At 62.6% G+C, this 57,350-nt stretch carries 50 protein-coding genes and 1 riboswitch (2 of these 51 only partly in view); of the genes, 23 read left to right on the top strand and 27 right to left on the bottom strand.

Annotation, left to right across the window (positions count from 1 at the left end; all coding sequences use genetic code 11):
- The 4 genes from glyS to AC07R0_RS03160 form a co-directional block, all read left to right on the top strand.
- Window positions 1–301, top strand: the 3' portion of a protein-coding gene (gene glyS / locus AC07R0_RS03145) for a glycine--tRNA ligase subunit beta (RefSeq protein ID WP_495103768.1). Its footprint begins 1,937 nt before the window's first position; 301 of the gene's 2,238 nt are visible here — the last part of the coding sequence; its start codon lies beyond the left edge, outside the window; the stop codon is at window positions 299–301.
- A 29-nt stretch (window positions 302–330) separates the two neighbouring features.
- Window positions 331–897, top strand: coding sequence for a D-glycero-beta-D-manno-heptose 1,7-bisphosphate 7-phosphatase (gene gmhB / locus AC07R0_RS03150; protein ID WP_495096939.1), 567 nt, complete (start codon window positions 331–333; stop codon window positions 895–897).
- 70 nt (window positions 898–967) lie between these two features.
- Complete coding sequence (locus tag AC07R0_RS03155) at window positions 968–1,702, top strand: lysophospholipid acyltransferase family protein (RefSeq protein ID WP_495103769.1); 735 nt, start codon at window positions 968–970, stop codon at window positions 1,700–1,702.
- Window positions 1,703–1,907: 205 nt separating this feature from the next.
- Entirely contained in the window at window positions 1,908–2,699 is a 792-nt protein-coding gene (locus AC07R0_RS03160; RefSeq protein WP_495073956.1) for a M48 family metalloprotease, read from the top strand.
- 67 nt (window positions 2,700–2,766) lie between these two features.
- On the opposite strand, the gene AC07R0_RS03165 is transcribed toward AC07R0_RS03160, so the two are convergent.
- Entirely contained in the window at window positions 2,767–4,488 is a 1,722-nt protein-coding gene (locus tag AC07R0_RS03165; protein ID WP_495073955.1) for a methyl-accepting chemotaxis protein, read from the bottom strand.
- 331 nt (window positions 4,489–4,819) lie between these two features.
- Between AC07R0_RS03165 and AC07R0_RS03170 the strand changes: the two genes are divergently transcribed.
- Window positions 4,820–5,563 carry a M48 family metallopeptidase gene (locus tag AC07R0_RS03170; protein ID WP_495073954.1) on the top strand — a complete coding sequence of 248 codons (744 nt, stop codon included), beginning with the start codon at window positions 4,820–4,822 and terminating at the stop codon, window positions 5,561–5,563.
- Between the two features lie 152 nt (window positions 5,564–5,715).
- On the opposite strand, the gene AC07R0_RS03175 is transcribed toward AC07R0_RS03170, so the two are convergent.
- Window positions 5,716–6,834 carry an MBL fold metallo-hydrolase gene (locus AC07R0_RS03175; protein WP_495073953.1) on the bottom strand — a complete coding sequence of 373 codons (1,119 nt, stop codon included), beginning with the start codon at window positions 6,832–6,834 and terminating at the stop codon, window positions 5,716–5,718.
- Between the two features lie 72 nt (window positions 6,835–6,906).
- Here AC07R0_RS03175 and AC07R0_RS03180 point away from each other — a divergent pair, with 72 nt between their 5' ends.
- The gene (locus tag AC07R0_RS03180; RefSeq protein WP_495073952.1) at window positions 6,907–7,314 is read left to right on the top strand and encodes a MerR family transcriptional regulator; all 408 of its coding nucleotides are present in this window, start codon (window positions 6,907–6,909) and stop codon (window positions 7,312–7,314) included.
- Window positions 7,315–7,420: 106 nt separating this feature from the next.
- On the top strand, window positions 7,421–8,593 hold the full coding sequence (locus tag AC07R0_RS03185; protein WP_495073951.1) for an isovaleryl-CoA dehydrogenase: 1,173 nt from the start codon (window positions 7,421–7,423) through the stop codon (window positions 8,591–8,593).
- Here the strand turns inward: AC07R0_RS03185 and AC07R0_RS03190 are convergent.
- The 4 genes from AC07R0_RS03190 to AC07R0_RS03205 are packed head-to-tail and all read right to left on the bottom strand — an operon-like array spanning window position 8,590 to window position 14,546.
- A complete protein-coding gene (locus AC07R0_RS03190; RefSeq protein WP_495103770.1) occupies window positions 8,590–8,730 on the bottom strand; it encodes a hypothetical protein in 141 nt (46 codons plus the stop codon). The genes AC07R0_RS03185 and AC07R0_RS03190 overlap by 4 nt on opposite strands.
- A complete protein-coding gene (gene adeC, locus AC07R0_RS03195; protein ID WP_495073949.1) occupies window positions 8,727–10,181 on the bottom strand; it encodes an AdeC/AdeK/OprM family multidrug efflux complex outer membrane factor in 1,455 nt (484 codons plus the stop codon). Before adeC ends, AC07R0_RS03190 begins: the two co-directional genes overlap by 4 nt.
- 1 nt (window position 10,182) lies before the next feature.
- Window positions 10,183–13,332 (bottom strand): efflux RND transporter permease subunit, encoded by a 3,150-nt coding sequence (locus tag AC07R0_RS03200; protein ID WP_495103771.1) that lies wholly within the window; start codon window positions 13,330–13,332, stop codon window positions 10,183–10,185.
- Window positions 13,333–13,349: 17 nt separating this feature from the next.
- Window positions 13,350–14,546: an efflux RND transporter periplasmic adaptor subunit gene (locus AC07R0_RS03205; protein WP_495103772.1), complete on the bottom strand. Its 1,197-nt coding sequence runs from the start codon at window positions 14,544–14,546 to the stop codon at window positions 13,350–13,352.
- 143 nt (window positions 14,547–14,689) lie between these two features.
- On the opposite strand from AC07R0_RS03205, the gene AC07R0_RS03210 reads away from it, so the two are divergent.
- The gene (locus tag AC07R0_RS03210; RefSeq protein ID WP_495103773.1) at window positions 14,690–15,304 is read left to right on the top strand and encodes a TetR/AcrR family transcriptional regulator; all 615 of its coding nucleotides are present in this window, start codon (window positions 14,690–14,692) and stop codon (window positions 15,302–15,304) included.
- An 89-nt stretch (window positions 15,305–15,393) separates the two neighbouring features.
- Here the strand turns inward: AC07R0_RS03210 and AC07R0_RS03215 are convergent, their stop codons facing one another.
- From AC07R0_RS03215 to AC07R0_RS03225, 3 genes are all read right to left on the bottom strand, one after another.
- Entirely contained in the window at window positions 15,394–17,526 is a 2,133-nt protein-coding gene (locus tag AC07R0_RS03215) for an ATP-binding response regulator (protein WP_495103774.1), read from the bottom strand.
- 74 nt (window positions 17,527–17,600) lie between these two features.
- Entirely contained in the window at window positions 17,601–18,260 is a 660-nt protein-coding gene (locus tag AC07R0_RS03220; RefSeq protein WP_495103775.1) for a response regulator, read from the bottom strand.
- Window positions 18,261–18,594: 334 nt separating this feature from the next.
- Complete coding sequence (locus tag AC07R0_RS03225) at window positions 18,595–19,068, bottom strand: PsiF family protein (RefSeq protein WP_495103776.1); 474 nt, start codon at window positions 19,066–19,068, stop codon at window positions 18,595–18,597.
- 253 nt (window positions 19,069–19,321) lie between these two features.
- On the opposite strand from AC07R0_RS03225, the gene AC07R0_RS03230 reads away from it, so the two are divergent.
- The 12 genes from AC07R0_RS03230 to AC07R0_RS03285 all read left to right on the top strand — a co-directional run bounded on the left by AC07R0_RS03230 (window position 19,322) and on the right by AC07R0_RS03285 (window position 32,106).
- A complete protein-coding gene (locus AC07R0_RS03230) occupies window positions 19,322–19,819 on the top strand; it encodes a hypothetical protein (protein WP_495096954.1) in 498 nt (165 codons plus the stop codon).
- Between the two features lie 36 nt (window positions 19,820–19,855).
- Window positions 19,856–21,016, top strand: a complete 1,161-nt coding sequence (locus AC07R0_RS03235; protein WP_495103777.1) for a hypothetical protein — start codon at window positions 19,856–19,858, stop codon at window positions 21,014–21,016.
- The gene (locus AC07R0_RS03240) at window positions 20,998–22,098 is read left to right on the top strand and encodes a zinc metalloprotease (protein ID WP_495096956.1); all 1,101 of its coding nucleotides are present in this window, start codon (window positions 20,998–21,000) and stop codon (window positions 22,096–22,098) included. The genes AC07R0_RS03235 and AC07R0_RS03240 overlap by 19 nt, the downstream gene beginning before the upstream one ends.
- A 224-nt stretch (window positions 22,099–22,322) precedes the next feature.
- A complete protein-coding gene (locus tag AC07R0_RS03245; RefSeq protein ID WP_495103778.1) occupies window positions 22,323–23,957 on the top strand; it encodes a sensor histidine kinase in 1,635 nt (544 codons plus the stop codon).
- Window positions 23,938–24,645 carry a response regulator transcription factor gene (locus tag AC07R0_RS03250; protein WP_495103779.1) on the top strand — a complete coding sequence of 236 codons (708 nt, stop codon included), beginning with the start codon at window positions 23,938–23,940 and terminating at the stop codon, window positions 24,643–24,645. The genes AC07R0_RS03245 and AC07R0_RS03250 overlap by 20 nt, the downstream gene beginning before the upstream one ends.
- 166 nt (window positions 24,646–24,811) lie before the next feature.
- Entirely contained in the window at window positions 24,812–25,276 is a 465-nt protein-coding gene (locus AC07R0_RS03255; protein ID WP_495073943.1) for an SgcJ/EcaC family oxidoreductase, read from the top strand.
- Between the two features lie 94 nt (window positions 25,277–25,370).
- A complete protein-coding gene (can, locus tag AC07R0_RS03260; protein ID WP_495073942.1) occupies window positions 25,371–26,039 on the top strand; it encodes a carbonate dehydratase in 669 nt (222 codons plus the stop codon).
- A 36-nt stretch (window positions 26,040–26,075) separates the two neighbouring features.
- Window positions 26,076–27,872: a bifunctional isocitrate dehydrogenase kinase/phosphatase gene (aceK, locus tag AC07R0_RS03265; protein WP_495103780.1), complete on the top strand. Its 1,797-nt coding sequence runs from the start codon at window positions 26,076–26,078 to the stop codon at window positions 27,870–27,872.
- Window positions 27,873–28,108: 236 nt separating this feature from the next.
- A complete protein-coding gene (thiC, locus tag AC07R0_RS03270; protein WP_495103781.1) occupies window positions 28,109–30,001 on the top strand; it encodes a phosphomethylpyrimidine synthase ThiC in 1,893 nt (630 codons plus the stop codon).
- 46 nt (window positions 30,002–30,047) lie between these two features.
- Entirely contained in the window at window positions 30,048–31,229 is a 1,182-nt protein-coding gene (locus AC07R0_RS03275; protein ID WP_495103782.1) for an acetyl-CoA C-acyltransferase, read from the top strand.
- A gap of 167 nt (window positions 31,230–31,396) precedes the next feature.
- The gene (locus AC07R0_RS03280) at window positions 31,397–31,717 is read left to right on the top strand and encodes a DUF6172 family protein (RefSeq protein ID WP_495103783.1); all 321 of its coding nucleotides are present in this window, start codon (window positions 31,397–31,399) and stop codon (window positions 31,715–31,717) included.
- Between the two features lie 23 nt (window positions 31,718–31,740).
- The gene (locus AC07R0_RS03285; protein WP_495103784.1) at window positions 31,741–32,106 is read left to right on the top strand and encodes a hypothetical protein; all 366 of its coding nucleotides are present in this window, start codon (window positions 31,741–31,743) and stop codon (window positions 32,104–32,106) included.
- Here AC07R0_RS03285 and metF read toward each other — a convergent pair whose 3' ends face one another.
- The 9 genes from metF to AC07R0_RS03330 form a co-directional block, all read right to left on the bottom strand.
- The gene (gene metF / locus AC07R0_RS03290; protein ID WP_495073935.1) at window positions 32,107–32,955 is read right to left on the bottom strand and encodes a methylenetetrahydrofolate reductase [NAD(P)H]; all 849 of its coding nucleotides are present in this window, start codon (window positions 32,953–32,955) and stop codon (window positions 32,107–32,109) included.
- Window positions 32,952–33,956 (bottom strand): TlyA family RNA methyltransferase, encoded by a 1,005-nt coding sequence (locus tag AC07R0_RS03295; protein WP_495103785.1) that lies wholly within the window; start codon window positions 33,954–33,956, stop codon window positions 32,952–32,954. The genes metF and AC07R0_RS03295 overlap by 4 nt, the downstream gene beginning before the upstream one ends.
- Before the next feature lie 52 nt (window positions 33,957–34,008).
- On the bottom strand, window positions 34,009–35,442 hold the full coding sequence (gene ahcY / locus AC07R0_RS03300) for an adenosylhomocysteinase (protein WP_495103786.1): 1,434 nt from the start codon (window positions 35,440–35,442) through the stop codon (window positions 34,009–34,011).
- A gap of 88 nt (window positions 35,443–35,530) precedes the next feature.
- Window positions 35,531–35,626, bottom strand: a riboswitch (S-adenosyl-L-homocysteine riboswitch).
- 65 nt (window positions 35,627–35,691) lie between these two features.
- Window positions 35,692–36,303 (bottom strand): DUF2894 domain-containing protein, encoded by a 612-nt coding sequence (locus AC07R0_RS03305; protein ID WP_495103787.1) that lies wholly within the window; start codon window positions 36,301–36,303, stop codon window positions 35,692–35,694.
- Window positions 36,300–36,959: an OmpA family protein gene (locus AC07R0_RS03310; protein WP_495103788.1), complete on the bottom strand. Its 660-nt coding sequence runs from the start codon at window positions 36,957–36,959 to the stop codon at window positions 36,300–36,302. Before AC07R0_RS03310 ends, AC07R0_RS03305 begins: the two co-directional genes overlap by 4 nt.
- On the bottom strand, window positions 36,956–39,517 hold the full coding sequence (locus AC07R0_RS03315; RefSeq protein ID WP_495103789.1) for a DUF802 domain-containing protein: 2,562 nt from the start codon (window positions 39,515–39,517) through the stop codon (window positions 36,956–36,958). The genes AC07R0_RS03310 and AC07R0_RS03315 overlap by 4 nt, the downstream gene beginning before the upstream one ends.
- Window positions 39,514–40,344, bottom strand: coding sequence for a DUF3348 family protein (locus AC07R0_RS03320; RefSeq protein WP_495103790.1), 831 nt, complete (start codon window positions 40,342–40,344; stop codon window positions 39,514–39,516). Before AC07R0_RS03320 ends, AC07R0_RS03315 begins: the two co-directional genes overlap by 4 nt.
- 378 nt (window positions 40,345–40,722) lie before the next feature.
- A complete protein-coding gene (gene mdeB, locus AC07R0_RS03325; RefSeq protein WP_495103791.1) occupies window positions 40,723–43,392 on the bottom strand; it encodes an alpha-ketoglutarate dehydrogenase in 2,670 nt (889 codons plus the stop codon).
- A gap of 18 nt (window positions 43,393–43,410) precedes the next feature.
- Entirely contained in the window at window positions 43,411–44,427 is a 1,017-nt protein-coding gene (locus AC07R0_RS03330; RefSeq protein WP_495103792.1) for a 1-aminocyclopropane-1-carboxylate deaminase, read from the bottom strand.
- A gap of 171 nt (window positions 44,428–44,598) precedes the next feature.
- Here AC07R0_RS03330 and AC07R0_RS03335 point away from each other — a divergent pair, with 171 nt between their 5' ends.
- Window positions 44,599–45,108 carry an Lrp/AsnC family transcriptional regulator gene (locus AC07R0_RS03335; RefSeq protein WP_495103793.1) on the top strand — a complete coding sequence of 170 codons (510 nt, stop codon included), beginning with the start codon at window positions 44,599–44,601 and terminating at the stop codon, window positions 45,106–45,108.
- Window positions 45,109–45,116: 8 nt separating this feature from the next.
- Here AC07R0_RS03335 and AC07R0_RS03340 read toward each other — a convergent pair whose 3' ends face one another.
- The 4 genes from AC07R0_RS03340 to AC07R0_RS03355 all read right to left on the bottom strand — a co-directional run bounded on the left by AC07R0_RS03340 (window position 45,117) and on the right by AC07R0_RS03355 (window position 48,936).
- A complete protein-coding gene (locus AC07R0_RS03340; protein WP_495103794.1) occupies window positions 45,117–45,785 on the bottom strand; it encodes an SDR family oxidoreductase in 669 nt (222 codons plus the stop codon).
- A 128-nt stretch (window positions 45,786–45,913) separates the two neighbouring features.
- The gene (locus AC07R0_RS03345; RefSeq protein WP_495096975.1) at window positions 45,914–47,242 is read right to left on the bottom strand and encodes a TRAP transporter large permease; all 1,329 of its coding nucleotides are present in this window, start codon (window positions 47,240–47,242) and stop codon (window positions 45,914–45,916) included.
- 17 nt (window positions 47,243–47,259) lie between these two features.
- Window positions 47,260–47,853 carry a TRAP transporter small permease gene (locus AC07R0_RS03350; RefSeq protein ID WP_495103795.1) on the bottom strand — a complete coding sequence of 198 codons (594 nt, stop codon included), beginning with the start codon at window positions 47,851–47,853 and terminating at the stop codon, window positions 47,260–47,262.
- A gap of 63 nt (window positions 47,854–47,916) precedes the next feature.
- Entirely contained in the window at window positions 47,917–48,936 is a 1,020-nt protein-coding gene (locus AC07R0_RS03355) for a TRAP transporter substrate-binding protein (RefSeq protein ID WP_495096976.1), read from the bottom strand.
- A gap of 171 nt (window positions 48,937–49,107) precedes the next feature.
- Between AC07R0_RS03355 and AC07R0_RS03360 the strand changes: the two genes are divergently transcribed.
- Window positions 49,108–51,066 (top strand): sensor histidine kinase, encoded by a 1,959-nt coding sequence (locus AC07R0_RS03360; RefSeq protein WP_495103796.1) that lies wholly within the window; start codon window positions 49,108–49,110, stop codon window positions 51,064–51,066.
- Window positions 51,063–51,680: a response regulator transcription factor gene (locus tag AC07R0_RS03365; protein WP_495103797.1), complete on the top strand. Its 618-nt coding sequence runs from the start codon at window positions 51,063–51,065 to the stop codon at window positions 51,678–51,680. Before AC07R0_RS03360 ends, AC07R0_RS03365 begins: the two co-directional genes overlap by 4 nt.
- A gap of 18 nt (window positions 51,681–51,698) precedes the next feature.
- Here the strand turns inward: AC07R0_RS03365 and AC07R0_RS03370 are convergent, their stop codons facing one another.
- From AC07R0_RS03370 to AC07R0_RS03390, 5 genes are all read right to left on the bottom strand, one after another.
- Window positions 51,699–52,622 carry an alpha/beta hydrolase gene (locus AC07R0_RS03370; protein ID WP_495103798.1) on the bottom strand — a complete coding sequence of 308 codons (924 nt, stop codon included), beginning with the start codon at window positions 52,620–52,622 and terminating at the stop codon, window positions 51,699–51,701.
- 115 nt (window positions 52,623–52,737) lie between these two features.
- Window positions 52,738–54,378: a bifunctional UDP-sugar hydrolase/5'-nucleotidase UshA gene (gene ushA, locus AC07R0_RS03375; RefSeq protein WP_495103799.1), complete on the bottom strand. Its 1,641-nt coding sequence runs from the start codon at window positions 54,376–54,378 to the stop codon at window positions 52,738–52,740.
- 162 nt (window positions 54,379–54,540) lie between these two features.
- Window positions 54,541–55,383: a 2OG-Fe(II) oxygenase family protein gene (locus AC07R0_RS03380; RefSeq protein WP_495103800.1), complete on the bottom strand. Its 843-nt coding sequence runs from the start codon at window positions 55,381–55,383 to the stop codon at window positions 54,541–54,543.
- 27 nt (window positions 55,384–55,410) lie between these two features.
- Window positions 55,411–56,394, bottom strand: a complete 984-nt coding sequence (locus AC07R0_RS03385; protein ID WP_495103801.1) for a nucleoside hydrolase — start codon at window positions 56,392–56,394, stop codon at window positions 55,411–55,413.
- Between the two features lie 38 nt (window positions 56,395–56,432).
- A protein-coding gene (locus tag AC07R0_RS03390; protein WP_495103802.1) for a ribokinase crosses the window boundary here: on the bottom strand, window positions 56,433–57,350 show its 3' portion. The gene runs 9 nt beyond the window's last position; the window shows 918 of its 927 coding nt (coding positions 10–927); its start codon lies off the right edge, out of view; the stop codon is at window positions 56,433–56,435.

Raw genomic sequence — 57,350 nt, forward strand, 5'->3', positions numbered from 1 at the left:
AAAGGCTGCTGCGGTGGTGGACCCCCATGTCAGTCCCGTGCTGCTCAAGGAAGCCGCCGAAGTCGCGCTCTTCGAAGCCATGCAGCAGGTGGCTCCTGCGGCCCTGGCGCAGTTCGAGGCTGGCGATTACACCGCGTCTTTGCAGTCCCTGGCGGCACTGCGTGCGCCGGTGGATGCGTTCTTCGACGGCGTCATGGTGAATGCCGAAGAGATCGACGTGCGCCTGAACCGCCTGGGCCTGCTGCAAAGCCTGCACGACGCCATGAACCGCGTGGCGGACCTGTCCAAATTGGCCGCGTAAACCTGAAGCCCATGCCCGGAGCCCACGCCATGAAACTCGCCATCCTGGACCGCGACGGCACCATCAATGCCGACAGCAGCGATTTCGTCAAGTCGCCGGAAGAGTGGCTGCCGCTGCCGGGTGCGCTGGAGGCGATTGCCAAGCTCAACCATGCGGGCTGGCATGTGGTGGTGGCGACCAACCAGTCCGGCCTGGGCCGGGGGCTGTTCGACATGGCTGCGCTGAACGCCATGCATGCCAAGATGAACAAGCTGCTGGCGGCCGTGGGCGGCAAGGTGGACGCGGTGTTCTTCTGTCCGCATGCGCCGGATGAGGGCTGTAGCTGCCGCAAGCCCGCGCCCGGCCTGTTCGAGCAGATTGGTGACCGCTATGGTATTGAGCTGCAAGGCCTGCCGACCGTGGGTGACAGTCTGCGCGACCTGCAAGCCGGCATCGCGGCCGGCTGTGAGCCGCACCTGGTATTGACCGGTAAGGCCGCCTGCTACCGTGGCCAGGCCAGCCTGCCGCCCGAATATCCGGTGGGCACTTGGGTGCACCAGGACTTGCTGGCCTTCGCCAACTTCGTCATCGGCCGCGAGCAACCCGCCAAGGCCTGATTTCCGTTTGCTATAGTTTATATAGCTGTATGCGCAGATGAAACCTGCGCCAACTGCCTAAAAGATACCCATGCCTTTCATCCGATCAGTGCTGCACATGCTGTTTTTGGCGGTGACCGTCGTCCCTTGGGCCCTGGCGGTGCTGTTGATTGCGCCGTTTGCCGGTGCGACCCGCATCTACTGGGCCTGCGCACGCTGGCTGAAGCTCTCGGTGGACAGCGGCACGGCGATCCTGGGCATCCAGAATCGCATCACCGGCATGGAGAACCTGCCCACCGATCCCAAGGCGTCGGTGGTGCTGCTGGTCAAGCACCAGTCCACCTGGGAGACCCTGGTGATGCCGGCCATCATGCCGCGCCCGCTGGCCTTTGTGTTCAAGAAAGAGCTGCTGTGGATACCGTTTTTTGGCTGGGCCATGGCCTGCATGGACATGATCCACATTGACCGCAGCCAGGGCAGCCAGGCTTTCAAGAAGATGGTGGCGTCCGGCAAGCGCCTGGCGGGACAGGGCACCTGGATCATCCTGTTCCCCGAAGGCACGCGTATTCCGCGCGGCCAGGTCGGCGAATACAAGACCGGTGGCACCCGCCTGGCCATCCAGTGTGGTGTGCCGGTGGTACCGATTGCCGTAACCGCCGCTAAATGCTGGCCGCGCAAGGCCTTTATCAAGACCCCGGGCATTGTGGACATTTCCATAGGCAAGCCCATTCCGAGCGTGGGCCGGCGCCCGGACGAGCTGATGGCCGAGGTGCAGGCCTGGATCGAAGCCGAGATGCGCCGCCTGGACCCGGACGCCTACCGCTAAGAACCTGTTGACGACCCCAAAGAGTTCGTTAACACGTTCTTAGCCCGACGGGGCGGTTTTCTATCCTCCATTTGGAGGGCATATTGGCAAGGCGTGCGGGTGGTCGCGTCTAGAATTTGCGCTCGCTGGTGGCTTCCTTCCACCGTCTGCTGTGCAGGCAAGGGCCTGCGCCTCGCCCCCTCTCTATTCCCAACCACACCGACTTATGAAAAAGCTTTCTGTGATCGCCATGGCGCTGCTGTTGGCGGCGTGCAATACCGTTCCCAAATCTGGCGACGCCAGTAGCAAGGCCGCGGAAACGGCGGCAGCAGCCAATGCGGCCGCGGCTGCAGAAGCGGCAGTGGAAGCCGCCGCGCCCAAGGTGGTCTCGGTGTCTGATGTCGAGCTCAAGAGCCTGGCGGTGCAGATGCAAACCCGTCTGGACAACATCAACCCGCTGGGTCCGCGCGACCGCTATGTGTTGCGCCTGGCCCGCTTGACAGCCAAGCTACAGAACGAAGACGGTCTGAGCCTGAACTTCAAGCCCTACCGCAACCCCGTACCGGACGCCACGCCCTCACCCGACGGCTCGATCCGTGTCTACAACGGGCTGATGGATACTTTGAACGATCCCGAGCTGCTGGCCATGTTGGGCCGCGAAATCAGCTTTGTGAAGAGCGGCGCGGCCATGTTGCGCCTGCGCACGGCCTACCAGGCGTTTGACGGTGCGAAGAGCGTCACCACCTTCAGCAACGCTTTGGACAATCTGTCCGACGCCGACTTGCAGGCGATTGGCGAGCAAGTGGAGAAGAACCCGTTCACTTCCAGTGCCGACCTGGATGCCGACGACTACAGCCTGGCTTTTCTGAAGAAGAACCATATCGACCCTAAGGCCCTGGAGCACGCGCTCCGCAAGCTCGCGGTCAAGGGCCAGCGCGACAAGGCGACCGCTTTGCTGTACCCCGACGCCAAGGGCCGCGCGGACCGCGTACGCGATCTGCTGGCGGTCAAGAAATAAGATTCAGCGCTTACTGCGCACATGAAAAAGGCAGCCTGGGCTGCCTTTTTTGTTGCTGCTGACAGCTCTAAAAACTGTCCCAGTCGCCTTCTGCTCCGGCGGACTGAGGGGCCTTGGGTCGGGCCAGCGCGGCGGTTTTCAGCGTGGGTGCGGGCCTTTGCGAAATGGCCGGGCGTGCCCCGCCTTGGGGTGGGCGTGGGGTCTGGACGATGCGAGGGGCGGCGGCGTTGCTTTGCGGGGGGAGCTTGAAGACCTCTACCGCACCGACCAGCTCGTCGGCCTGGGTACGTAGGCTGCTGGCGGCGGCGGCCATTTCCTCTACCAGCGCGGCGTTTTGCTGCGTGGCCTGGTCCATTTGCGTGACCGCTTCACCCACCTGCGAGACCCCCGAGCTCTGCTCTGAGCTGGCCGAGCTGATTTCACCCATGATGTCCGTCACGCGGCGGATGGAGCTGACTACCTCTGTCATGGTGACGCCGGCCTGGTCCACCAGGCTGGAGCCTTGCTCCACCCGCTGCACGCTGGCGCCTATCAGGTCCTTGATTTCCTTCGCGGCCTGGGCTGAACGTCCGGCCAGGCTGCGCACCTCGCTGGCCACCACGGCAAAGCCCCGGCCCTGTTCGCCGGCGCGCGCGGCTTCCACCGCGGCATTCAGCGCCAGGATATTGGTCTGGAAGGCAATGCCGTCGATCACACCGATGATGTCGCTGATCTTGCGGGACGAGTCGTTGATGCCCTTCATGGTCTCCACCACCTGGGCCACCACCTCGCCTCCTTTGACGGCCACGGTGCTGGCGCTTTGGGCCAACTGGTTGGCTTGGCGGGCGTTGTCGGCGTTTTGTTGCACGGTGGAGCTGAGCTCTTCCATCGAGGCTGCGGTCTGTTCCAGCGCGCTGGCCTGCTGCTCGGTACGGGCGCTCAGGTCGCTATTGCCCTGGGCGATCTGGGCGCTGGCGGCTGCCACACCCTCCGCATTGCTGCGCACGCGGCCTACTGTGCCGGTCAAGGCGTCCTGCATGCGTTTGACCAGGGCCATGGTGCTGGAGCTGTCGTTGTGACGCAGCACAATCGTGTGGCTCAGGTCGCCATCTGCGACGCGTTGCACCGCATCGTTGACTTGCGCCGGTTCGGCCCCGAGTGTGCGGGTCAGGTTGTGGGTAATGGCCCAGGTCAGCAGGCTACCTATGCCTGTGGCTGCAATCGCCAGGCCGACCATCACCATGGCATAGAAGGAGGCGCTGCCGCCTGCTGCATGGGCCAGGTCGCTGCCCACCTTGCTCTGGTACTCGGTTACGTCGTCCACGGCTTTGAAGAGCTGGTTTTGTTTGTCGCGGATGTCGCCGGTGAGCAGCGCAATGGCTTCATCGGCCTTGTTTTGCTTGGCCAGCTCGATGACACGGTCCACGCCTTGGTTGTAGGGGGCTTGTGTTTCGTTCAGCGTCTTCAGGTAGCTGCGTGCCTCGGCGCTTTTGACGGTGCGGTCCAGTACCGTCAGCAGCTGGTTGTTTTGGGCGCGTGCATCGGTAATACGTTTCAACTCCGCATTGCTGGCGGTCGCATCGGGTTTGATCACGATGTTGCGTACCGAGCGAGCCACGGTGTTCAAGTTGTCCTTGATATCGGAGAACTGGTTGATTTTCACCATGCGGTTGTTCGCAATTTCGTCCAGGCTGTTGGCCATTTGGCGCATTTGGATGGCGCCCACCAGTGCAATGGCGATGCCGATCAGGGTGGCCGAGCCAAAGCCCAGCATGAGGCGGGTGCCAATTTTGAGATCGTTGAGCTTCACGGTGCGCCTTTCAGTGTGGTCGGGCGGGGCCAGGTTTGCGCGGGGGGCTGCAAGGTGTATACCTTTGCGGCAAGGGCTGGCAATGGTTTTTAGTCCTTCGCGCCTGGGTGGTCAAGAGCCGGCATGGTTGGTACCAGCGTCCACGGTAAACTTTATCGCTATGCGCAGCCTTCTGCAGTTCACCCTGGATCTCTTTGCCCCTGCGCCGGCGCCTGAGCCTGCCCCGCGCTTGCGGTCCAAGAAAAAAGTGCCTCTGGCGCATGTACCTCCTGCGCAAGTAGCTCCTGAATTAATAGCAAATGTATTGCCAGGCGCCATGGAGGATGGGGACTTGGCGACGCCATCGTTTCGCCATCCGCGTGCCACGCGAGAGGCGCTGCTGGGTAACACCCTGGTGGCCTACGAGTTCCAGCGCGCCAAGCGGCGCAGCATCGTTTTTGTGGTTGGGCCACTGGGCCTGGCGGTGCGTGCGCCGCGCTGGGTGCCGCTGGCCGAGGTGGATGCCGCTGTGCGCGACAAGGCCGGCTGGATTGTGCAAAAGCTGGAGCAGGCGCGCGAGCGGCAGGCCGAGCAACAGGCCTCGCGCATCGTCTGGCGCCATGGTACGGAATTGCCTTATCTGGGGCAGACCCTGGTGCTGGTGCTGGACCCGCAGCGGCGTGGTAGCGCCTTGCTGGGTAACCAGCTTTGTCTGGGTCTGCCCTTGCAGGCTAGCGCGCTGCAAATTCGTGCGGCAGCCCACAAGTGGATGCTGGCCCAGGCGCGTAGTTTTTTTGTCCAACGCCTGCAGCATTACGCGCCGCAGTTGGGTGTGCAATGGAGTCGCCTTGCACTGTCTAACGCGGCGACGCGCTGGGGAAGTGCCAGCAGCAGCGGCTCCATCCGCCTGAACTGGCGCCTGATGCACCACACGCCCGCGGTGGTGGACTATGTGGTGGTGCACGAATTAAGCCACCTGCGGTACATGGACCACAGCCCGCGCTTCTGGGGCACCGTGGGCTCGGTCATGCCGGACTATCCGGCGTTGCGCGCCCAACTCAAGCAGGTGCAGATTCCCAAGTGGGAAGATGGTTGAACACCCCCAGGCTTGCCCACTGCCCCGGGATCGACCCAAGGGGTCGATAACGCAAGTGGCCGCCAACCCCCTTGCAGGGGGCAACACCTGCGGCCTGGCGGAGCCAGTTCCGCGGTGTTTCTGGACTAAGCCCGACGCGTTTGTGCGTGCGGTCAGGCGCTGATCGGTAGCTCTTCGCTTTCGCCGGGCACCAGGCCGTGCGGATAGGCCAGAGGTGTGGGGCTGAAGCGGTAGATGCCGTCTGCGCCGCGCCGGCGTTGCAGATAGCCGTCTACCCACAGCTTGTGTAAATGCGCAATCGCCTCGCCCATGGCGAAGGTGGTCTGGTGCAGGTCCAGCTGGCGTTTGAACAGCACCGGCAGGATGTCGGCGGCGCAGCAGCTGTGTTGTTCCCGCGCGAAAGCCATGACGCGGGCGAGGTGCTCGCGGTGGTGGTCATGCAGCTGCTGGATGCGGGTGTGCAGGCCCTGGAACGGGCGGCCATGCGAGGGCAGGGTCAGGGTGTCGGGTGGCAGCGTGGCGAATTTGTCTATCGAGTCCAGGAACTGCTGCAGCGGGTTCGACTCGGGCTCTATGTCGAACACGCTGACATTGGTGGAGATGCGAGGCAGCATCATGTCGCCGCCTATCAAAACTTTGGTCTCAGCGCAGTACAGCGCGATGTGCTCGGGCGCGTGGCCGTAGCCACTGATGCAGCGCCAGTCGCGCCCGCCTATGTGCAGCGTCTGACCGTCCTGCATGCGCACGAAGCTGGGCGGCAGCTCGGGCACCATGGCGCTGTAGTAGCCGCTGCGGGCGCTGATCTTGGCCATGGATTCCGGGTCGGTCAGGCCGTGCTTCTGGAAGAAGCTGGCAGCCGCCGCGCCGCCATTGCCACTGGTGGTGTGCGTGTGGTGGCAGGCAACGAAATAGTCGGTGGCGCTGATCCACAGCGGTGCGTTCCAGCGCGCGCACAGCCAGTAGGCCAGGCCAATATGGTCCGGGTGCATATGCGTCACGATGACGCGCAAGATGGGCAGGCCTTCGAGCTGGCTGGCAAAGATGCTTTCCCACTGCGCGCGCGATTCATCGCGGCTGATGCAGCAGTCCACTACCGACCATCCAGCCTGCCCATCGATCTCGTCGCGCAGCAGCCAGAGGTTGATATGGTCCAGAGCGAAGGGCAGTGCCATGCGTATCCAGCGTACGCCCGGTGCGACTGGAATGCTGTCGCCGGTGGCCGGCATGGTGTCGCTCAAAGGGTAGTGGAGTTGCTGTTCGAGGAGGTTCATGGGGCGCGTTTTCAGACCATAATTGACGTTCACGTCAACGTCATTCTAGACGGCCCCCTCATTTGCGACACCATGGCGACCATTACCTACACCATCAGCGATCTGGCCCAGGAATTCGACCTGACGACCCGCGCCATGCGCTTCTATGAAGACATGGGCCTGTTGCAACCTGAGCGTACCGGCCCGGGCGGCCGCACCCGCGTCTACAGCACCCGTGACCGTGCTCGGCTCAAGCTGACCCTGCGTGCCAAGCGCCTGGGCCTGAGCCTGACGGAGGCCAAGGACATCATCGACATGTACGACAGCCCGCGCGACACAGCGCCGCAGCTGCGCAAGTTTCTGGCTGTGCTGGCTACGCACCGCCAGCAGCTGGAAGATCAGCTGGCCGAACTGCAGGCCAATCTGCAAGAGGTCAAGGCGCATGAGGTGGATGCGCAGGCCTTGCTGGCTAAAAGCGAGAAGCGCGGCAAGTCACGCTAGCTTTCCCGGGGTTGTGCGGCGCTGCGTAGCGGCTTATGCTTTACGTTGACGTCAACGTCAAATGGCCACGAGCCAGCATGGCGTACATAAACACAGGAGACCCCGCATGCAACTTCCCGGACTCGACTTTCAACTCGGCGCGGATATTGATGCGCTACGCGATGCCGTACGCAGCTTCGCCCAGGACCAGATCGCCCCGCGCGCCGCCGATATCGACGCCCACGACCAGTTCCCCATGGACCTGTGGCGCAAGATGGGCGACCTGGGCGTGCTGGGCATTACCGCACCGGAGGCCTATGGAGGTGCCGACATGGGTTATCTGGCGCACATGGTGGCGATGGAGGAGGTCAGCCGCGCCAGCGCCTCGGTTGGCCTGAGCTATGGCGCGCACAGCAACCTGTGTGTGAACCAGATCAAGCGCAACGGCACGGACGCGCAGCGCGAAAAATACCTGCCCAAGCTGATCAGCGGCGAGCATGTAGGCGCGCTGGCCATGAGCGAGACCGGGGCGGGTAGTGACGTGCTGTCCATGCAGCTCAAGGCCGAGGCCCAAGGCGACCACTATCTGCTGAACGGCCACAAGATGTGGATCACCAACGGACCGGACGCCGACGTGTTGGTGGTTTATGCGCGCACCGCACCGGGGCCGCGCGGTGTTACCGCCTTCCTGGTCGAGAAGAGCATGCCTGGTTTTTCAGTGGCGCAAAAGCTCAACAAGCTGGGCATGCGCGGCAGCCATACCGGCGAGCTGGTATTCAACAACGTGGTGGTGCCGGCCAGCCACATCCTGGGTGGCCTGAACCAGGGCAGCAAGGTGCTGATGAGTGGCCTGGACTACGAGCGCGCCGTGCTGGCCGCAGGGCCCATAGGCATCATGCAGGCGGTGCTGGACAACGTGCTGCCCTATGTGCACGAACGTAAGCAGTTCGGCCAGAGCATCGGCGAGTTTCAGCTCATCCAGGCCAAGATGGCCGATATGTACACCACCTTGCAGGCGGCCCGGGCCTTCGCCTATACCGTGGGCAAGAACCTGGACGCGCTGGGCCCGGAGCATGTGCGCCAGGTGCGCAAGGACTGTGCGTCCGTCATCCTGTGGTGTGCCGAGAAAGCCACCTGGATGGCCGGCGAGGGCGTGCAGATCTTTGGTGGCAACGGCTACACGCTGGATTACCCGCTGGGCCGTTTGTGGCGCGATGCCAAGCTTTACGAGATTGGCGCCGGCACCAGCGAGATCCGCCGCATGCTGATCGGCCGCGAGTTGTTTGCCGAAACCCGCTAGCGCGGTAGTGGCAACAGCACCACGGGTGGCGGTGGAGGTGGTGGCAGCACGCAGGCGGACAGGCTGGACAGCAGGCACAGGGCTGTGACGGCACGCAGGCCCATGCGGCCTACGGAATTGCGGACGTGGGGTGTCATGTTTTGGGTCCTGTTGCGCTGCTGTTGGCCGTGTTCTGCGTGGTTTCCACCCACCCGCCGCCCAGCACCTTGTAGAAGGTGATCAGATTGGTCAGCCGTGACAGCTGGGTGCTGATCAGGTTTTGCTGCGCGGTGTAGAGCGAACGCTGCGCGTCCAGCACGCCCAGGTAGCTGTCCACGCCGCGCTTGAAGCGGGCGTCCGACAGCTGCAGGCTGTCCGCCGTGGCGTCCACCAGCGACTGCTGCGCTTCCAGCTGACGGCCCAGCGTGCTGCGTTGGGCCAGCGCATCGGACACCTCCTGGAAGGCGGTTTGTATGGCCTTTTCATACTGGGCTACGTTGATGTCGCGGCTGACGGTGGCGACGTCCAGGTTGGCCTGGTTCGCGCCGGCATCAAAGATCGGCAGCGAGATCTGCGGCACGAAGCTCCAGCTGCCCGACCCACCCTTGAAAAGGCCCGATAGGCTGGAACTGGAGCTGCCCGCCGACGCCGTCAAACTGATGCTGGGGTAGAAGGCGGCGCGCGCCGCACCGATATTGGCGTTGGCAGCTTTCAGCGTGCGTTCGGCCTGCAGAATGTCCGGCCGGCGCTGCAGCAGGTCTGATGGTAGGCCGGGCGCGATGCTGGCCAGCGGGCTGGATGCAGCACTGTTGCCATCGGGCAGGGTTTGCGGTAGCAACTCGGCCGGCACATCGGCGCCTACCAGCAGCACCAGGGCATTGCGGTCCTGGGCCACCTGGGCGGTGTAGCGCTCCACGTCCACACGGGCAGAGTCCACGCTGGTTTGCGCCTGCCGCAGCGTCAGGGCCGATGCCACGCCCAGCTCGTAGCTGCGCTGGTTCAGGCGGTACGAGTCGTTCTGGCTGGCCAGGGTGTCGCGGGCCAGCTTCAGCCGGTCTTGGTCGGCTGCCAGCGTCAGGTAGCTGGTGGCCACTTCGGCAATCAGGCTGATCTGGCTGCTGCGCCGCGCATCGGCGGTGGCCAGGAACTGCTCCAGCGCCTGCGCATTCAAGCTACGCACGCGGCCGAACAGGTCCAGTTCGTAGGCGCTGAAGCCCAGCGTGGCGCTGTACTGGTGCGACACCGCGGCCTGACCGGTGGAGGACAGATCGGCTGGTGTGCGGCTGCCCGAGCCGCTGCCGCTAGCATTCACGGTGGGGAACAGGGCTGCGTTCTGCACACCGTACTGCGCGCGGGCCTTTTCAATGTTGAGCACGGCGACACGCAGATCGCGGTTATTGGCCAGGCTCAGCTCGATCACGCGGCGCAGCGCCGGGTCGGTGAACACATCGCGCCAGCCCAGGTCGGCCACGGCGCTGCTGGTGCTGCCGCCGGTGTCGCCCGCGAAGGCCGCCGGTACCGGGGCTGCGGGCTGCTGGTAGGTGGGCATCAGGCTGCAGCCCGAGAGCAGGGCGGCCAGTGCCAGTGGAGTCAATAAAAAACGGGACATATCAAACACCTTCGGTAACGGTAGTGGCATGCGGCACTGGTGTTGCCGGCTTGGCTTTGAACAGCCCAACCACCAAAACAAAGAACAGCGGCACAAAGAAGATGGCCAGGATGGTGCCGGACAGCATGCCGCCGATCACAGCCGTGCCCAGGGCATGTTGTGCGCCTGAACCGGCTCCGCTACCCAGCACCAGGGGCAACACGCCCAGAATGAAGGCCAGCGAGGTCATCAAGATGGGGCGCAAACGCATGTGTGCGGCTTGCAAGGCCGACTCCATCAGGCTCTTGCCTTGCTCGTGCAGTTCTTTGGCGAACTCCACGATCAGAATGGCGTTCTTCGATGCCAAGCCGATGGTGGTCAGCAGACCGACCTGGAAGTACACGTCGTTCATTTTCCAGGTCAGGATGGCGCCCAGCAGCGTGCCAAATACGCCCAGCGGCACCACCAGCAACACCGAGAACGGAATGGCCCAGCTCTCGTACAGTGCGGCCAGACACAGGAACACGATCAGGATGGACAGCGCGTACAGCATGCCGGTCTGGCCGCTGGATGCTTTTTCCTGCCGCGACAGCCCGGTCCATTCATAGCCTATGCCGGGTGGCAGCTGCGCCACCGCTTGCTCGACGATGGCCAGGGCCTCACCGCTGGAAGCGGCGCCTGGCATGGCCATGCCCATGATTTCCACCGAGGGAACGCCGTTGTAGCGCTCCAGGCGCGGCGACCCGGAGGTCCAGCTGGCCGTGGAAAACGCGGTGAACGGCACCATCGTGCCGGCGCTGTTGCGCACCTGCCATTTGTCGATGTCTTCGGGGCGCATGCGGTAGGGTGCGTCGGCTTGCAGCATCACCTTCTTCACGCGGCCCTTGTCGATGAAGTCATTCACATAGCTGCTGCCCCAGGCCGCAGAAAAGGTGTTGTTTACGTCGCTCATGCTCAGACCCAGCGCGCCGACCTTGTGTGGATCGATGTCGAGCCGGAATTCGGGGGTGTCTTCCATGCCATTCGGGCGCACCGCGACCAGTCGCTTGTCCTGGGACAGAATGCCCAGCAATTGGTTGCGGGCTTGCATCAGGGCTGCGTGGCCAAGGTTGGCCCGGTCTTGCAGCATCAGGTCAAAGCCAGTGGCGTTGCCGAGCTCCGATACCGCCGGCGGTGCGAAGGCGAAAACCTTGGCATCGCGGATGGTGGCAAAAAATGCACCCGCCTTGGCGGCGACGCCGTTGACGCTCAGTGCTTCACTGGCGCGCTCGTCCCAGGACTTGAGCCGCACGAAAACCAGGCCCGAGTTTTGCCCGCTGCCGGCGAAGCTGAAGCCCGCTACGGTGAACAGGCCCTGGACCGCCTCCTTTTGGTCTTCCAGGAAGTGGTGTTCCACCTGTTTCATCACTTCCAGCGTGCGCGATTGCGGGGCGCTGGGTGGCAGCTGGACCAGGCCGAACAAGGTGCCTTGGTCTTCGTCAGGCAAGAAACCTACCGGCAGTTTGAGGAAGCCAAATACCACCAGGCCCACGATTACCGCATAGGCGAGCATGTAGCGCCAGCCTTTGCTGATCATGTGCCGCACCACGCCTTGGTAGCGGCGGTTGCTGCGGTCGAAGTTGCGGTTGAACCAGCCAAAGAATCCCGTGGTGGTCAGCGCATGGCCTTTCTCTACCGGCTTGAGCAACGTTGCACACAGCGCGGGGGTGAGCACCATCGCGGTGAGCACCGAGAGTGTCATGGCCGACACGATGGTGATGGAGAACTGGCGGTAGATCACACCGGTGGAGCCGCTGAAAAACGCCATGGGCACAAACACGGCTGCCAGCACCAGGGCGATACCCACCAGCGCGCCAGTAATTTGCCCCATGGATTTGCGCGTGGCTTCTTTGGGTGACAGGCCTTCTTCGGTCATCACCCGCTCCACGTTTTCCACCACCACGATGGCGTCATCGACCAGCAGGCCGATGGCCAGCACCATGGCGAACATGGTTAGCGTGTTGATGCTGTAGCCGAAGGCGGCCAGCACGCCGAAGGTGCCTAGCAGCACCACCGGTACGGCAATGGTGGGGATCAGCGTGGCACGGAAGTTCTGCATGAACAGGTACATGACTAGAAACACCAGGGCCACGGCTTCCACCAGCGTGCGCACTACCTCTTCGATGGAGATCCGCACAAAGGGCGTGGTGTCGTATGGCTTCTGGACCTTCATGCCTTGGGGGAAGAACTTTTCCAGCTCCGTCAGCCGCGCGTCGATGCCACGCACCGTGTCCAGCGCATTCGCGCCCGTGGCCAGCTTCAGGGCCAAGCCCGCAGCGGGTTTGCCGTTGTAGCGGGCCGTGACGTTGTAGCTTTCACCACCCAACTCGATACGGGCGACATCGCGCAGCCGCACCTGGGAGCCATCCGACTGCGTGCGCAGCAGGATGTCACCAAATTCATCGACGGTCTTGAGCCGTGTTTGGGCCGTGATGGTGGCGTTCAGCTGTTGGTCGCTCGTGGCTGGCAGGCCACCCAATTGGCCTGCGGATACCTGGGCGTTCTGCGCCTGGATGGCGGTCTTGACGTCCAGCGGCGTCAGGCTGAAGCTGTTCAGCTTGTTGGGGTCCAGCCAGACACGCATGGCGTATTGCGCGCCAAACAGGGTGGTGTCACCCACGCCTTCGACGCGGCTCAGCGGCTCTTGCACATTGGCGCCCACGTAGTCCGACAGGTCGGCTCCATCCATGCTGCCGTCTTCCGACGTGAAGGCCAGGATGTTCAGAAAGTTGCTGGCCGACTTGGTGACCTGCACGCCCTGCTGCTGCACTTCTTGCGGCAGCAAAGGCGTGGCCAAGGCCAGCTTGTTCTGTACCTGCACCTGTGCTGTATCGGGGTTGGTACCGTTCTCAAATGTCAGCGTAATGGTGACCGAGCCGGAGGATTCGCTGGTCGAGGCCATATAGCTCAGCCGGTCCAGTCCCTTCATCTTCTGTTCGATGACCTGGGTGACGGTGTCTTCCAGTGTCTTGGCCGATGCACCGGGGTAGTTGGCGGTAATCGCGACAGCCGGCGGTGCGATGCTGGGGTACTGCGCGATGGGTAGGGTGTTGATCGACAAGATGCCTGCCAGCATCACGATGATGGCTAGCACCCAGGCGAAGATGGGGCGGTCAATAAAAAAACGTGCCATGGTGGTCTCTGCTGCTATCAGTTCGAAGCCAATTTGGCGGTGGTGGATGCCGTAGCTGGCGCGCTTGCCGCCTGCTTGGCGACCCAGGGCACGCTCTTCACGGATACGCCGGGTGTGATGTGCAACTGGCCGTCCACGACCAGTTGGTCGCCGGCCTTCAGGCCGCTGCGCACCAGCCATTGGTCACCAATGGTGCGGTCGGTTTCCAGCACACGGCGTTGCAGCTTTTGGTCCGAGCCCACCACGTAGGCAATGGGTTTTCCGGTGCTGTCACGCGACACAGCGGGCTGGGGCACCAGCACGCCTTGGTCCAAAGTGCCTTCTTCCAGTACGGCGCGCACATACATGCCGGGCAGCAATTCGGCGCGCGGGTTGGGGAACACGGCGCGCAGCGTGATGGAGCCGGTGTTCTGGTCCACCGTTACATCGGAGAACTGCAGCTTGCCTTCGATGGGGTAGCTGCTGCCGTCTTCCAGCACCAGCTTGACCTTGGCGGCGTTGGCGCCGCTTTTTTGCAGATCGCCCCGGGCCATGGCTTGCTTCAGGCGCAGCAGGGAGGCGCTGGGCTGGGTTACGTCCACATAGATCGGGTCCAGCTGCTGCACCGTGGCCAGTGCGGTGGCTTGGCTGGCGGTCACCAGGGCGCCGGCGGTCACGCTGGAGCGGCCGATACGGCCAGAGATGGGGGAGTCCACCCGCGCATAAGCCAGGTTGATGCGGCTGGTTTCCACATTCGCCTTGGCGGCGGCCACATCGGCCTCGCCCTGGGCCAGCGATGCGGCGGCGTCGTCGTAGTCCTGTTGGCTGACCGCCTTGATGGCCACCAGCTCCTTGTAGCGCTCGGCCTTGAGGCGGGTGGTCTGTAGATTGGCCTGGGCCTTGGCCAGGGCGGCCACATTGCTGTCGTAGCTGGCCTTGTAGGTGGCGGGGTCGATCTGGTAGAGCGCCTCGCCGGCTTTCACATCGCTACCTTCACGGAACTTGCGCTCCTTCACGATGCCGTTCACCTGGGGCCGCACTTCGGCGATCTGGTAGGGCACGGTGCGCCCTGGCAGCTCGGTGGTCAGGGCCAGTTTTTGGGTTTGTACGGTGATGGTGCCGACTTCGGGGGTGGCCAGCGAGGGCGGTGGTCCGCCCATGGGGGGCTTTCCGCAGGCGCTGAGCAGCACGGTGCCGGCCAGGGCCACGGCATGGGGGACATAGGTGAAGCGCATGGGAAAACTCCTTGGGATTGCAGGTTTTTAATAAAACGGTACTGTACCGTATCGTTTTAATCTTATGTGGGTACAATCAAAATGTCAAAACATGTAAGTAAAGCCCCCGTAAAAAAATAGGGGCATATGGAGACATCTTTCCCATGCGAGTTCTGAGCCCTGCTAAACGCGAAGAAATATTGGCCCTGGCGTCCCAGGTGTTTGCCGAGGTGGGCTACGAGCGGGCTTCCATGGCCGAGATATCGGCCCGGGTGGGCGGCTCCAAGGCCACGCTGTACCGTTATTTCCCGTCCAAGAAAGACCTGTTTCTGGAGGTGGCGAACAACGCTGCGCGCCAGCATTTTGGAGACTCCTTTGTAGCGCTGGCACCCGCACGTAGCGAAGAGGAGGTGGCGCAGCGCTTGCGCGAGTTTGGACAGGCGGTGCTGCCATTTTTGCTGTCGCCCGACACGATTGCCCGCGAACGCATGGTGATCGCCGAGTCGGGGCAGTCGGACATGGGGCTGCATTTTTATGACATTGGCCCCGCCAAAGGGCTGGATTTGATCTCCGATTTTTTGCAGAAGGCCGTAGATAGCGGTTGGCTGCGGCCCATGGATACACGGGTGGCGGCCTCCCATTTGCTGGCGTTATGGCCCTCAGAGATCGAGCCCCAGCGACTGTTCGGCGTGCCGGTAGACGACTCTCCTGCATTTCTTCAACAGGCGGTGGCCCGGGCCGTGGAGGTGTTCATGCGGGCCTATGCGGCCCAGGTGTGATATTGAGTGCGCTTTTAAATTGATAGCGTCTTGCGTAGGCAATTGCTGCGCTGAGAGTCGATTTGATCTAAATTTTTAGATGGGTTGACTTAGCCAGGAAAAAGCAAATCAGACAACGATTCTTTCAAAGCATGGTCTTGCAGTGGTTTGAACAGTACTCTGATGCCGGTTGCGGCCATGCCAGAAATTTTTTCCGGAGAGGTATCTCCGGTGACCAGCAAGGCGGGAATCTCCAGGTTGAACTCGGCACGGAGTGCTGTGATGACGTCACCCCCCGTTTCTGCCCCTCTTAGTCGGTGGTCACAAATGATGGCATCTGGTGGGCGATTGACGGACTCCAACTTCTTTATCATGGCGTCGCCGGACTCCGCCGCTATGACAATGCAGCCCCATTGCTCCAGCAGCATGCGAGTTGCGTCGAGTACCATTTCCTCATCGTCCAAGATCACCACGAAGGCGTTCGTAAGCGAGCGCCCATAGTGGCGCGCGAACCCATGCCGCAAATGTGTACGCCTATCCGTCGCGCTGATCAGCGGCAAATGGAGCGAGAAGCTTGAGCCGTGTCCCAACACGGATCTGAGTTGGATGGGGGAGCTCAGGAGCCGCGCCAAACGCTGCACGATGGCAAGTCCTAAACCCAAACCCTGTGAGCGGTCTCTTTCGGGGTTGTCCACTTGATAAAACTCTTCAAATACCAGAGTCTGTTGTGCTGCCGCAATTCCCGGCCCCGTATCGCAGACTGATAGTTGGAGTTCGGCAGAGCGCTGTCTGCAGGCGACCAGAATTCTTCCATTTTCGGTATAGCGCACTGCATTGCTGACGAGGTTTCTAAGGATGCGCAGCAATATTTCCGGGTCGCTGTAAACCAGTGCTGCGCAAGGTTTGACGGTCAGCACCAAGCCCTTTTGTTCAGCCTGAACCATGAACTCTGATTGAATCATCTCAAGAATCGTTGCAACTGGAAATACTTGAAGATCCGCTTGCATTAGATGTGTGTCGAGCTTGGATATATCTAATAGAGAGCTGAACATATCGTCCATCGACTGCGCGCATTGGCGAATTTGAGCGACCAAATCATTTGCAGCTTGGGACATCGGCAGTGAATTCAGCGTGCCGAGATACAGATTCATGGCATGCATGGGTTGACGCAAATCGTGGCTGGCCGCAGCCAAGAACCGAGTCTTTGCTTGCCCTGCGGCTTCCGCCAATTCCTTCTGGGCTTCCAGATCGGTGGTTTGGCTAGCCAGGCGCGCCAACAACCGATTGAAAGCAGCAGTCAAGTCCCCCACCTCGTCCTGGCTGAGTACAGGCAATGGTTCTAGCGGAATCTCGCCTCGGGCCATGCGGTCCGCATGGCGAGCAACGCGTGCCAAGGGGTACAAAAAATAGCACAAACCAAGGGAGGCAATAGCTAAGTATATGAATGCAATAAAGGGTGCTACTTTATAAACAAAAGTCCGAAGATGGTCGGACGCATTGACAGCGCGCTCCAGTGGACGATGCACCAACACATACCACCCTGTCGAAGGCATGCGGATAAATGCGGTAGTTTCCCTTTGACCTTTTCCATTTACTACAACTCCTGAGCCATCGGCGGCGACCAGCGATTGGCCAAGCACGGGGTTAGCCGCCGTAGAAGGTCGTTGGCCTGTCGTTTGCACGCCATTTGACGAGTCAGAAAACACCTGCTCGGCTGGAAATATCAGCGCGACATGGTAGCTGGGGCTATCGCCGTCTGCCTTGGCGGAGGGGGCCAACGTGGCAGGTCTGGGCAACGGGAAAACCCCGCGCAGCATCGTGTGGTCAGCACCGACAGAAAACAGCGGCACAGCGATGGAGAGCACGAGCTGATTGCCCATGTAGCCGACTTGGGCGGTGTTTGCCGCATTCGATTTCAAGGCTTGAAACTTCATCGACTCCGATGGATACATCGCCAGCGTGCCCCGGTCGCTTTGTTCGATGGCCATGCCGAGCGGGAAAAGCAAGGCGAGATCCGAGTGCTCATTCAGCCAGCGCTGCGCAATTTTGTTTTGTACGAAATGGCCCGTGGCCACTTGTTGCGCAATACGCTCCAATGCTTGCTGTCTCAATGCCAGGTCATTCTCTATTTGCTGGGCAATTGCCTTTGATGTGTCAATCTGATGGCCAATAGCCGAGAGTTCCAGTTCATCCTGGAAATACGAGGACAGTATGTTGAACTTGAGAAAAGATCCTACAGTCACAACCACAATGCTCGTGGCAATGACGCGCGTGATAACGCTGTGAAAAAAACGGGAAACCTTCCGCCCAAACATACCTATTCAGGCGTTCCTGGCGTGGGCAGGTCTGCAGATTCGATGCATAAGCCCAGACGTCTAGCCGCCAGTACGGCCTGGGTTCTATTGACCACGCCCAGGACCTTGAACAACGCAGACACATGGATCTTGACTGTGATTTCAGCCAGACCTAGGCGCAGGCCAATTTCCTTATTGGAGTGTCCTTGCAACAAAAGCTCCAGCGTTGCAGTTTGGCGTGGTGTCAGTTTTTTAAGGTCCGAATTTTTTGCCGATACCTGCCCCTGGAATGTGATCCATTCCGGCGTGGCAACCTGTCCGCCTAGTACCCGCAGAACAGCTTCCTGCATGGCTTCGGTAGAAACAGCTTTTGACATCACAATCTTGGCACCTGCTCGCAGTGCGGCGGTTGACTGCTGGCGGTCCTCGGATGCCGAAACCACCATGATGGGGACGCCAGGGTGTGAGCGCTGGTAGGCGCGAATTCCCTCCACGCCGTTAATCCCCGGGAGTCCCAGGTCCAGCAAGATGACGCTTATGGTCCGACCTGCGGCGACACGCATTCCGTGTTCGACAGAGGTTGCCGCTAAGACGCAAGATGGATCCATGATGGCCTGCATGAGGCGCACGAGTGCGTCACGGTAAAGCGGATGGTCTTCGACGATAAGTGCTGCTGGGTCCACGGTTGGTGCTCGCTTCTCTGTTATGGCTTCAAACGCAGATTGGGCGCTGATGGCTTCTGGGGGCGGCTGGCTGCTGCGCAAAAGTCTAGCTGTCCCCATCGCGTTGGTTACGTCGACCCGGGTGATGCTGCCCGCTTGGGAACGCTATTCGCGCAGAGAAATTGCTTTATGGGGCCGGGATACATACAACGGATAGGCAATTTCTGGTGCGCTCCATACGCTGGCTATCCTATTCGGCACTGGCCAGCATACCCGAGTTCAGCAGGCGGCCGCACGCGGCTGGAGCGAGGCGCTGACATGCCGCGCCATTGGGTTTGTGTCTACCCAATCTCAATCAATTGCTGGCTGCGGGAGCTGCCGGTGTGGCCGTGGCTGTATCGGTGGTGGTTGCAGCAGTCGTTGTGGCACTGGCACCACCGCCCTTCATGCATGTGACCATGAACTTCATGCGCTCGGGGCCCGCCTTGTCGCCGGCTTGCTCCTTGCAGGATTGTTGGAGTGTTTTGACCGATGCCATTTTCTCCCGCGCGGTGGCGACTTTGGCGGAGGCGCATTCTTTCATGAAGGCCTTCAGTTCATCTCCTTGTTTGCCCGCTGCGCCTTTGGCGCAAGAGCCCAACTGATCCGCCTGCGCGGCCGGGGCATCGGTTGCATGTGCCAATCCGAAAGACATGCAGAGTCCAATTGCTGCGATAGAGATGATTGCTTTCATGTTTGATCCTTGAAGTTTTGTTACTGAATAGGCTTCTATTTCGTACGTATCGACAGATTTTCTAAAAAAGGAAAAGTACGGAAAAGCGACAAGCATTCAATTTTCATGGAATGCTTTATTGCAATGCTCCGGGCTTTCTATCGATATCGCAGATGTATGGTAAGTCTGCTTCAGGGCATACGGAGGTATGTACTGCGCGGCGAGAGAACGCCACTAAAGTTGCGACCGCCAATGATTAAAACGGTATGGGCCAATCGAATGGTGAATAAGGCGTTCTGTTTCTTCGTCCAAATACCGTTGAAGTCATTGCGTGCAGATAAAAACTTTCAAAACTGTGAGGGTATTACCCATGAAAAACAAGCATCTATATCTCAATGTATATCGCACTGCGGCTAAAACCCGTGCAGCTATGCACCTCTCATCTTTCACTCTTGTTGGGCTGATGTTCGCTGCTCAGAGTGGCGTAGCGCTGGCGGCCACAGGAGATGCTGCTGTGCCGGCTGCACAGGCATTCCCTGCCGCGCTACTTACGCAAATGCAAGGGGTTTATCCGAAGTTGGAAACATGCGCAAAGTTAGTGCTGGAAGCACATGCAAACAAGAGAGGAAATATCCAAACAGGCTTGAAGAATGACCTGCGGTCGCGTTACGCAACATGCCAACGTGCCCGAGAAGAGACGGATCAGCAAATCATTCCTAAATTGGATGCCATTTCTGATGAGGTCGTAGCCGCATTGCCTGAAGAGCAGCAGCGGTTTTTGATGGAGTTCGTGACCGCCCACACCATGTCGGACCATGCTGTATCGGACGTGTCTAGTGATCCGAAACTCACATCGATTCTGAAGTAACTGCTGTTAACCCCATTGATGCAATTTCACCGGCATATGAAAAACTCACTCAACACAATGACCAATATTAAATTCCACCTGCTCCCGTTGGTGCTGGGAATAGGCCTTTTGTCTGTGGCTGATTCGGCATCGGCGAATTGGCTTTCCAAAGCCAAAAAAACCGTTACAGAAGGAACCAAGAAAACATACGAAGATGCAAAGAAGACAGTCGTAGACGCAGGTAATGCAACCGGCGGCGCTGTTGTCGTGGCACAAAAAACGACGGACACGCTTGCTGCAAAACAAATCGTACAGTCCGATACTGAATTGCACGCCGTATTCAAGGGCGCGGAAAAAGGTGGAAATATTGCAGGTGGTGCAATTGTGCATGGTGGAGAGAGAGGTATTGATTCTGCAAAAGGCGAATGGAAACATACAAGCCAGAAGCTGACGAATGGCGTGGCAAAAACGGAAGAGCGCATAAAGAAGGAGTTGGACGACGCAGCGCGTAAGGCACTCATTGCAGCCATGAAGGTTTGGCGCGACAAGATGAAACCCATGACGGCCGGTATCGCCCATTCGACGCAGGATTTTCAGAAGTCGGTCAACGGCAAGGCTGTCATGGAGCGCTTTCAGGCTTCGGTGAAAAGCGGAAAATTCAGCAGCGCCCAGTTGTCCAGCGATCTGGCCCTGTTGCGCAATGGCATGGGCATGGGCTCCAATGGCGAGAATTTCATGCGCCTGCCGCATCTGGCACAAGAGTGGACTATTGGCTTAGGCGTCTACATCGAGGCTGCGGCCAAGATGCCCGATATTGCGATTGATGATGGAATCGTCATTCCCACTGGAATGTTGGCTCTTGGCGCTCAATTCACATTGAATTTTGTTATGGGTACCCAAGGCGGACTGGGTATTTCACTTTGTCAGGGCGGGCTCGCTGGCATCACCTCGGGGGCAGAAGGCAGTGCCGGAATTCTCGTGTCGGCGTCTCCAGGGGCTGTAAAAGATGCGGCTGGCGGATACCTGGGTCTTACGGTAGCAGGTGGAGATGGACTGGGGGGGATAGGAGACCTGACTTGGCCATTTGATGAATCTACCAAGGTGCCTAATATTACACAGCCAATTCCTTCCATTACCCTCGGGGTTGGGGCGGCTGCAGGCGTGGAAGGTGGGTTTACTGGCGGCTATTGTGAGGTGGTTTGGAAAAAACCAAAGTAATGAACGTCGGGGCCTTGCTTCGTTGCGCCGTCATCCGTGCTGTTGCGTTCACCGCTGCAGTCGCTTTGACGGCGTGCTGGAAAGAGGGGCATGCGGATGACCTGTTGCTGCCGGGGCAGGCCCGGTCGTTTGCGTTGAATGACGCAGGTGTGTCGCCGGTGATTAGGGTGGCATCGCCAGCAGGCGCACGCTCCTTGACTATTTGGGTCAAGGGCGACCTGTATTCTGTGTACGCGCTCAGCCAGTTGGAGGTTGATGGTCAAAAATGGATTGATGTCTCCGACCAAGATGCAAGTGCAGGGGTGCGTTCAGCCTACGGCGATGGTGGGTGGGGAGGGGTCTCTGCGGATACCTTGCAAAATGCAAGGCTTGGGTCTTTCACTTTGGTGTATCCGTTTTCGGGCTCTCAAGCCGTGCCGCAGGAGCTGAAGTTCAAGGTCGCGTCTAGTCGCAGCTTGGAGCCTGTTGGAGTGACCGTGGTAGCCGCTGCATCTATCAAAAATCCCGTGCTGCATCTGAGGGTTTTCCGTATGACCGAAGAGGTACAGGCGGATGAAATGAGTGCCGCCGTGACGGTGGCCAATCGGGTTCTTGGGCAGGCTGGCATCCAGCTACAGGTGGATGCCAGCCGTGTTTTGACGGGCACTCCATACTCGCGATTTGATGCGTTGGAACTACCTTGGGCGTCTCCTTTTGGGGACTTTGCCCATCTGGTGGCGTTGGGGCGGTCCGTACTGCCGGGGTCTGGGTTGGCGGTATTTGTTGTCGACCGATTGCCACGCGGCGTACGTGGTGAGAGCCTTGGGTTGCCTGGCCCCCCAGACCCGCAAGACCCTTACTTTGGCGTCGTCGTTCAGGCATCTGACGACGTTGCGACGGGCATTGCAATGGCACATGAAATTTGCCATATCCTGGGTTTGCGGCATCCAGCTGTGCGGTCTGAGCATGGCGCCTATCAGACACAAGTCGGTCTGGGCCAAGCATTGGAAACCGACCAGGACAATTTGATGAACTTTGGCGACCACCTGGTGGCCGAACAGATTTTGACAATACGCCGTAGTCCGCTGTTGGTATCGGAATGATGGCGCGTACCTGCCGCAGCGTGCGTTGTGTATCTCTACCCGGTTTCTGCTGGGTGAAGCCAATTTGAAGGCAGTAGGGCCAGTCGTCCGTGGGTGAGGGTATCTGGTTTTATTTCAGGTTTTGAATGGCATCCAGGCAGGCAATGGATGCCATTGGGTAGTGTTCATGCCCGGTTCACCGGTTTGTCATCTGTCGTTCATGTTGCGCAAACTGATAATGGCGCATGTTCCGTAAACGTCTTACCGTGGCCCTGGGTGTGCTGGCTGTGGCCGCGCTGTTGCAGGGCGGAGTGTCTTTGTGGGCGCTGCAGGCCGCGAGTGACAAGGTCTACCGTGGCCGGGTCGCCAGCGACGTACTGGCGGGTTTTCTGGAGCTCTATGGCACCAAGCAGCGCCTGCGCGCCTGGCTGTCGCAGTCTTTGCTGGGCGCGCCGGTAGATCCGCAATTGCGTGAAAAACTGCAGAACGACATGGCCGCCACCCTGGCCCGCCTGGACGCCATGGCCGTGCTGGCCGCCGACCTGGATGGTGACCACGATGCTTTGCAGGCGGAACACCACCAGCGCCAGGAAGACCTGGTGGTGCTGCACCAAAGCCTGAATGAGCTGCGCACCGCCATGGCCAGCGTGCAGCCCCAGCCGCTGAACGCCAACCCGGTGGCGGTGTGGTCCGAGATCACCCGTGTGTTCGATGTGTCCCAGGGGCGCGATTTGCGCTCGTTGTTGGCGCGCAATATCGAACGTGAAAAGGCCGCCGTGGCGCGCGACCGCGCGGCGGCCGACAGCTCGCTGGCCCTGGTGCGTACCCTGGCCCTGGGCGCCGCTACCTCGCTGGCCCTGGCGGCCGCGCTGCTGGCCCTGTACTTTGCGCGGGCGCTGCGCCAGCCGCTGGAAGAGCTGAGCAACGGTGTGGAAGCGCTGCAGCGCGGCGAATTGCAGCACCGCATTCCCGACCACCGGCACGACGAGTTTTCGCGCTTTGCCCAGCGCGTTAATACCATGGCCGCCGAGATCGCCCACCACCGCGAGCGCGAGGTGCAGGCCCGCCAGCGGCTAGAGGATTTGGTGCAGGCGCGCACGGCAGAGCTGGAGGAGGCGCTGCAAACCTTGCGGCAACTCGAGGCCCGGCGCCGCCAGATGTTTGCCGACATCAGCCACGAGCTGCGTACGCCCACCACGGTCATCCGCGGCGAGGCCGATATTGCCTTGCGCGGGCAGGACAAGCCGGCAGAGTATTACCAAGGGGCCATGCAGCGCATCGTGAGCTCGGCCAAGCAACTCGGCGGTGTGATCGATGACCTGCTGACCATGGCGCGCAACGACATTGACACGCTGGCTCTGCATCGCACGCCGCTGGACGTGGCCGGGCCCTTGCAGGACGCCGTGGAGCAGGCCCGAGCCCTGGGCCGTGAACACCGCGTGCAGGTGGAGTACGCCTCGCTGGACGAGTCTTCCAGCTGGCGCCTGCTGGGCGATGCACAGCGCCTGCGTCAGCTGTTCACCCTGTTGCTGCACAACGCCGTGCGCTATTCGCATGCTGCGGGCCGGGTGCAGGTGCGGGCTAGCACCGTGGTAGACGCAAACGGCGCAGCCCAGTGGCAACTGCACGTAACCGACCATGGCATAGGCATCAGCGCCGATGACCTGCCCCGCGTGTTCGAGCGCAACTTTCGCGGTGAAAATGCCCGCCTGCACCGCGCCGATGGCAGCGGCCTGGGCCTGGGCTTGCCGATTGCGGCCATGCTGGCACATGCGCACGGCGGTCATATCGATATCGACAGCCAGCCAGGCCAGGGCACCACGGTAAGCTTGTGGCTGCCACTGTTGGCAGAACAAGCCTATGAACATACTGATCGTTGAAGACGACGCCCGCGTCGCTGATTTTCTGGACCGCGGCCTGCGCGCCGAGGGCTACCGCGTACAACTGGCGCGCAACGGCACCGACGGCCTGGCCCAGGCTCGCGTGCTGGCCCAGCAGTCGCGCGACGAAGACACGCCCGCCGTGATGCTGCTGGACGTGATGCTGCCCGGCATGGGGGGACTGGAGGTCTGCCAGACCCTGCGCGCCGCTGGCGTGGCCCTGCCCATACTGATGCTTACCGCCCTGGGCTCGCTGGATGACCGCGTCTCCGGCCTGCGCCTGGGAGCTGACGACTACCTAGTCAAACCCTTTGCGTTTGAAGAGCTGTTGGCCCGCATCGAGGCGCTGATGCGCCGATCGCGCGACGTGGCTCCTACCAATGCGTCGCGCCTGGTGGTGGGCGACCTGGTGCTGGTCCGCGACGCCATGCGCGTCACCCGGGGGGATCAGCCCGTGACCTTGACGGCCCGCGAGCTGGCCGTGCTGGAGCTGCTGATGTCGGCCCCGGGCCGCTTGTTCAGCCGCGAACGCATTCTGTCCACGGTTTGGGGCACGCACGAGGACCCGCTGACCAATGTGGTGGACGTCTACATCCGCCGCCTGCGCAGCAAGATCGACGACGGCCAGGCCCAGCCACTGATCCACACCCAGCGTGGCCTGGGCTACCGGCTGGAGGCTTTGCCTTAAAACAGATTCATCTTCTGTTCATCTTGGCGTTAACCACGGTTCACGCAGCAAGCGACTTAGGGTTCATGCCCGCGCCAGACACTGGTTGCACTGCAGCAGATGGATTCCGCTGCAGGATTTCCCCCCCGCTGCTGTAGCGAGGGCCAACCTTTGAAAGAGTGCAAATATGTCTACCGTTTCCAACCGTCTGATTCCTGTTGTGGCCCTGGCCTCGCTGCTGGCTGCTGGCGCCGCCAGTGCCCAGACCTGCCAGACCATCAGTGAAAAAGAAGTGGCCAGCCTGTTCGACCGCTGGAACGATTCGCTGAAGACCCTGGACCCTGCCAAGGTTACGGCCAACTACGCACCCGATGGCGTACTGCTGCCTACGGTGACCAACGAGCCGCGCAGCACGCCGGCCGACATCCAGGACTACTTCGTCAAGTTCTTGAAGAGCCAGCCGCAAGGCGCGATTGACAAGCGCTTCATCAAGATAGGCTGCAATGTAGCGCAGGACGTGGGCACCTACACTTTTACCTTCAAGGACGGTGGCAAGGTACATGCCCGCTACACCTATGTGTACGAGTACACCAACGGCCAGTGGCTGATCGCCAATCACCATTCGTCTGCGATGCCTGAAAAGAAGGGTTGATAAGCAGGGCCGGCGGCCCCGGGGCAGACGGGCGTGCCGGCCGTCCGGCCGCCCCTGTGCCTGGGCTGTAACCAACACACGGCAAAATGCGGGTATGACCAAGACTACCCCTGATATCCCCGACATCTTCGCCAACAATCGTGCCTGGGCCGAGCAAATGGAGCGTCAGCGCCCTGGATTTTTCACGGGACTGAAGGCCCAGCAAAAGCCCAAGTACATGTGGATCGGCTGCTCCGACAGCCGCGTACCGGCGAACGAAATCATGGGCCTGGCGCCGGGCGAGGTGTTCGTGCACCGCAACGTGGCCAATGTGGTCGTGCATTCCGATCTGAACGCCTTGTCCACCGTGCAGTTCGCGGTGGACGTGATCAAGGTGGAGCACATTACCGTGGTGGGACATTACGGTTGCTCTGGCGTTGCGGCGGCTTTGTCCGGCCTGCGCGTGGGCCTGGCCGACAACTGGTTGCGCCACATCCAGGACGTGCGCGACCGCCATCGCGGCCTGCTGGACACGATTCCCGAGCCACACCGCCATGACGCGCTGGTGGAACTCAATGCCATCGAGCAGGTGGTGAATGTATGCCAGTCCACCGTCATGCTGGACGCCTGGGGCCGTGGGCAAAAAGTGGTGGTGCACGGATGGGTGTATGGCATCCACGACGGCCTGCTGCAAAACCTGCACATCAGCGTGGGTGGTGTGGACGAGCTGGAGGCCGCCTACCGCGCTGCAGTGGACCATGTTTTCCTGACGGAGCGCAAGTAATACCTGCGCTTGTAGCTATTTAATCGATAGCAATCCATGTTTCCGCAACGGCTGGACTCGCCACTCGCTCACCGTATCGCCAAGGCCATCATGGATGGCTTTAACCGGCACTACCGCTTGTTCCGCACCGAGTCGGCGCGGGCCAAGCACCGGTTTGAAACGGCCGACTGGCGCGCCCAGCAGCGGGGCCAACGCGAGCGCATTGAGTTCTACGACCTGCGCGTGCGCGAATGCAGCACCCGGCTGGAGCGCGAGTTCCAGGCGGGAGAGCAGGGCCAGGAGGTGTGGCCGCAGGTCAAGCTGCACTACATAGGCCTGCTGGTAGACCACCACCAGCCCGAGCTGGCCGAGACCTTCTTCAACTCGGTCACCACCAAGATACTGCACCGTAGCTACTTCCATAACGGCTTCATCTTCGTTCGCCCTGCGGTCAGCACCGAGTACATCGAAAACGACCCGGCGGAAAAGCGTCCCACCTGGCGTGCCTACTACCCGTCGCGCGACACCATGGGCGAGGTGCTGCAGCGCATGGTGCAGGACTTTGAGCTGCGCCGCCCCTTCGACGACCTGGCACGCGACACCGGCCATGTGCTGGAGGCGTTGCTGCGGCACCTGGGCGAGTTCACGCTGCGCGCCAACTTTCAGTTCCAGGTGCTGTCGGGCTTGTTCTTCCGCAACAAGGGTGCGTATGTGTGCGGCAAGGTGATCAACGGCTTCAACGCACTGCCGTTTGCCTTGCCCATTCTGCACAACGCGCAGGGCAAACTGGTGATAGATGCCGCGCTGTTCGGTGAGGACGACATGCTGCGCCTGTTCAGCTTTGCGCGCGCCTACTTCATGGTGGAGATGGAAATCCCCAGCGCCTATGTGCAGTTCCTGCGCAGCATGATGCCGCGCAAGCCGCGCAATGAAATCTACAACGCGCTGGGCCTGGCCAAGCAAGGCAAGACCCTGTTCTACCGCGACCTGCTGCAGCACCAACGCCACTCCAGCGACCAGTTCCGCATCGCGCCCGGCATCAAGGGCATGGTGATGCTGGTGTTCGATTTGCCCTCGTTCCCCTATGTGTTCAAGCTCATCAAGGACTACTACCCGCCGCAGAAGGACACCAGCCGCGAGCAGATCCAGGCCAAGTACCAGTTGGTGAAGCACCATGACCGCGTGGGCCGCATGGCCGACACGTTGGAATACAGCGGCGTGGCCTTTCCGCGCGACCGCTTCTCGGACGACCTGATCGCAGAAATCGAGAAGTTCGCCCCCAGCCAGATGGAGATCAGAGACCGGGATGGCGACGGCCAGCTGGAGGTCATCCTCAAGCACGTCTACATCGAGCGCCGCATGATCCCGCTGAACATCTATCTGCAGGAGGCGTTTGACCAAGGGCCGAACGACCCACGTGCGCGTGCGCAGATCGAGCGTGTGGTGATTGAGTATGGCAACGCCATCAAGGACCTGGTTGCCGCCAACATCTTTCCGGGCGACATGCTGTGGAAAAACTTTGGCGTGACGCGCCACGGCAAGGTGGTGTTCTACGACTACGACGAGATCGAATACCTGACTGACTGCAACTTCCGTAAAGTGCCCGAGCCGCGCAACGAGGAAGACGAGATGAGCGGTGAGGTCTGGTACAGCGTGGGCCCCAAGGATGTGTTCCCCGAGACCTTTGCCCCGTTTCTGCTGGGCAACCCCGCTGTGCGTGAAGTCTTCATGAAGCACCACGCGGACCTGCTGGACGCCGGCTTCTGGCAGTCCCACAAGGAGCGCATCCAGGCCGGCCATGTGCACGACGTGTTTCCGTATGAACAGGACAAGCGGTTTCCCGTGGCCGACTGATCGCGTACACTCCGCGCTGCCCGGGGTGTGCAGTTAGCTGCGCTGAGATGGAATCCAAACCCGCGAACTTGATCTGGTTCATACCAGCGTAAGAAGAGCTTGACGACAGCGTTCTATCCGTAATTTTCGGGTGCGCTCCGTCTACACGCCCCCTCTGCCACGATGCGGGGCATCTCCTTGGGAGTTTGCGCGGTCTGGCTGCGCTTTCGGGTCCCACTTCCAAAGGAGAACCCACCATGAACGCGCCCGATAAATTCGTCCAGCTACTCAACTACGCCTGCGACCCCCTGCCAGCCTCCACCAAGCGTTACATCCAGGGCAGCCGCCCCGACCTGCGTGTACCGGTACGTGAGATTCTGCAAAGTAACGGCGAAACTGTGGCGGTGTATGACACCTCCGGCCCCTATACCGATCCGCATGCCCAGATCGATGTGCGTGCCGGCCTGCAAGCCCTGCGCGCGGGCTGGATAGAGTCGCGCCTTGATACCGAAACCTATGCTGCACGCATCCGCAAGGCGTTGGACGATGGCCGCCAGAGTGAGGAACATGACGCCCTGCAGCTGCTGCGCGCCCAGGCCGCCGGCCTGCAGCGCACGCCGCGCCGCGCCAAGGCTGGCGCCAATGTGTCGCAAATGCACTACGCGCGCAAAGGCATCATCACGCCGGAAATGGAATTCGTCGCCCTGCGCGAGAACCAGAAGCTCGAATGGATGGAGCAGTACGCCGCCAATACCGAGCGCGACCAGCGCCTGGCGGGCAACAGCTTCGGCGCCAGCATCCCCAAGGTGGTGACGCCCGAGTTCGTGCGCTCCGAGGTGGCCCGTGGCCGCGCGGTGATCCCGCTGAACATCAACCACCCCGAAGTCGAGCCCATGGCCATCGGCCGCAACTTCCTGGTGAAGATCAACGCCAATATCGGCAACTCGGCCGTCACCTCCAGCATCGAAGAAGAAGTTGAAAAGCTGGTCTGGGCGATCCGCTGGGGCGCCGACACGGTGATGGACCTGTCTACCGGCAAGAACATCCACACCACGCGTGACTGGATCATCCGCAACTCGCCCGTGCCTATCGGCACCGTGCCGATCTACCAGGCACTGGAAAAGGTCGGCGGCATTGCAGAAGATCTGACCTGGGAAATCTTCCGCGATACCCTGATTGAACAAGCCGAGCAGGGCGTGGACTACTTCACCGTGCACGCCGGCGTGCGCCTGCCCTTCATCCACCTCACGGCCAACCGCATGACCGGCATCGTCTCGCGTGGCGGCTCCATCATGGCCAAGTGGTGCATCGCCCACCACAAAGAGAATTTCATCTACACCCATTTCGATGAGATGACCGAGATCCTCAAGGCCTACGACGTCAGCTATTCGCTGGGTGACGGCCTGCGCCCGGGCTCCGGTGCCGATGCGAATGACGAAGCCCAGTTCGCCGAGCTGCGCACCCTGGGCGAGCTGACGCAAAAGGCCTGGGAGCAGGACGTGCAGGTGATGATCGAAGGCCCGGGCCACGTGCCCATGCACATGGTGCAGGCCAATATGACCGAGCAGCTCAAGCACTGCCACGAGGCTCCGTTCTACACACTCGGCCCGCTGACCACCGACATCGCGCCCGGCTATGACCACATCACCAGCGGCATCGGCGCGGCCATGATCGGCTGGTTCGGTACCGCCATGCTGTGCTACGTCACACCCAAGGAGCATCTGGGCCTGCCTGACCGCGACGACGTGAAGACCGGCATCATCACCTACAAGATCGCCGCCCACGCCGCCGACGTGGCCAAGGGCCACCCCGGTGCGCGCTACCGCGACGATGCGCTTTCCAAGGCGCGCTTCGAGTTCCGCTGGATGGACCAGTTCAACCTGTCGCTGGACCCGGAAACCGCCAAGAAATTCCACGACGAAACCCTGCCCAAGGACTCTGCCAAGGTGGCGCATTTCTGCTCCATGTGCGGCCCGAAATTCTGCTCGATGAAGATCACCCAGGAAGTGCGCGAATACGCCAAGAACCTCGGCGTCAGCGAGGAAGAGGCCGCGCTGCAAGGCATGCAGGACAAGTCGGAAGAGTTCAAGAATGGTGGCGGGGAGATCTACGTTCCCGTGAATGGTGTGATTCCCATCCAGCAGGCCTAGGCAAGAGTAGAGTGGGGCGCTAACTTGTACGCCAAGGAGCGCCACTATGACCCTTACCGCAATGGACCCCATCGTCATCCTGGGCGCGGCCCGTACGCCCATGGGCGCATTCCAGGGCAGCCTGGCGCCGCTGGCCGCGCATGACCTGGGGGGGGCCGCCATTCAGGCGGCGGTGGCCCGCGCCGGCGTGGATCCTGCGCGCATCGACCAGGTCGTTTTCGGCAACTGTCTGATGGCCGGGCAGGGCCAGGCGCCTGCCCGGCAGGCGGGCTTCAAGGGCGGGCTGCCGCAAAGCGCGGGGGCTGTCACCTTGTCCAAGATGTGCGGCTCCGGCCTGTTCGCGGCCATGCTGGCGCACGACATGCTGCGTGCGCGCAGCCTGGACCTGGTGGTGGCCGGTGGCATGGAGAGCATGAGCAACGCGCCCCACCTGCTGCCCCAGGGACGTAGCGGCATCCGCATAGGCCATGGCCGGGTGCTGGACCACATGATGCTCGACGGGCTGGAAGATGCCTACGAGCCGGGCCGCTCCATGGGCAGCTTTGGCGAGGACTGCGCGGCCCATTACGGCTTCAGCCGCGCGGCGCAGGATGCGTTCGCCACCACCAGCGTGCAGCGTGCCCAGGTCTCCATTGCGTCCAATGCGTTTGCGGACGAGATCACGCCAGTGGCGGTGCGTGGTGTGGAGGTCCACGTGGACGAGGCGCCAGGCCGCATCCGCCTGGACAAGATTCCCACGCTGAGGCCCGCATTCAAGCCCGACGGCAGCATCACTGCGGCCAGCAGCAGCTCCATCAGCGACGGCGCCGCCGCCCTGGTGCTGGCCCGCGCCTCCACTGCCGCCCAATGGCCCACGCCGCCGCTGGCGCGCATCGTCGGCCACGCCAGCCACGCACAAGCGCCGGCCTGGTTCAGCACGGCCCCGGTGGGCGCGGTACAGAAGCTGCTGGACAAGATCGGCTGGCGCGTGGCGGATGTGGACCTGTGGGAGGTGAACGAAGCCTTTGCCGTGGTGCCCATGGCGCTGATGGCCGAGCTGGGCATGGAGCACGGCCGCGTCAACCTGCACGGCGGCGCCTGCGCGCTGGGCCACCCGATCGGTGCCAGCGGCGCGCGCATTCTGGTCACGCTGCTGTACGCGCTGCGCCAGCACGGCCTGCGCCGAGGCGTTGCCACCCTGTGCATAGGCGGTGGTGAGGCGGTAGCCATGGCGATTGAGTTGCTATGAAAGCAGAGGTTGCGGCGGCCAGGTTTGAATTTTTAATGAAAAGTGGCTCTGGCGCAGATAAAAGCTGCGCCAGCGGCTATCAAAACAATAGCAAACGCCAAGCCCCATAATCGAACGCCTGCCGTTTAGCTCCCAACCAGGGTGGTTTCGGCGTCTCAAAGGCATCTGTGAAAAAAACATTCCAACTGAATATCGAAGGCAAGCACCGTGACCGCGTGCTGGACGCCACCAAGCACGAAATCCGCAAATACATGCAGCGCCAATTGCGCAAGCCCTTGCCTGCCGGCGCGGACTACTGGGACTGGGATTGCAAATTTGGCAGCAGCGCGGACACCGCCGTCGTGGCGCATTACGCCGCCATCACCAAGCTGATAGACGAAATTGCCGTCAGCGGCGCGGCCTCGTTCTACATCGAGCTGGTAGCCAAGAACGGCGTACGCGCCGCCAAGCCTGCACGCCAGGACGACAGCGACGACGCGGAAGACTGAAACCCGCTGCGCTGGAGCTGAACATGCTGAATTACCTGGACTTCGATTTCAGCGAAGACGCGCAAGGCTACGGCAGCTTCGAGGCCATGGCATCCACCCAGCCTGCGCAGGTGGCCGCCGTGCGCCAGGAGATGGCCCAGGTGCTGGACTGGGCTTTTACGGCCTTCCCCGGCCTGCGTGCCCCGTTGGACGAGGGTGGTGAGTGGGATTTTCATGTGCACGGTCAGCAGGAGTGGGCCGCTTCCGAAGCGCTGGACTACGACGAGCAGACCCGCCAGTTCAGCGCCCGGCTGGCGCCTGCCGGGCCACCGCGTTGCACGGTGACCCTGTCGTTGACCGGCAGCGCGCAGTTTTGCGATGCCTTTCGGCAGCGCTTTCTACCCGACTGATCAGGCCGCCAGGCGGCCCAGGCGCTTGCAAATTTCCAGCGTGGCTGCGCTCTGGTTCATGGCGTAGAAGTGCAGGCTGGGGGCGCCACCGGCCACCAGGCGTTCGCACAGCTCGGTCACCACATCCAGGCCAAAGGACTTGATGCTGGCGGTATCGTCGCCAAAGCCCTGCAGACGCAGGCGTATCCAGCGCGGGATCTCCGCACCGCAGGCATCGCTGAAGCGCATCAGCTGGTTGGAGCTGGAGATCGGCATGATGCCGGGCACCACAGGCACCGTCACACCCAGCTTGCGCGCGTCTTCCAGCAGGCGGAAGTAGGCGTCGGCGTTGTAGAAATACTGCGTTATGGCCGAGTTGGCGCCCGCATGCACCTTGATGGCGAAGGCGTTCAGGTCGGCGTCGGCCGACTTGGCTTGCGGGTGGATTTCGGGGTAGCAGGCCACCTCGATCTGGAAGGCGTCGCCGGTCTCGGCGCGGATGAAGGCCACCAGGTCGCTGGCGTACTGGAATTCACCGCCCGCACCGTAGCCGCTGGGCAGGTCGCCGCGCAAGGCCACCAGACGTTTCACGCCCATGGCCTGCAGCGTGGCCAACTGGGCCCGCACGGTGGCTTTGGTCGCGCCCACGCAGGAGAAATGGCTGGCCGCCGGCACGCCTTCGGCCAGGATCTCGGCCACGGTGGCAAACGTGCCCTCCTGGGTCGAGCCGCCAGCGCCAAAGGTGACCGAGCAGAACTCGGGTTTCAGCGCGTACAGCGCCTGGCGCACGATGCGCAGCTTGGCCGCGCCTTCGTCCGTCTTGGGCGGGAAGAATTCGAGACTGATAGGGAAATTGGATGCGAGGCTCATGGGGCTCTCTTTGCAAAAATGAAGAATTCACGGTTGCCATCGCCACCGGCGACGGCGCTGTCAAACCAGTCCAGTACTTCCAGGTCGAGCTCGGCGCAGCAATCGCGCAGGCGCGCTTCCACCACGGCGTACATGGATTCGTCGCGCACGATGCCACCCTTGCCGACCTGGCCGGGCTGCAGCTCGAACTGCGGCTTGACCAGCATCAGCAAATGGCTGTCGGGCTTGAGTAGCGGCACCAGGGCCGGCAGTATCAGCGTCAGCGAGATGAAGGACACATCGCCCGTGACCAGGTCGAATTCGGGCTCGGTATCCAGCCCGTCCAGGCCGGCCTTGCGGCGGTGCTTGGTGGGCGCCGCAACTTCGGGTTCGGCGTCCAGGGCGCGGGCATTCACCTTGCCGGTCGCCTGTGCCATATGGGCTTCCACCTCGGCGTCGTCGGCATCGTCGCTGTCGTCGTAGTCGGTGACTTCGCCGTTGCCGTTCATCCAGCTGTAGGGCGAGACGGGCTCGGGGTCGGTCACGGCCGCAGGTTCCCAATGCTCGGACAAGACATGCTCGCAAGCGTCCTGCAGGGACTCGGGCGTGAGCGAGCGGGCGTTCAGCCCCTCCACACACAGCACCCGCTTGTCCTCGCGCAGCTTCTGGTGCAGCTGGCCATGGCCTACGTCCACCCCGGTGACTTGCGCCGCGCCGGCTTGCAGCAGGCAGTCGGTAAAGCCGCCGGTGGACTGGCCCACGTCGAACACTTTCAGGCCGCTGGCGTCCAGGCCGACATGCTTCAGCGCGGCTTCGAGCTTGAGCCCGCCGCGCGAGACATAGCGTGCCTCTGCAGCGTCCAGCAGTTCCAGCTGGGCGTCTTCTGGGATGTCGTCCTTGTTCTTGGCGACATCACGCCATTTGATGCCGTCAAACCAGCGCATGCCTCCGGCGATCAGGCGCACGGCCTGCGAGCGGGATGCGGCCATGCCGCGTTCTACGAGTAATTGGTCAGCGCGCATGGGGCTCCGTAAGGGTGTAAGAACTCCCCCGGGGAGCGGGGGAGCGGACGCTTTAGTAGCGGTAGGTTTCGGCTTTGTACGGGCCGTTCTTGCTGACGCCGATATAGGCGGCCTGCTCGTCGGTCAGTTCGGTCAGCATGGCGCCGACCTTCTTCAGGTGCAGGCGGGCGACCTTCTCGTCCAGGTGCTTGGGCAGTACGTACACCTTGCCGGGCTGGTAGGCGTCCTTCTTGGTGAACAGTTCGATCTGGGCGATGGTCTGATTCGCGAAGCTGGCCGACATCACGAAGCTGGGGTGGCCCGTGCCGCAGCCCAGGTTCACCAGGCGGCCCTTGGCCAGCAGGATGATCTTCTTGCCGTCAGGGAACTGGATGTGGTCCACCTGGGGTTTGATTTCTTCCCACTTGTACTGCTCCAGTGCGGCAACTTCGATTTCGTTGTCGAAGTGGCCGATGTTGCAGACGATGGCCTGGTCCTTCATCTTCAGCATGTGGGCGTGGGTGATGACGCTCTTGTTGCCGGTGGTGGTGACGAAGATGTCGGCGTGTTCGCAGGCGTAGTCCATGGTCACCACGCGGTAGCCTTCCATGGCGGCCTGCAGCGCGTTGATCGGGTCGATCTCGGTCACCCAGACCTGGGCCGACAGCGCGCGCAGCGCCTGGGCTGAGCCCTTGCCCACGTCGCCGTAGCCGGCCACGCAAGCCACCTTGCCAGCGATCATCACGTCGGTGGCGCGCTTGATGCCGTCCACCAGGGATTCGCGGCAGCCGTAGAGATTGTCAAACTTGCTCTTGGTCACCGAGTCGTTCACGTTGATGGCGCGGAACAGCAGCGTGCCCTTGGCCGACATTTCGTTCAGGCGGTGCACGCCGGTGGTGGTTTCTTCGGTCACGCCGATGATCTCGGCCGACTTGCGGGTGTACCAGGTGGGGTCCACGGCCAGCTTGGCCTTGATGGCGGCGAACAGCAGGGTTTCTTCTTCGCTGGTGGGGTTGCCGACCACGCTGATGTCCTTCTCGGCGCGTTGGCCTAGGTGCATCAGCAGCGTGGCGTCGCCGCCGTCGTCCAGAATCATGTTCGGGCCTTCACCGGGCGTGCCCTTGGCGCCGAAGTCGAAGATGCTGTGGGTGTAGTCCCAGTAGTCTTTCAGCGACTCGCCCTTGATGGCGAAGACCGGCGTGCCGGCGGCGGCAATCGCAGCAGCGGCGTGGTCTTGGGTCGAGAAGATGTTGCACGAAGCCCAACGCACGGTGGCGCCCAGGGCTTGCAGGGTTTCGATCAGCACGGCGGTCTGGATCGTCATGTGCAGCGAGCCGGTGATGCGCGCGCCCTTCAGCGGCTGGGCTGCGGCGAACTCTTCGCGGATGGCCATCAGGCCGGGCATTTCGGTCTCAGCAATGCGGATTTCGCGCTGGCCCCAGGCGGCCAGGCTCAGGTCGGCAATGGCTTGGTCGACGGTAGAAATTGGTTTGAGAACTGCGTTCATGGTGGGCTCCAAAACAGGTTGGTACATGTTGGTAGGGCCACTGCGCAGACGCTGAACCGGGACTCACCCGAATTTCAGCCTAGCAGGCAGTGGGTGAGCGCGGTTATCACTAAATGGATGGATTCCGAGCCTCACACCGGAGCCTGGGGTGGCCAGGCCGGGGGTTGCAGCGCTCCTCGGAATTCGGCCATTATAAGGAGAAGCCGCTGCGCCACGCATGAAAGTCGTGTAACCGAACGCGTACGGCCTTTATTTCTTCCGCTTGCTGGTGCGCGCCGACCGCGCCTGCGGAGTGCTGAGACGCTGGCTTTCCTGGTCCAGCCACAGCAGGGTTTCGGCATGTGACAAAAATCTGCGCAGGTACTCGGGCGACAACTCGCGCATCGTGGCAAGTGAGCGCAGCACCAGCATGTGGGAATTCAAGGGCCCCGCGTTTTCCGGGCCCCGTTTGAGCGACTGCTCCACCTGGTCCACAACCGCAAACTTGGACCAGACTTCCCGGAAACCTTGCACACTCTTCAGCTCGGGCCGGCCGCCCCAGCCAGTGGGCGGCCCGCTCACCTCGGTATGGGGCTGCGTGGCGGTGCGGATGTAGGCGTTCAGCGCAGCTAGCGGAGAGGTGGGCGGGGGAGAGGATTCGGACCCGCTTGCCAGTGGCCGACGCCCGCCACGTTCGGTATAGGCCGTCAGCCCTGCTTGCAGCTTGCCCTCCACGATGCGCCGCACGGGTTCGGGTGCAGACTCCACACGGTTTTGCAGGGCTTCCAGGTAGCGAAAGCGCACGGGGTCCCAGTGCTGCGCACCTGCGCTGCGCAAGGACGCCAACGCCGCCGCTGCATCGAAAGCCTCTGGCGGCATCATGGTGCCGGCGGCTTCTCGGCTGTTGAGCGGGGCACTGGCGCCATTTCCACCCGGCGGTTTTGTGCACGGCCCTTGTCGTCGTCGTTGGATGCCACGGGTTGCTCGGCACCAAACGCGGCCGCAAATACCCGCGATGAGGGCATGCCGGATTCGATCAGGGCACGTGACACCGTGAGCGCACGTTGGGCCGACAGCTCCAGGTTGTCGGTGAAATGCTGGTTGCGGTCGATGATGGGCTGGTTGTCGGTAAAGCCGCTGACCATCAGCATGTCGTCCCGGGCGCCCAGGTAGACCTGCAGCGGTGGCACCAGGCTCTTCAATAATTGCCGCCCTTCGGGGCGTAACTGGTCCGAGTTCACCGGGAACAGCACGTTGCCGCTGATGCCGATGCGGCCGTTGTTCAAGGTCACGCGGCCTGTGGCCAAGGGCACGGCCAGGGCCTTTTCCAGGGCCATGCGGCGCTGCTCTTCGCTCTGGCGCTTGGCCACCTCGGCCTGCAGATTAGTCACCAGGTCCATCTGTACCACCAGCACACCAACCAGTACCAGCACAAAGGCGCCTAGCAGGCCCGACATCAGGTCGCCGAACACCGCCCAGACGGGCGCGGTCTGTTCTACGCCGCCATTTCCGTCGTCCCAGTCTTCCGCGCCGGTCATCCCGCAACCCCTTCCGCGCTGCGCAGGCGGCGCATGTCTTCCACCACCGTTTGCTGCGCGGCGATGCTGAGGTCAATCACCTCGCGCGCCTGGGCCACGTAGTAGGCCAGTTGTTCGTCGCTGCGTGTTGCCGACTGCTGGATGGCGCCCTCTACGCGCTGCAGGCTGTCCGCCAGTTTTTCATTCGATGTACTGAACAACTGCACACCGTGGCCAAAGGCTTCGCCCAGGCTGGCCAATTCCACGGCACTGCCGGTGACCTGCGCCGCCACCTGTGCGGTCTGGCTGGTGTGCGCCTCCACCGCTTGGGCAAACTGGCTGCCCGCAGAGTCCAACACGCTGGCAGCGGATGCCACCAGCGACTCGATGGCGGTGCGCTGGTCGCCCGCAGCCTGGTTCAGCGTCTGTAGCAGTGTGTCGAGTTGCGCCACCAACTGGGTGCGTTCTGCAAACGCCTGGTTGTCGCGTTCGCTGAATCCGGCCATTTGTTTGCGCAGCTGGGCAATTACTTCCGCTGCGGCTTTTGGCGCCTCGGCTGCGGTGGACATCAGCCGGGCCATGGGCTCTTCCAGGGCCGTGCCCAAGGTCGCCAAATGGGTCACCACGGCGGTCTGCAATTGCGCCAGCCGGTCCACTGCGGCTTGGCCACGGGTGGATTCTTCGGCGCGCAATGCTGCCAGCTCGGTGCGCCAAAGGCTGGCCAACTGGTCCAGGCGCTCGCCCTGCTGCTGCGTCCAGCGGCCTTCTGCCTCGGTATGGCTGGCCAGCAAAGCTTCAGACCGGTCCACCAGATCAGCCACCTGTGCCAGGGTTGTTTCGGCGCGTTGGCTGGTGTGTGCCACCATTTCGTTTGCGGTCTTCTCCAGTGTTTGGCATACCGCCTGTTGCTGGGCCAGCGCCTGCTCGCCCATGGCGCGCCATTCGCCCTGCAGCGTGTGGGTGGTGGACTGCAATGCCTGCGTCCAGCCCTGCAGGTGCAGCTGATCGGCCGCCGTTTGCTCCTCGCGGGACTGGGCTGCGGCCGCCTGCACCGAAGCCAGTAGCGTACTGGAGCGTTGTTCGAATGTATCGGCAAAGCCTTGCAGCGCGGCGTGCGAGAGCTTGGCCAATTGCGCCAGGCGCTCGCTCTGGTCCTGTGTCCAGCGAGCCTCTGCGGCGGTGTGTGCGGCCAACAAAGCTTCAGACCGTGCTACCAAATCGGCCACCTGCGTCAGGGTCGTTTCGGCGCGTTGGCTGGTGTGCTCCACCATTGCGCCAGCGGTCTTCTCCAGCGTTTGGCACACAGCTTGTTGCTGGGCCAGGGCCTGTTCGCCCATGGCGCGCCATTCGCCCTGCAGCGTATGGATGGTGGACTGCAATGCCTGCGTCCAGCCTTGTAGGTGCAGTTGGTCTGCGGCCGCTTGTGCGTCCCGGGACTGGGCTGCAGCCGCTTGTACCGAAGCCAGCAGCGTGCTGGAACGCAGCTCAAACGTATCGGCAAAGCCTTGCAGCGCCGCGTCAAATCGTGCCGCCTGGGCCTCGCTGCTGCGCACATGGTTGTGTTGCGCGGTGGACCAGCCATCGGCGGTGCGCACGGCCGCGGCGTCCCAGCTCTGGGCCAGGCCATTCAGCTGGCTTTGCGTGGCGTCAAAGACGCGTTGGTGCAGCCGCGTGGATTCCTGTGCCATCTCGGCCATCGCCGCCTGGACCACGGGTTGGATGTTGTCGCCTGCCGCGCGTGCCGCAGCGGCCAGGCTGGCCTGCAGCGATGCGCTGACGGAGCTGGCCAATTCGCCATAGGCCCCCGACACCTCGCGGTGAAACTGCGCCTGCTGCCCTTGCAACTGCTCGCTCAGCTGCTGGCTGCGGCGCTCCATGCCGTCCATCATGGCCTGCAGGCGCGCGGCTACCTCGGGCAGCGCATGGGCCTGCATTTGCACGGCCTTGAAGGCGTCATGGCGCTGTTGCGCCATGGAGAAGGGTCGTAAGGTGGTGGCAATGCGTGCATCCAGCAGGCGCACCACGTCCAGCCGCTCGCGCCGGGCCATGGCCGACAGCAGCCCCAAGACCGCCGACGCCGCCACCCCGGCGACCGAGGTGCCGAACGACAGGCCCAGGCCCTTGATGGGCGCCGCCAGGGCGGAGCGGATGGCATGCAGATCGGTGGAGCCCTCCAACGCAAACACCGCGCCCTTGAAGGTGACCACCATGCCCAGGAAGGTGCCCAGCATGCCCAGCATCACCAGTAAGCCCACCAGGTACGGCGTCAACGCCAGGCCGGGCAGGGCGCCGCGTTCGCCCTCGACACGCATGCGCACGGGGTTGCGCAGCAGGGCTGGCACACGCTCCAGCCAGGTGGGCAAGTCAGCGGGCGGCTGCGCCAGCTCGGCCAGCGCGGTTGCCAGCGATGCCGTGTCGGCCCTGAAGCGTCGCAGCTCCAGCGCCCCCAGCAGGTACACCCCGGCGATCATCGCGGTCACGGCCAGCGCCAGCGCGCTCGTGCCCACAAATCCATAGCCTACCCAGGTCACGCCCAGCAGACCGATGGCGAAGACGGTGGCGAAAACAAACCTATTCATACTGCGTTCTCAACTTTTTCAATATTCCTGCGCGGCACCGCAGAGGGCGCACGCTCAAGCGCGGTTTCCCGCTGGAATGCCTCTACCAGGCCCATGACAGGCTCCAGCCGCAGGTCCAGCTCGGCCAACATGACGGCCTGCTGTTCCTTGTCAAACCGGTCCAGCCATCCGCCGGGTTGGCGCCACAGGGTGGGCGCCAACCCGGCGGATGGCTGCGACGGGTCCGTGCGCAATTGTTCAAACCGGTGCTTCAGCAGCGTTGGGATGGTGGCCAGCAACTTCTGCTCGCGCACTGCCAGCATTTGCTCCCACACGGCGTCCAGAGCCGCCAGCTGCCGCAAGGTGGGCGACACAGCGGCAATCGCCTCGCGCACATTCACACGCAAGGGCGGCAGCATCAAATCCATCTGGCGCTGCAGGTCCTGGTGGCGCTGGCGAAATACCGCGTAGTCGGCCACCGCTTCTTCGGGCGCGGCTGGCACCGGCAGGGACAAGGGTTCGGGATTGCGGCCCCGCCGCCGGCTGGCGCCCGCATCGGCCACTGCCACCGGCTTGGTGGTGATGGCGTGGACCAGGACCTGGCGTACCTGCTGCATCTGTGCGGCGACATCCACGCTGCGGCCTACCTGGACGGACTTGCCAGCGGGCTGGGCGGCCGCACGCGTGGTCTGGATGGCTTGCAGCGCGCCGCGCAGCGTCACCGCGTCGAATACGCCCAGCAGCACGCTCAGCTGCTCGGCAGAATCCACGCTGGCGCCCGCCTTGCCGACGGAGGCCGGGTCACCAAGCAGGCGAACAAGTTTGGAACTGCTGAAGTTCGTGCGCAAAAAAGATTCCTTTGCACCCAGGAGGTAGCGGCAATGGGGCTCAATGTGGCTGTATGGGGGCACCTGCCCATTCCCATAGCGATGGGCCAGTGGGCGTGGGCACGGCGGACTCGCCGCAGCCCCATGGTGAAAACACCTTGCGCGTAGCGCTTGTAGCCCGGGCATGCATTCGGTAGCAGCGTGCTGTTTCTGAATGGCCTTGGCTGGGCGCGGATTGTACCGGGTGCACTTTGAGCGCTTCCCCGGTCGGGTATGTGCTGGCAGCTCCACCGCGCGAGCTGAGCAGAAAAATATTAAAGAAAATGCACTCTGGCGCAGGTAATACCTGCGCAGGCAGCTATTTTTTTAGTAGCGAACCAGAATTCACCTAGAACGGGCTTAGATGGATGCCATCGACATGGCGTCGTCGTCATGCCGGCGGCGATTGCTGTCGGTCTCGTTGAAGATGATCTCGTGCACTAGGCGGATGCTGGCCTGGACGATGGCTTGGGCGTTGACCTCGAAATGCGCACGCAGTGCGGCACGCGAGTCGCTGCGGCCAAAGCCGTCTGTGCCCAGCGTCACATACCGGCGGCCCTCGGGCACAAAGGCGCGCACCATCTCTGGCAGGGCCCGCACATAGTCGGTGGCGGCGATGATGGGGCCGCTGCTGGCCGCCAGCTTGCGGCCAAACCAGCTGTCCACCATGGGCTTGGTGCCCTGGCGCCAGAGCCGCTCCTGGGCCTGGCCTTCGCGGGCCAGCTCGATGTAGCTGGTGACGCTCCACACATCGGCCGCCACGCCGTGCTCGCGCTCCAGCAGCTCGGCGGCCTTCAGCACTTCGCCCATGATGGCGCCGCTGCCGAACAACTGCACCCTGCGCGGCAGAGGCTTGCCCTGGCGCAGCAGGTACATGCCGCGCAGCACATCGGCATGCGCTTGGGCGGGCAGGCTGGGATTTTCGACGTTTTCGTTCGTCACAGTGACGTAATAGAACTCGTCCACCTGGGCTTCCAGCATCTGGCGCGCGCCGTGGTCGATGATGACGGCCAGCTCGCCCGCAAAAGCCGGGTCGTAGGCGCGGCAGTTGGGGATGGAGGACGCCACCAGATGGCTGCTGCCGTCCTGGTGTTGCAGGCCCTCGCCGCCCAGCGTGGTACGGCCCGAGGTGGCGCCAACCAGAAAGCCGCGGGCCCGCTGGTCCGCAGCGGCCCAGATCAGGTCGCCCACGCGCTGGAAGCCGAACATGCTGTAGTAAATGAAGAACGGTAGCATGGCCAGCCCATGCGTGGAGTAGCTGGTGGCGGCTGCAGTCCAGGAAGACAGGGCGCCCGCCTCGCTGATGCCCTCTTCCAGAATCTGGCCCGACACCTCTTCCTTGTAGAACAGCATGGACTCCGCGTCCTCAGGCTGGTAGAGCTGGCCAAAGGGTGCGTAGATGCCGACCTGGCGAAACAGATTGGCCATGCCGAAGGTGCGCGCCTCGTCGGCCACGATGGGCACAACGCGCGGACCCAGCACAGAGTCCTTCAGCAGCGCACCCAGCTGGCGCACAAAGGCCATGGTGGTGCTCATGGCCTTGCCGTCGGCATGCAGGGCAAAGGCGGCGGTGCTCTCCAGCGCGGGAACGGCCACAGGCGGCGCGGTTCTTTCGCGCTGTGGCAGGTAGCCGCCCAGGGCCTGGCGCCTGGCCTGTAGGTAGCGCATCTCGGGGCTGTCGGCTGCCGGTTTGAAGAACGCGGCCTGGGTGACTTCGGCGTCCGTCAGCGGCAGCTGGAAGCGTTCGCGAAACGCCATTAGGTCGTCGCGGTCCAGCTTCTTCTGCTGGTGCGTGGTCATGCGCCCCTGGCCCACGGAGCCCATGCCATAGCCCTTCATGGTTTTTGCCAACACCACGGTGGGCTGGCCTTGGTGTTGTGCGGCCTTGGCGAAGGCGGCGTGGATCTTCACCGGGTCGTGGCCGCCACGGCGCAGTTGGTCAATCTGCGCGTCGGTCAGGTGGGCTACCAGCGCCTGCAGCGCCGGTGTTTTGTTGAAGAAGGTGCGGCGGTTGAAGGCGCCGTCGTTGGCACTGAGGGTCTGGAATTCGCCGTCTACCGTCTGCGCAAAAGCCTGGGTGATGGCATGGCCGTGGTCATGGGCCAGCAGCGCATCCCATTCCGAGCCCCAGAGGCACTTCACCACGTTCCAGCCCGCGCCGGCAAACAGGGATTCCAGCTCGTCCACGATGCGGCCATTGCCGCGCACCGGCCCGTCCAGGCGCTGCAGATTGCAGTTGATGACGAAGACGCAGTTGTCCAGCTTCTCGCGGGCGGCCAGGGTCAGCGCGGCGATGGATTCGGGTTCGTCCATCTCTCCATCGCCAAAAAAGCCCCAGACCTTGCGGCCAGCGGTTTCCAGCAAATTGCGGTGCGCCAAATAGCGCATGAAGCGCGCCTGGTAGATGGCGTTGATCGGCCCTATGCCCATGGAGCCGGTTGGGAACTGCCAGAAGTCCGGCATCAGGTAGGGGTGGGGGTAGGAGCTCAGGCCCTGCAGGCCTTGGCCCTCGGCCACCAGCTCTTGCCGGTAGTGCTGCAGCGCGCTCTCGGGCAAGCGCCCCTCCAGGTAGGCGCGCGCATACACGCCTGGCGCCGAGTGCGGCTGGAAGTACACCAGGTCGCCGCCATGGCTGGGCGTGCGCGCATGGAAGAAATGCTGAAAGCCCACCTCGAACAGATCGGCGGCCGATGCATAGCTGGCGATATGGCCGCCCAGCTCGCCATGGGCTGTGTTGGCACGCACCACCATGGCCAGGGCATTCCAGCGCAGGATGGCAGACAGGCGGCGCTCCAGGGCCAGGTCGCCCGGGTACGGCGGCTGTTCGTCCACGCCTATGGTGTTCAGATAGGGCGTGACGGGCTCGGGGCGCCAGGCCAGCTTGCGGCTGCGCGCGTGGGCCAGCAGGGCGTCGAGCAGCTCCACCGCCCGTGCCCGCCCGGCCTGCGGGCCCCAGGCCTGAAGCAGGCTGTCCAGCGCGTCGCACCACTCACGCAGTTCTTCGGGATCGTTCGCGTCCTGCTGTTCCATGCTGCGCACCTTGTGGTTTTAGCCGTTGCGGAACAAGAAGCTGTAGGCGTTCAAGGCCGGTACGCCGCCGAGGTGGGCGTACAGCACTTTGGAGCCTTCGGGGAATTCGCCCTTGCGCACCATGTCGATCATGCCGTGCATGGATTTGCCCTCGTACACCGGGTCGGTCAGCATGCCTTCCTGGCGTGCGCACAGGCGGATGGCTTCGAGCGTACCGGCGCTGGGCAGGCCGTATTCAGGGCCGCCGTAGCGGGTGTCCAGCACCACATCCTTGCTTTCGATGGGGCGCCCCAGGTCCACGATTTCGGCGGTGTGGCGCGCGATGCGCAGGATTTGCGCATGGGTTTTTTCAGGCTTGGCCGAGGCGTCGATGCCAATCACTTTGTCGGCCCGGCCATCGGCGGCAAAGCCCACGACCATGCCGGCCTGGGTGCTGCCCGTTACCGAGCAGACCACGATGTAGTCGAACTTGAAGCCGAGTTCGGCTTCTTGCTGGCGCACTTCTTCGGCAAAGCCCACAAAGCCCAGGCCGCCCAGTGGATGCTCGGAGCAACCTGCCGGAATCGGAAACGGCTTGCCGCCGGCCTTGCGCACGTCGTCCATGGCCTGCTCCCAGCTGGGGCGAATGCCAATGTCGAAGCCAGCGGCGTCCAGCCGCACGTCGGCGCCCATGATGCGCGACATCTCGATGTTGCCCACCCGGTCGTACACCGCGTCGGAATAGTTCACCCAGTTTTCCTGCACCAGCACGCATTTCATGCCCAGGTGGGCGGCCACGGCGGCGACCTGGCGGGTTTGGTTGGACTGGATGCCGCCGATGGACACCAGGGTGTCATAGCCGCCCGCGATGGCCTCGGGGATCAGGTATTCCAGCTTGCGGGTCTTGTTGCCACCGAAGGCCAGGCCGCTGTTGCAGTCCTCGCGCTTGGCGTACAGATCCACCTTGCCGCCCAGGTGTGCGCTCAGCCGCTTCAGCGGGGTGATGGGCGAGGGGCCAAAGGTCAGGGCGTGGCGCGGGAATTTCTGCAGGTTCATGGTGGTGGCTCGCAAAGTTAAAGACGGTGGACGCGCAACGCGGGTGCCTTGCAACGCATAGCCAAATTCTAGGGAGCACCCTGCTTAACAGGGTTGCAAACATTCTTCCTTATTTATCTTTAAAACCTTGATTCTTTGATATGGTTGTATTTTTATGTCTTGATAAGAAATATGTGCGCAACAAAAGTAAAAACCAAGACGGCATCCGCCGACAACGCTGACCACGCCATAGACCGTACCGACAAAGCCATATTGCGCGCCCTGCAGCGCGATGCGTCCATGACCAACGTGGCGCTGGCCGCCAAGGTGAATCTGAGCCCGCCGGCCTGCCTGCGGCGGGTGGATAGGCTGAAGCAGCTGGGTTTTATTTCGGGCATCGTCGCGCTGCTGAACCCCAAGGCGCTGGACGCCAGCATGCTGGTGCTGATAGGCGTGGTGCTGGACCGGTCCACGCCGGAGTCATTCGCCTTGTTCGAGAAGGCGGCAGCCAAGGTGTCGGGCTGCATGGAGTGCCATGTGGTGACGGGCGAGTTTGACTATTTCATGCTGCTGCGCACGCGCGACAACGACAGCTTCAACAACCTGCACGCCACGCAGCTGCTGCACCTGCCGGGCGTGCGGCAGATTCGTTCGTTCATGGTGCTCAAGCAGGTGCTGTCGACCACCCAGTTCCCCATCTAGGGGCTGATTTACCAGCCGGTGTAGGGCCGCCCGTCGTGGTGCAGATAGCGCCCACGGTCGGCCGGCGTCACCGCCGCCAGGGTGCGGCGCATGGCGGCCACGCTGGCCTCTACCGTCAGGCTGGCGCCGGGGCCGCCCATATCGGTTTGCACCCAGCCCGGGCACAGCGCCAGCAGGGTGGCGCGCGGATAGTCGTGCTGGGCGGCGGCCACCGCCATGTTCAGTGCGGCCTTGCTGACGCGGTAGGTCCAGCTGGCGCTGGAGGCCACGCTGCTGATCTGTCCCATGCCGCTGGTGATGAAGGCGAATACGCCTCCCCCTTCCTCCACCAAGGGCGCTACCTGGGGAATGGCCTGCATGGCGCCCAGCACATTGGTGTGCATCACGCGGTCAAAGTCCTGCTGGGTGGGTGGCAAGGTGGCGCCACCTTGTGAAAACAGGCCCGCAACGTACAGGGCTAGATGGATTTTTTCGCCGTCCAGCTGCCAGGCCAGGCCGCTGATGCTGGTCGGGTCGGCCACGTCCAGGCGCAAAGCCTCGGCCCCCACGGCCTTGAGGCGGGCCAGGCCGGCTGCGTCTCGGGCGGTGGCGATGACGCGCTCGCCGGCTTCGGCGTACTGGCGCGCAAACTCCAGGCCTATGCCGCGCGACGCGCCCAGGATGAGTATGTTGGCCATGCACAATCTCCTATATGGAAAATCCTATGCTATCGCACATAGCACCTGTGCCAGTAGCTCCTATATGTGTAGCAAATAAAAAAGCCCCGGCATGCCGGGGCTCTTGTCGCTATGGGTGTACAGCGCGGTCAGGTCACCATGCCCAGCACCCGTGGCAGCCACAGGGTGAGGCTAGGCCAGAAGGTCACCACCAGCAGGAAGGCGATCATGGTCTTGAGCCACGGCCATACGGCCACGGTCAGCTCACTGATACCCATCTTGGTAATGCCCGAGGCCACATACAGGTTCAAGCCCACGGGCGGGTGGCACAGGCCCACTTCCATATTGACGGCCATCAGAATACCGAAGTGCACCGGGTGGATGCCCATCTTGACGGCCACTGGGAACAGGATGGGCGCCATGATCAGCACGATCGCGGCGGGGTCCATGAAGTTGCCGGCGGCCAGCAGAATCACGTTCACTAGCAGCAGGAATGCCACCAGGCCAAAGCCCTGGGCGCTCATCCACGCGGCCATGGCCTGTGGAATTTGCTCGGACGTCATCAGGAACGAGAACAGCACCGCGTTGGTAATGATGTACAGCAGCATGGAACTCATGGCTGCGGCACTGCGCAACGACTTGGGTACGTCACTCAGCTTCAGGTCTTTGTAGACAAACACCGAGATGAAGAACGCATACACCGCTGCCATGGCGGCCGCCTCGGTGGGGGTGAACTTGCCGCTGTAGATGCCGCCAATCACCACCACGATCAGCAGCAGACCCCACATGCTGTCGCGGAAGGCCTTGTAGCGTTCCTTCCAGGTCGCCTTGGGCATGCGCGGGTAGTCCAGCTTCTTGGCGCGCCACCAGGTGGTGACACCCAGCAGAAATGACAGGCACAGGCCGGGCACGATACCGGCCAGGAACAACTGGCCCACCGAGGCCGAGCTGACGGCCTCGCCATTCGGGCCCACGCCGTTCATGCCGGCGGTAGCGATGGAGTAGATCACCAGGTTGATGGACGGCGGGAACAGGATGCCCAAGGCGCCCGAGGTGGCGATCACGCCGGCCCCGAATTGCTTGGGGTAACCCTGCTTGACCATCGCGGGCAGCATGATGGAGCCGACAGCAACCACGGTAGCCACGGACGAGCCGGAGATGGCGGCAAACAGTGCGCAGGCCAGCACGCCGGCCAGGCCCATGCCGCCGTACCAGTGGCCGATCATGGAGGTGCAGAAGTTGATCATCCGCTTGGCCACCCCCCCGTGCGTCAGGAAGTTGCCTGCCAGAATGAAGAACGGGATCGCCATGATCTCGAACTTCTCGATGCCGGTGAACAGCTTCAAGGCGACTGAGGCTACGGGCACATCGGTCAGCGTGAACAGAAAGGTCAGTACGGTTAGGCCCAGCGCGATCGAAATCGGCATGCCTGTGATCATCAAGAGGACCAGCAGAGAAAAAATGATGAGGGTATTCATGAACAGTCTCCGGCGGCTTATTGGGCTTCTTCGTCAACACCAGCCACGGTATGCGCCGCATGGGGCACCTCACCGGTCTGCCAGAACTGCCAGGCCACCTGCAGAAAGCGGAAGCACATCAGCGACGAGCCCAACGGCACGCAGGAATAGGCAATCCAGGTGGGAAGTTCCAGGTCGGGCGAGGTGGGGCCTTCGGGCACATCACCCAGGTCCAGGCCCAGCATGTGAAACAACGCGTAGTGAAAGCCGTTTTCCCACACAAAATTCGCACCCAGCGTGGCCACCACGCCGGTAAACAACGCACCTGCCAGCAGGCCGAACAGCACCAGCCACTTGGCCTTTTCGGGGGGAAGCTGGCGCACCAGCACGTCCACGCCCACATGGGTGCCGTTGCGCACGCCATAGGCCGCGCCAAACTTGGCCATCCACACGAACATGTAGATGCACAGCTCTTGCGCCCAGCTCACGTCGATGCGCACGGCGTAGTCCTGGATATAGGGCACGCCGCTCAAAAAGCGGTGCACCACCGCCATAAAAATCACCAGCGTCGCAGCCCCGATGAGGAAGGTGATAAGCCATTCCTCCAGGTGGTTGAGTATTCGGTTGAACATGGAATCTCCAAAGCGCGCCCTTGCCATGGCGAGCATGGCAAGGGCGCGCAGTTGTTATAGGAATTACTTGGGAGCGACGAAGCCTGCTGCCTTGTATGCGGCTTCAATCGTGGTCTTGCCCACGCGCGCTTCCATTTCCTTGTGCACGGGCATCAAGGCCTTTTTCCATTCGGTGATTTCAGCAGCGGTTGGGGTGTAGATGGTGGTCTTGCCGCTGGCCTTGATCTTGTCCAGAGCCTGCACGTTTTCGGTGGCGGCGATGGCGTTGGCGTAGGTGGTGGCATCCTTCACAGCGCCTTCCAGCGTGGTGCGGATGTCGGCTGGCAGGCCGTCCCAGAACTTCTTGTTCACGATCACCGCATAGGCCAGGTGGCCGTGGTTGGAGATGGTGATGTTCTTTTGCACTTCATAGATCTTCTGGGTGTAGAAGTTGGAAGGCACGCCTTCCGTTCCATCCACCACGCCGGATTGCAGCGCCTGGTACAGCTCGCTGAAAGCCATCACCTGGGGAATGGCGCCCAGTGCGCGCATCTGGGCGTCCAGCACCTTGGAGCTCTGGATGCGCATCTTCATGCCCTTGAAGTCGGCCACGGTATGCAGCGGCTTGTTGGCGCTCATGATGTGGAAGCCGTTGTCCCAGTACGCCAGGCCATGGATGCCCTTGGGTTCCAGCTTGCTGAACAGTTCAGCGCCCAGCGGGCCTTCGGTGATGCCACGGAAAGAAGCTTCGTCCTTGAACAGGAAAGGCAGGTCAAACACCTCGAATTCCTTGGCGCCCAAGGGGCCGAACTTGGCCAGCGAAGGCGCCAGCATCTGCACCGAACCGAGCTGCAGGGCTTCGAGTTCTTCCTTGTCCTTGTACAGCTGGCTGTTGGGGTACAGCTCAACCTTGACCTTGCCGTTGGTGCGTTGCTCGGCCAGTTCTTTGAAACGTTGAGCGCCCTTGCCCTTGGGGGTGTCGGGGGCCACCACGTGGCTGAATTTGATGACGATAGGGGCTTGTGCAAAAGCCACGGCGCCGGTGCACACAGTAGCGGCCGCGACGGCCAGTTGCACCAGGGTGCGGCGAGCAAAATTTGTCATGGGATGTCTCCGAATGGAAAGAGGATGGCGCGGAGTGTCTGCTGCGGCCTCGTGCCGGGCTAGTGTGGACTTCCACATTTATAGCGCCCAGCCCTTTAAATCCAAGGGTTTACCCTGAATTTCGACGCCGCAAAAGCACTTGTATTCTGCCGCCGGCGCTAGACTTCCAACATGCTGGCTAACCCCGACACCCATGCCCCGCGCAGCCACGACAGCGCGTTGCAAAGCCGCGTGCGCCGCTGGCTGTGGGCGCTGCCGCTGCTGGCCTCGTTGGCCTTCGTCGCCGGCGATCTGGCCTGGACCTGGCGGGCCGACCGCGACGACCAGGCCGAACGCCGTGCCACCATGATTGCCGATGCGCTGAGTACCGAGGCGCAGTTGCGCGCCCGCATGGACGTGGAGGCCACCTACCTGGAGGATCTGGCGAAACAATTGCCGCACTTGCCGCGCAACACCGCCGGGCTGGCCACCAACGCCGACGTGTCCAACGGCCTGCGCAGCCTGTGGCAAAGCGTGACCTGGCTGGACGCCAACAACCGCATCGTCGCCAATGTTCCCGAGCAGCAACCGATTAGTCACGGCGCGCTGCGCGAGCTGTTGGAAAGCCCCGGCATGTCGGCTCACCTGGTGCAGGCCGCGGGCGCGGACCGCCTCGTGGTGCGCTATTCGGCGGCTCTGCTGCTGCGCCGTGGCACACCGTGGTGGGTCTCGCGCAAATACGATGTGCAGCTGCTGGACACCTCCGACCAGACCATTGCCTCGGTGGATGAAGTGCCGTTGCACCTGGACCCGCAGGCCCATGAAAGCTACAAGGTGCAGGTCGGGCGCAACATGCCCGGCACCTACCTGGAGCTCACCCTGCGCGAGATACCCCGGCCGTTCTGGCGCACTCTGCCGGTGGTGCTGGTGGTGGGCTTCCTGGCACTGATGCTGGTGGCCACCGTGCTGCTGCGTCGCCAGGTGCGCCAGATCTCGCGTGCCGAGGGCGCCTGGCGCACCGAAGCCGCCTGGCGCCAGGCCATGGAAGACTCAGCCTTGGTGGGCCTGCGCGCACGCGATGCCGAGGGGCGCATCCTCTACGTCAACCGCACCCTCTGCGATATGGTGGGCTTGCCCGCGCACAAGCTGGTCGGCTTGACGCCGCCCATGCCTTACTGGCCGCCGGAGTCTATCGACGAAGTCATGCTGCGCAACCGCCGCAACCTGGCGGGCAATGCCCCTCGCGACGGCTACGAAGCCGTGTGGCGCCACCAGGACGGGCACATGTTGAACGTGATGGTGTTCGAGTCGCCGCTGATCGACGCCGATGGCACGCAGATCGGCTGGATGGGCTCCATCATCGACATCACCGCACGCAAGCACCTGGAAGAACGTGAGCGCCACCAGGCCGAGGCCATGGCCCACCAGGCCCGCCTGACCACACTGGGCGAGGTCGCCTCGGCCCTGGCGCACCAGTTGAACCAGCCGTTGACCGCCATCATCGGCTACAACGCCGGCCTGCAGCGCATGCTGCACCAGGAAGGCTATGCCAACCAGCCGGTGCTGAAGGCGCTGAGGAACCAGGGCGAACAGGCCGCCGAGGCGGGGCGCATCGTGCAGCGCATACGCGAGTTCCTGACCCGCCGTGCGCCCCAGCGCGAACCCAGTGACCTGGCCGCCGTGGCACGCCGCGCGGTGGAGCTGCTGCAGCGCGATCTGAAGCGCCAGCACATCGAGATCCAGTGGGCGCTGGCCAGTCATTTGCCACCGGTGTATGCCGACCCCATCCTGATCGAACAGGTGCTGATCAACCTGGTGCGTAATGCCGCTGACGCCTTGTCCGGCCATCGCTGCGAAGGCCAGATCCGCATCACCGCCGCGCCGGCGGGCGAGCGCTTTGTGCGCCTGGACGTGGAGGACGACGGCCCCGGACTGGACGGCCGCAGCATTGAGCAGCTGACTGCACCCTTTTACTCGACCAAGCTGGAAGGCATGGGCATGGGCCTGGCGATTTGCCGTTCGGTGATCGAGATCCACCACGGCAGCATGGACGCCGGCCCCAGCCTGCTGGGTGGTGCCCGCCTGTCCTTCACCCTGCCCCTGTTCGAGGCCCACGACGTCTACATCCAAGACGAGGAAACCAACGCATGACACTCCCCAACCACCCCGTCGCAGTGCACCTGGTGGACGACGAGGCGCCGGTGCGCGACGCGCTGGAGTTTTTGTTCAGCTCGCATGGCTTCAGCGTCTGCAGCTATGCCAACGGCCCGACCTTTTTGGCCGCGCTGGACGGCCCCACGCCGGTACGGGGCTGCATCCTGCTGGACGTGCGTATGGAGCCGTTGTCGGGGCTGCAGGTGTACGACGAGCTGGCGGCACGCGGCAACACCCTGCCGGTGATTTTTCTGACCGGCCACGGCGACATTCCCATGGCCGTGGATGCGCTGAAAAAAGGTGCTTTCGATTTTGTGGAAAAACCGTTTGGCGACGCCGCCCTGGTGGAGCGGGTGCGCGATGCACTGGCGGTGGAAGCTGCCCAGCAGCAGCGCCTGGCCGAGGGCGATGCGCGCGGCGCCAAGCTGGCTGGCCTGACACAGCGCGAACGCGAGGTCATGCACCGCGTGGCCGCCGGCAAGCTGAACAAGGTTATCGCCGATGAAATGCATATCTCGGTGCGCACGGTGGAGGTCTACCGCGCCCGCGTCTATGCCAAGCTGGCTGTGCGCTCCTCCGCTGAGCTGGCGACGCTGCTGGCCAAGGCCTGAGCATTCGCGGCGTCCACTTCAGCGGCGTGCGCTGGCCGACTGTTCTGCAGACCGGATGAAATTCACAATCCTCTCAACAAGTGCCTGGGCCAAAGGGAGCTGCGGCATGGAATAGGTTTGCAAATTGGCTGCCCTGTCCACGGGGGCCATTTTGAGGATGTGGTTCATGCCCTCTACCAGGTAAAGAGTGGCGTCTGGACGCGCGGCAGCAAGCCTATGCGCGTCTGCAACGCCCACCTGCAGGTCTGTGCTGCCTTGGACAACGAGCGCAGGGCAGCAGGTCTTGGCGAACTCGTTGGCTGGATCGAGCGTGAACCAGGACGCCAGGTAATTCATGATGCGGGGGCGGTAGAACTGTGCGAGCTCGGCGGGGACATTGGGGGTGGTATCTCCCTCGCACAGGCATGCCGCAATGTGTTGGGACGCCTCTTGCAGCGCAAGCGGCACACCCGCCGCCGCCAGTTGGCGCGCGATGATTTTGGGAGCCGCTTCGCCGGCACCCGCGACCAGGATGAGGCCCGCTACCTGAGCGCCTTGGGCGGCCATGGTCGCGACGAGGGCGCCTTCGCTGTGACCCAACAGAAAGACCGCGGATATGCGTTCGAGAGACGCCAGAACTGCACGCCAAGCCAGAGCGTCATCGACATAGCGGGTGAAGCGTAAATCTTGTTCCCGTGTTGCGTGCACCTGGCTGGAGCCAACGCCACGTTTATCGACCCGCAGCGAAGCGATGCCTTGCGCCGCCAGAGCATGCGCCAACAATTTCAGGCTGTCATTGGGCAGGCCCGGCAAGTTGCCATCCCGATTTACGGGGCCAGAGCCGGCCAACAGAAGAACTGCCGGTATTGCTGAAGCACCAAGGGGCAGCGTGAGGGTGCCACATAGGCCATCCGTGCTGATCTCGCTTTCGGTCCAGGTCGGTGCGAATTCAGGAGAAAGCATGGCGAGTCCCGGTACCCTGCCGGAGCAGCGTGGCGAGTGGATGGTTGGTGCTATTGAATTCGTAGCTGCTGGCGCAGGTATTTCCTGCGCCAGAGCCACTTTTTATTTAAATTTCTCAGCGGCGTACCACTGCATCGCCAGGCGCAAAGTCGGCCGCCTTCAGCGGGCTGCGGCTGGTGATATAGCCACGCAGCACGTCGGCGTCCACAAAGCCGCTGTCAACATAGTTCTTGTGGGCAATCAGCTTGGGGTAGCCGTCGCCGCCCACGGCCTGGAAGTTGTTGACGGCCATGCGGTAGGTTTTGGCGGGGTCCACGTTCGCACCCTGGATGCGTGCGCTGGTGACGACGCCACCGGTCATGACCAGCTCGATGCCGGCAAATTGCGGGAAGGCGCCGGAGCCGACGGACATTTTGGCGGTGGCGTTCAGGTAGTCCATGACCTCTGCACCGGTGAAATCCACCGTGGCGATGGTGTTGCCAAAGGGCTGGACCTTGAGCACGTCCTTGTAGGTCAAAGTACCAGCGGGCAGCGAGTCGCGTACGCCACCGGCATTCACCACGGCGAAGTCGGCCTTGGTTTTTTCCATCATCGACAGGCCAACCAGCACGCCCATGGCGGCGGGTTTGGCGCGGATCACGCTGCGGTCGCCTTCGATGCGGGCATCGCTGCTGCCGACTTCCATGCCTAGTTTTTCCTGGCCGATGTTTTGGTAGGGCGTGAGCATGGCCAGCATGGCCGGGTCTTCGGCGATTTCGCTGGTGTAGTAGGCCTTGGCGGTTTTGCCGTCGGCCAGCTTCACGGTCTTCTTGAGGTTGATGGGAATCAGCGCGTAGTGCACCAGCTTGAATTCACCGTTGCGGTATTCAAAGTCGGCGCGGCCCACGTACTTACCCCACTCGTGGGCCTGCACGATCCAGGTGCCGTTCTGGCGGTCCGGGGCGCAGGGCGTGCCGGGCACATAGGCTTCGTCGCGTACGTTTTCGGCCTTCATGCAGACCGGGTTTTGCGAGTGGCCGCCGACCACCAGGTCGATGCCCTTGACGGCGCGGGCCATCTCCACATCACCCTCGGCCTGGCTGCCATGTTGGCCGTCCACATAGTGGCCCATATGGGTGGCGGCGATGACCACGTCGGCCTTGGCACGCAGCTCGGGCACGACATTGCTGGCTTCTTTGATGACGCTACGGAACTCCACGCCCTTGACGTTGTCGGGGTGCACCATCTTGTAGGTGTCTTCGGTGGTCAGGCCCATCACGCCCACCCGCAAGCCACCTACGTTGAAAATCTTGTAGGGCGCGAACATGCGCTGGCCGTTGTCGTAGATATTCGCCGACAGCATGGGGAAGGTGGCCAGGTCGCGCTGCATTTTCAGTACGGCGCGGGGCTTGTCGAACTCGTGGTTGCCTACCGCCATGGCGTCAAATCGCAGCAGGTTCATGCCGCGGAAGTCGGGCACGGCGTCTTGCAGGTCGGACTCGGGCACACCGGTGTTGATGTCGCCACCGCTGAGCAGCAACACTTGGCCACCAGCCGCAGCCACCTCGGCACGCACCTGGTCGACTACGGTCTTCTGGGCCGACATACCGTACTCGCCATCACTGTTCTTCCAGAAACGGCCATGGTGGTCGTTGGTGTGCAGCACGGTTAGGTGGTAGGTCTTGTCCTTCTCCGGGCCCGCAGGGCCCATGGACGAGCAGCCGGCCAGAGCGGCAACGAGCAGGACAAGAGCGAAGCGGCGGGTAGGCATTTTCATAAAAACTCCAGGAGTGGAATTGCAAACGCAAGATCAAGAGGGAGGCCTAAGGAGGTCCGGGACTTATTCCAGAAACACCGCAGAACCGGCTCCGCCGGGCTGCAGGTGTTGCCCCCTGCAAGGGGGTTGGCGGAAACGCGCAGCGTGGAGCCTGGGGGTGTGCTACTTCTTCCCACGGAGTTCGTGCATGCGTTCGTCAAAGTACTTTTGAACGGTGTAGCGGTCCGACAACACGACTTCTCGGCGTGGGTGCAGGAACAGCGGCAGCGATACGCGCGACTTGAAGCGGCCCTCGCCCGTGGGGTTGAGCACGCGGTGCGTGGTGGACGGGTAGTAGTGACCGCTGGCTTCTTGCAGCATGTCGCCGATATTGACGATCAGCAGGCCGAAGTCACAGGGCACGTCGAACCAGGCGCCGTCCTTGCCCAGCACCTGCAGGCCGGGCTCGGTAGCAGCGGGCAGGATGGTCAGCAGGTTGATGTCGCCATGGGCTGCGGCGCGCACGCTGCCGGGCTCTTCGTCACCGCGCAACGGCGGATAGTGCAGCACGCGCAGCAGGGTTTGGTCGCAGCCCTCGATCATCTTCGGCAGCGGCTCGGTATAACGGGCACGCACCTCGGGTGGCGAGTTGTCTTCCACCCATTTCAGCAGCTCGGCGGCCAGGGCGCTGCCGGCTTTGTAGTAGCGCTGCGCTGCGTCCGACACCTCGGCCGGATAGCGGCCCCAGGGGTAGATATGGTAGAACTCCTTGAGGTCGCGCTTGTCGTTGCCCTTGGCGGTTTCCGACACCGCGGGCGAGAAGTAGCCGTCAAACCTGACCGGGTCTTGCGTGTACTTGTGTTTGGCTTCGGAGCCAAAAAACGCCAGCCATTCGGCGTAAATGCCTTCCACCAGATTTTGGTCCAGCGGATGGTTGGCCAGCACACCAAAGCCGGTGTTGTGCAGGCTTTGGCAAAAGTCTTGCGCCGCGGTGGCGCTGCGGTAATCGACAACCGGGAGCTGCATGACAGGTTCCTTCTCGGGAGGGGCGTTTTAGCGGGGTAGCCAGTCGGACATCAGCGTGTCTTCAAACACGGTGTTGCACGACTCGGCCTGCACCTGCATGCAGACCTGGGTGGCCGGTTTGTCGGCCCAGCCGGCTTGTGGGTGGAAGATGTCCTTGCGCTTCATCATGGTCTGGCCGTTGGCGATGCCTTCGGTGGCAACACGGATGGCGCCGCTTTCCAGGGTGAAGAACTCGGGGTTCACCAGGTAGATGAAGGCCAGCACATCGTGGCCGAAGCAGCCGTGGATCTTGGCCACATGCGGGTAGATGCCGCTGTAGAAGTCGGCATAGAAGCTCACCGCGTGGTGCAGTACATCGGTGGCAATGTGCTGGTGCTTGTCGGCAATCTTCTTGATCAGTGCCAGTGGCACGATCACGCGGTGGGTTACGTCCAGGCCGACCATGGTCAGCTTCCAGCCGGCGGTGAAGACGTGGTCGGCCGCGTGCGGGTCGTTCCATACATTGGCTTCGGCCACGGGGGAGACGTTGCCGGGCTCGGTCACCGTGCCGGCCATCAGGATGACTTCCTTGAGCAGCTTGGGCAACTGGGGTTCGAGCTTCAGTGCCAGGCTCAGATTGCCCAGCGGGCCTACGGCCACCAGTGTGATTTCACCGGGGTGGGCGCGGGCCATGTCCACGATGAACTGGGCTGACGAGCGTGGGTCCAGCTGGTTGGTGGTGGCGACGCGCGAGGCCAGGTTGCCCAGGCCGTCCGCACCGTGGATGAAGGCCGGTGGCGCCTCGCCGGGCTTGACCCAGGGCGTGGCTACACCTTTGGTCACGGGAATCGTCTTGCCCGCGATGGCCGTCAGATACAGGGCGTTGATGGCGGCCTGTTCCACGGTGACATTGCCGAAGGTGGTGGTGATGCCGACCACGTCGATGGCCGGGTGGGCCAGTGCGAAGTACAGGGCCATGGCGTCGTCCACGCCGGGGTCGGTATCAAAAATGACTTTGTGTTGGGTGCTCATGGTGTTCTTTCGTTCTTTGAATAGGGGGTGAAAAGGGCTTAGGCCGGGAAGCCGCAGAAGGCGCGCAGCGCAGCTTCTGCACCAGCCGGCGCGCCGCTGGCGACCAGGGCCTGCACCTCGGCGTGGCTGGGGATGCTGGACTGTGCGCCGGCCCGGGTGCAGGCCAGTGCGCCGGCAGCGCTGCCGTATTGCAGGGCCTGCGCCAAGGTATGGCCTTGCGACAGCGCGGCGGTCAGGGCGCCGCAAAAGCTGTCGCCGGCCGCAGTGGTGTCCACCGGCGTGACGGGGAAGGCCGCTTGCAGCGTGATGTCACCGTCCAGCCGGGCGCAGCAGCCGCGGTGGCCCAGGGTGACCACTACGCAGCGCACGTCCAGCCGCGCCAGGCATTCGGCCACGCTGCCTTCATGCTGGGCTACGCTGGCGAGTTCGCCTTCGTTGACCACCAGCACGTCCACGGCGGCCAGCAGGGCCGGGGGCAGCACTTGCGCGGGCGCGGCGTTCAGCACCACCTGCACGCCCTGGGCGCGCGCGGCTTGGGCGTAGGCGGTGACGGTGTCGAGTGGGGTTTCCAGCTGCAGCAGCAGGTGGCTGAAGCCTTGCAGCGGGGGCAGGTGTTCGGTTTGCAGGGCGAGGTTGGCGCCAGGGGCAACGGTGATGGCGTTTTCGGCGTCGTCGGACACGCAGATGAAGGCGGTGCCGGTGGGCTTTTCAGAGCGCACGATGTGTGGGACCACGGCGGCCTCGGCCAATGAGGTCTCCAGCGGCTGGGCAAAGGCGTCGTCACCCAGCGCCAGCAGCATATGCGTGGTGGCGCCGCCTGCCCGGGCGCAGGCGATGGCCTGGTTCGCGCCCTTGCCGCCGGGAAAGGTCTGGAACGCATGGCCCAGCACGGTTTCACCGGGGGCTGGGATGTGCGGTGCCCGCACGACAAAATCAAGATTGGCAGAGCCAGCGAC

This window comes from Rhodoferax sp. GW821-FHT07F03 (assembly GCF_059418745.1).

Excerpts from the sequence above, each read along its gene's own strand:
- AC07R0_RS03235 (WP_495103777.1), top strand. The coding sequence starts at position 19,856 with ATGAAAAACTCACTCAACACAATGACCAATATTAAATTCCACCTGCTC.
- ushA (WP_495103799.1), bottom strand. The coding sequence starts at position 54,378 with ATGAAAATGCCTACCCGCCGCTTCGCTCTTGTCCTGCTCGTTGCCGCT.
- AC07R0_RS03255 (WP_495073943.1), top strand. The coding sequence starts at position 24,812 with ATGTCTACCGTTTCCAACCGTCTGATTCCTGTTGTGGCCCTGGCCTCG.
- AC07R0_RS03245 (WP_495103778.1), top strand. The coding sequence starts at position 22,323 with ATGTTCCGTAAACGTCTTACCGTGGCCCTGGGTGTGCTGGCTGTGGCC.
- ahcY (WP_495103786.1), bottom strand. The coding sequence starts at position 35,442 with ATGAACGCAGTTCTCAAACCAATTTCTACCGTCGACCAAGCCATTGCC.
- mdeB (WP_495103791.1), bottom strand. The coding sequence starts at position 43,392 with ATGGAACAGCAGGACGCGAACGATCCCGAAGAACTGCGTGAGTGGTGC.
- AC07R0_RS03315 (WP_495103789.1), bottom strand. The coding sequence starts at position 39,517 with ATGAATAGGTTTGTTTTCGCCACCGTCTTCGCCATCGGTCTGCTGGGC.
- thiC (WP_495103781.1), top strand. The coding sequence starts at position 28,109 with ATGAACGCGCCCGATAAATTCGTCCAGCTACTCAACTACGCCTGCGAC.
- AC07R0_RS03160 (WP_495073956.1), top strand. The coding sequence starts at position 1,908 with ATGAAAAAGCTTTCTGTGATCGCCATGGCGCTGCTGTTGGCGGCGTGC.
- AC07R0_RS03210 (WP_495103773.1), top strand. The coding sequence starts at position 14,690 with ATGCGAGTTCTGAGCCCTGCTAAACGCGAAGAAATATTGGCCCTGGCG.
- AC07R0_RS03250 (WP_495103779.1), top strand. The coding sequence starts at position 23,938 with ATGAACATACTGATCGTTGAAGACGACGCCCGCGTCGCTGATTTTCTG.
- AC07R0_RS03330 (WP_495103792.1), bottom strand. The coding sequence starts at position 44,427 with ATGAACCTGCAGAAATTCCCGCGCCACGCCCTGACCTTTGGCCCCTCG.
- AC07R0_RS03385 (WP_495103801.1), bottom strand. The coding sequence starts at position 56,394 with ATGAGCACCCAACACAAAGTCATTTTTGATACCGACCCCGGCGTGGAC.
- gmhB (WP_495096939.1), top strand. The coding sequence starts at position 331 with ATGAAACTCGCCATCCTGGACCGCGACGGCACCATCAATGCCGACAGC.
- adeC (WP_495073949.1), bottom strand. The coding sequence starts at position 10,181 with ATGTCCCGTTTTTTATTGACTCCACTGGCACTGGCCGCCCTGCTCTCG.
- AC07R0_RS03345 (WP_495096975.1), bottom strand. The coding sequence starts at position 47,242 with ATGAATACCCTCATCATTTTTTCTCTGCTGGTCCTCTTGATGATCACA.
- AC07R0_RS03365 (WP_495103797.1), top strand. The coding sequence starts at position 51,063 with ATGACACTCCCCAACCACCCCGTCGCAGTGCACCTGGTGGACGACGAG.
- AC07R0_RS03355 (WP_495096976.1), bottom strand. The coding sequence starts at position 48,936 with ATGACAAATTTTGCTCGCCGCACCCTGGTGCAACTGGCCGTCGCGGCC.
- AC07R0_RS03225 (WP_495103776.1), bottom strand. The coding sequence starts at position 19,068 with ATGCTTGTCGCTTTTCCGTACTTTTCCTTTTTTAGAAAATCTGTCGAT.
- AC07R0_RS03155 (WP_495103769.1), top strand. The coding sequence starts at position 968 with ATGCCTTTCATCCGATCAGTGCTGCACATGCTGTTTTTGGCGGTGACC.
- AC07R0_RS03185 (WP_495073951.1), top strand. The coding sequence starts at position 7,421 with ATGCAACTTCCCGGACTCGACTTTCAACTCGGCGCGGATATTGATGCG.
- AC07R0_RS03305 (WP_495103787.1), bottom strand. The coding sequence starts at position 36,303 with ATGATGCCGCCAGAGGCTTTCGATGCAGCGGCGGCGTTGGCGTCCTTG.
- AC07R0_RS03370 (WP_495103798.1), bottom strand. The coding sequence starts at position 52,622 with ATGCTTTCTCCTGAATTCGCACCGACCTGGACCGAAAGCGAGATCAGC.
- AC07R0_RS03180 (WP_495073952.1), top strand. The coding sequence starts at position 6,907 with ATGGCGACCATTACCTACACCATCAGCGATCTGGCCCAGGAATTCGAC.
- AC07R0_RS03340 (WP_495103794.1), bottom strand. The coding sequence starts at position 45,785 with ATGGCCAACATACTCATCCTGGGCGCGTCGCGCGGCATAGGCCTGGAG.
- AC07R0_RS03275 (WP_495103782.1), top strand. The coding sequence starts at position 30,048 with ATGACCCTTACCGCAATGGACCCCATCGTCATCCTGGGCGCGGCCCGT.
- AC07R0_RS03175 (WP_495073953.1), bottom strand. The coding sequence starts at position 6,834 with ATGAACCTCCTCGAACAGCAACTCCACTACCCTTTGAGCGACACCATG.
- aceK (WP_495103780.1), top strand. The coding sequence starts at position 26,076 with ATGTTTCCGCAACGGCTGGACTCGCCACTCGCTCACCGTATCGCCAAG.
- metF (WP_495073935.1), bottom strand. The coding sequence starts at position 32,955 with ATGAGCCTCGCATCCAATTTCCCTATCAGTCTCGAATTCTTCCCGCCC.
- can (WP_495073942.1), top strand. The coding sequence starts at position 25,371 with ATGACCAAGACTACCCCTGATATCCCCGACATCTTCGCCAACAATCGT.
- AC07R0_RS03295 (WP_495103785.1), bottom strand. The coding sequence starts at position 33,956 with ATGCGCGCTGACCAATTACTCGTAGAACGCGGCATGGCCGCATCCCGC.
- AC07R0_RS03205 (WP_495103772.1), bottom strand. The coding sequence starts at position 14,546 with ATGCGCTTCACCTATGTCCCCCATGCCGTGGCCCTGGCCGGCACCGTG.
- AC07R0_RS03310 (WP_495103788.1), bottom strand. The coding sequence starts at position 36,959 with ATGACCGGCGCGGAAGACTGGGACGACGGAAATGGCGGCGTAGAACAG.
- AC07R0_RS03335 (WP_495103793.1), top strand. The coding sequence starts at position 44,599 with ATGTGCGCAACAAAAGTAAAAACCAAGACGGCATCCGCCGACAACGCT.
- AC07R0_RS03230 (WP_495096954.1), top strand. The coding sequence starts at position 19,322 with ATGAAAAACAAGCATCTATATCTCAATGTATATCGCACTGCGGCTAAA.
- AC07R0_RS03380 (WP_495103800.1), bottom strand. The coding sequence starts at position 55,383 with ATGCAGCTCCCGGTTGTCGATTACCGCAGCGCCACCGCGGCGCAAGAC.
- AC07R0_RS03360 (WP_495103796.1), top strand. The coding sequence starts at position 49,108 with ATGCTGGCTAACCCCGACACCCATGCCCCGCGCAGCCACGACAGCGCG.
- AC07R0_RS03190 (WP_495103770.1), bottom strand. The coding sequence starts at position 8,730 with ATGACACCCCACGTCCGCAATTCCGTAGGCCGCATGGGCCTGCGTGCC.
- AC07R0_RS03350 (WP_495103795.1), bottom strand. The coding sequence starts at position 47,853 with ATGTTCAACCGAATACTCAACCACCTGGAGGAATGGCTTATCACCTTC.
- AC07R0_RS03285 (WP_495103784.1), top strand. The coding sequence starts at position 31,741 with ATGCTGAATTACCTGGACTTCGATTTCAGCGAAGACGCGCAAGGCTAC.
- AC07R0_RS03200 (WP_495103771.1), bottom strand. The coding sequence starts at position 13,332 with ATGGCACGTTTTTTTATTGACCGCCCCATCTTCGCCTGGGTGCTAGCC.